The sequence below is a fragment of the Arthrobacter sp. ISL-5 genome (genome assembly GCF_018613835.1).
GTDB lineage: Bacteria > Actinomycetota > Actinomycetes > Actinomycetales > Micrococcaceae > Arthrobacter.
This window is the reverse complement of sequence record NZ_JAGGPM010000004.1, coordinates 1-56,872: the sequence shown is the minus strand read 5'-3', so window position 1 is coordinate 56,872 and position 56,872 is coordinate 1. Positions and strand designations below refer to the sequence as shown.

Annotated in this window: 52 protein-coding genes and 2 pseudogenes (1 of these 54 cut by a window edge); 32 read left to right on the top strand and 22 right to left on the bottom strand. The window is 64.7% G+C overall.

The annotated features are described in order from the left end of the window. Window positions 1-299 carry the 3' portion of a hypothetical protein gene (locus J7I89_RS01795; RefSeq protein ID WP_214966738.1) on the top strand. Its footprint begins 40 nt before the window's first position, so 299 of the gene's 339 nt are visible here — the last part of the coding sequence; its start codon lies beyond the left edge, outside the window; it ends in the stop codon at window positions 297-299. 26 nt (window positions 300-325) lie between these two features. Here J7I89_RS01795 and J7I89_RS01790 read toward each other — a convergent pair whose 3' ends face one another. After that, window positions 326-781 carry a hypothetical protein gene (locus tag J7I89_RS01790; protein WP_214966736.1) on the bottom strand — a complete coding sequence of 152 codons (456 nt, stop codon included), beginning with the start codon at window positions 779-781 and terminating at the stop codon, window positions 326-328. A gap of 61 nt (window positions 782-842) precedes the next feature. Next, window positions 843-1,307: a GatB/YqeY domain-containing protein gene (locus J7I89_RS01785; protein ID WP_214966734.1), complete on the bottom strand. Its 465-nt coding sequence runs from the start codon at window positions 1,305-1,307 to the stop codon at window positions 843-845. Between the two features lie 385 nt (window positions 1,308-1,692). On the opposite strand from J7I89_RS01785, the gene J7I89_RS01780 reads away from it, so the two are divergent. The 4 genes from J7I89_RS01780 to J7I89_RS01765 all read left to right on the top strand — a co-directional run bounded on the left by J7I89_RS01780 (window position 1,693) and on the right by J7I89_RS01765 (window position 5,467). Next, entirely contained in the window at window positions 1,693-2,511 is an 819-nt protein-coding gene (locus J7I89_RS01780) for a polysaccharide deacetylase family protein (RefSeq protein ID WP_308159782.1), read from the top strand. Between the two features lie 22 nt (window positions 2,512-2,533). Continuing rightward, on the top strand, window positions 2,534-3,298 hold the full coding sequence (locus J7I89_RS01775; RefSeq protein WP_214966730.1) for a M50 family metallopeptidase: 765 nt from the start codon (window positions 2,534-2,536) through the stop codon (window positions 3,296-3,298). A 9-nt stretch (window positions 3,299-3,307) separates the two neighbouring features. Next, window positions 3,308-4,255 carry a glutathione S-transferase family protein gene (locus J7I89_RS01770; protein ID WP_214966729.1) on the top strand — a complete coding sequence of 316 codons (948 nt, stop codon included), beginning with the start codon at window positions 3,308-3,310 and terminating at the stop codon, window positions 4,253-4,255. A gap of 93 nt (window positions 4,256-4,348) precedes the next feature. After that, window positions 4,349-5,467 carry an aromatic acid exporter family protein gene (locus tag J7I89_RS01765; RefSeq protein WP_214966727.1) on the top strand — a complete coding sequence of 373 codons (1,119 nt, stop codon included), beginning with the start codon at window positions 4,349-4,351 and terminating at the stop codon, window positions 5,465-5,467. A gap of 22 nt (window positions 5,468-5,489) precedes the next feature. Here J7I89_RS01765 and J7I89_RS01760 read toward each other — a convergent pair whose 3' ends face one another. The 3 genes from J7I89_RS01760 to J7I89_RS01750 are packed head-to-tail and all read right to left on the bottom strand — an operon-like array spanning window position 5,490 to window position 9,112. Beyond that, window positions 5,490-6,401: a MaoC/PaaZ C-terminal domain-containing protein gene (locus J7I89_RS01760; RefSeq protein ID WP_214966725.1), complete on the bottom strand. Its 912-nt coding sequence runs from the start codon at window positions 6,399-6,401 to the stop codon at window positions 5,490-5,492. Further along, the gene (locus J7I89_RS01755) at window positions 6,398-7,735 is read right to left on the bottom strand and encodes a 3-oxoacyl-ACP reductase (protein WP_214966723.1); all 1,338 of its coding nucleotides are present in this window, start codon (window positions 7,733-7,735) and stop codon (window positions 6,398-6,400) included. The genes J7I89_RS01760 and J7I89_RS01755 overlap by 4 nt, the downstream gene beginning before the upstream one ends. 9 nt (window positions 7,736-7,744) lie before the next feature. After that, complete coding sequence (locus J7I89_RS01750) at window positions 7,745-9,112, bottom strand: acetyl-CoA C-acetyltransferase (protein ID WP_214966721.1); 1,368 nt, start codon at window positions 9,110-9,112, stop codon at window positions 7,745-7,747. A 62-nt stretch (window positions 9,113-9,174) separates the two neighbouring features. Between J7I89_RS01750 and J7I89_RS01745 the strand changes: the two genes are divergently transcribed. Further along, window positions 9,175-9,861: a TetR/AcrR family transcriptional regulator gene (locus J7I89_RS01745; protein WP_308159781.1), complete on the top strand. Its 687-nt coding sequence runs from the start codon at window positions 9,175-9,177 to the stop codon at window positions 9,859-9,861. A 34-nt stretch (window positions 9,862-9,895) separates the two neighbouring features. Next, a complete protein-coding gene (locus J7I89_RS01740) occupies window positions 9,896-11,983 on the top strand; it encodes an acyl-CoA dehydrogenase (protein WP_214966717.1) in 2,088 nt (695 codons plus the stop codon). 102 nt (window positions 11,984-12,085) lie between these two features. Here the strand turns inward: J7I89_RS01740 and glgA are convergent, their stop codons facing one another. Beyond that, window positions 12,086-13,282 (bottom strand): glycogen synthase, encoded by a 1,197-nt coding sequence (glgA, locus tag J7I89_RS01735; protein ID WP_214966715.1) that lies wholly within the window; start codon window positions 13,280-13,282, stop codon window positions 12,086-12,088. A 100-nt stretch (window positions 13,283-13,382) separates the two neighbouring features. Between glgA and glgC the strand changes: the two genes are divergently transcribed. The 3 genes from glgC to J7I89_RS01720 all read left to right on the top strand — a co-directional run bounded on the left by glgC (window position 13,383) and on the right by J7I89_RS01720 (window position 16,720). Next, window positions 13,383-14,804 carry a glucose-1-phosphate adenylyltransferase gene (gene glgC, locus J7I89_RS01730; RefSeq protein WP_214966714.1) on the top strand — a complete coding sequence of 474 codons (1,422 nt, stop codon included), beginning with the start codon at window positions 13,383-13,385 and terminating at the stop codon, window positions 14,802-14,804. Between the two features lie 65 nt (window positions 14,805-14,869). Next, the gene (locus tag J7I89_RS01725) at window positions 14,870-16,321 is read left to right on the top strand and encodes an SDR family NAD(P)-dependent oxidoreductase (protein ID WP_214966712.1); all 1,452 of its coding nucleotides are present in this window, start codon (window positions 14,870-14,872) and stop codon (window positions 16,319-16,321) included. A 15-nt stretch (window positions 16,322-16,336) separates the two neighbouring features. Next, window positions 16,337-16,720 (top strand): pyridoxamine 5'-phosphate oxidase family protein, encoded by a 384-nt coding sequence (locus J7I89_RS01720; protein WP_214966959.1) that lies wholly within the window; start codon window positions 16,337-16,339, stop codon window positions 16,718-16,720. Between the two features lie 28 nt (window positions 16,721-16,748). On the opposite strand, the gene J7I89_RS01715 is transcribed toward J7I89_RS01720, so the two are convergent. From J7I89_RS01715 to J7I89_RS01705, 3 genes are read right to left on the bottom strand one after another with little or no spacing between them, the layout of a single operon-like run. Beyond that, window positions 16,749-17,600 (bottom strand): transglutaminase family protein, encoded by an 852-nt coding sequence (locus J7I89_RS01715; protein ID WP_214966710.1) that lies wholly within the window; start codon window positions 17,598-17,600, stop codon window positions 16,749-16,751. Beyond that, on the bottom strand, window positions 17,597-18,523 hold the full coding sequence (locus J7I89_RS01710) for an alpha-E domain-containing protein (protein WP_214966708.1): 927 nt from the start codon (window positions 18,521-18,523) through the stop codon (window positions 17,597-17,599). The genes J7I89_RS01715 and J7I89_RS01710 overlap by 4 nt, the downstream gene beginning before the upstream one ends. A 60-nt stretch (window positions 18,524-18,583) precedes the next feature. Continuing rightward, window positions 18,584-20,140, bottom strand: coding sequence for a circularly permuted type 2 ATP-grasp protein (locus J7I89_RS01705; protein WP_214966706.1), 1,557 nt, complete (start codon window positions 20,138-20,140; stop codon window positions 18,584-18,586). A 140-nt stretch (window positions 20,141-20,280) separates the two neighbouring features. Here J7I89_RS01705 and J7I89_RS01700 point away from each other — a divergent pair, with 140 nt between their 5' ends. Further along, entirely contained in the window at window positions 20,281-21,339 is a 1,059-nt protein-coding gene (locus tag J7I89_RS01700) for a YeiH family protein (protein WP_214966957.1), read from the top strand. Between the two features lie 4 nt (window positions 21,340-21,343). After that, the gene (gene pepN / locus J7I89_RS01695) at window positions 21,344-23,971 is read left to right on the top strand and encodes an aminopeptidase N (RefSeq protein ID WP_214966704.1); all 2,628 of its coding nucleotides are present in this window, start codon (window positions 21,344-21,346) and stop codon (window positions 23,969-23,971) included. A gap of 10 nt (window positions 23,972-23,981) precedes the next feature. On the opposite strand, the gene J7I89_RS01690 is transcribed toward pepN, so the two are convergent. The 3 genes and pseudogenes from J7I89_RS01690 to J7I89_RS01680 all read right to left on the bottom strand — a co-directional run. Beyond that, window positions 23,982-25,076, bottom strand: coding sequence for a biotin/lipoate A/B protein ligase family protein (locus J7I89_RS01690; protein ID WP_214966702.1), 1,095 nt, complete (start codon window positions 25,074-25,076; stop codon window positions 23,982-23,984). 82 nt (window positions 25,077-25,158) lie between these two features. Then, entirely contained in the window at window positions 25,159-25,416 is a 258-nt protein-coding gene (locus J7I89_RS01685; RefSeq protein WP_028267311.1) for a type B 50S ribosomal protein L31, read from the bottom strand. Window positions 25,417-25,559: 143 nt separating this feature from the next. Continuing rightward, window positions 25,560-26,000 (bottom strand): annotated as a pseudogene (locus tag J7I89_RS01680) (TrmH family RNA methyltransferase); the annotation flags it as partial. 250 nt (window positions 26,001-26,250) lie between these two features. Between J7I89_RS01680 and J7I89_RS01675 the strand changes: the two are divergent. From J7I89_RS01675 to J7I89_RS01660, 4 genes are all read left to right on the top strand, one after another. Further along, complete coding sequence (locus tag J7I89_RS01675; protein ID WP_214966700.1) at window positions 26,251-26,427, top strand: hypothetical protein; 177 nt, start codon at window positions 26,251-26,253, stop codon at window positions 26,425-26,427. A gap of 16 nt (window positions 26,428-26,443) precedes the next feature. Next, a complete protein-coding gene (locus J7I89_RS01670; protein ID WP_214966698.1) occupies window positions 26,444-26,803 on the top strand; it encodes a helix-turn-helix domain-containing protein in 360 nt (119 codons plus the stop codon). 609 nt (window positions 26,804-27,412) lie between these two features. After that, window positions 27,413-28,114 carry an SMI1/KNR4 family protein gene (locus tag J7I89_RS01665; RefSeq protein WP_214966696.1) on the top strand — a complete coding sequence of 234 codons (702 nt, stop codon included), beginning with the start codon at window positions 27,413-27,415 and terminating at the stop codon, window positions 28,112-28,114. 143 nt (window positions 28,115-28,257) lie between these two features. After that, window positions 28,258-28,809, top strand: a complete 552-nt coding sequence (locus J7I89_RS01660) for a substrate-binding domain-containing protein (protein ID WP_214966955.1) — start codon at window positions 28,258-28,260, stop codon at window positions 28,807-28,809. A gap of 127 nt (window positions 28,810-28,936) precedes the next feature. Here J7I89_RS01660 and J7I89_RS01655 read toward each other — a convergent pair whose 3' ends face one another. From J7I89_RS01655 to J7I89_RS01645, 3 genes are all read right to left on the bottom strand, one after another. After that, window positions 28,937-29,476, bottom strand: coding sequence for an NAD(P)H-dependent oxidoreductase (locus J7I89_RS01655; RefSeq protein WP_214966694.1), 540 nt, complete (start codon window positions 29,474-29,476; stop codon window positions 28,937-28,939). A 281-nt stretch (window positions 29,477-29,757) separates the two neighbouring features. Next, window positions 29,758-30,795, bottom strand: coding sequence for an NAD(P)-dependent alcohol dehydrogenase (locus J7I89_RS01650; protein WP_214966692.1), 1,038 nt, complete (start codon window positions 30,793-30,795; stop codon window positions 29,758-29,760). A gap of 78 nt (window positions 30,796-30,873) precedes the next feature. After that, window positions 30,874-31,722 (bottom strand): SDR family oxidoreductase, encoded by an 849-nt coding sequence (locus J7I89_RS01645; RefSeq protein ID WP_214966690.1) that lies wholly within the window; start codon window positions 31,720-31,722, stop codon window positions 30,874-30,876. A gap of 148 nt (window positions 31,723-31,870) precedes the next feature. Between J7I89_RS01645 and J7I89_RS01640 the strand changes: the two genes are divergently transcribed. Together J7I89_RS01640 and J7I89_RS01635 are read left to right on the top strand one after the other, a co-directional pair. Beyond that, complete coding sequence (locus J7I89_RS01640; protein WP_214966689.1) at window positions 31,871-32,785, top strand: helix-turn-helix transcriptional regulator; 915 nt, start codon at window positions 31,871-31,873, stop codon at window positions 32,783-32,785. Window positions 32,786-32,899: 114 nt separating this feature from the next. Continuing rightward, on the top strand, window positions 32,900-33,760 hold the full coding sequence (locus J7I89_RS01635; RefSeq protein WP_214966688.1) for a LuxR C-terminal-related transcriptional regulator: 861 nt from the start codon (window positions 32,900-32,902) through the stop codon (window positions 33,758-33,760). Between the two features lie 158 nt (window positions 33,761-33,918). Here the strand turns inward: J7I89_RS01635 and J7I89_RS01630 are convergent, their stop codons facing one another. Continuing rightward, window positions 33,919-35,313 (bottom strand): MFS transporter, encoded by a 1,395-nt coding sequence (locus tag J7I89_RS01630; RefSeq protein ID WP_214966687.1) that lies wholly within the window; start codon window positions 35,311-35,313, stop codon window positions 33,919-33,921. A gap of 662 nt (window positions 35,314-35,975) precedes the next feature. Here J7I89_RS01630 and J7I89_RS01625 point away from each other — a divergent pair. Next, window positions 35,976-36,575, top strand: coding sequence for a DUF1349 domain-containing protein (locus J7I89_RS01625; protein WP_214966686.1), 600 nt, complete (start codon window positions 35,976-35,978; stop codon window positions 36,573-36,575). 315 nt (window positions 36,576-36,890) lie between these two features. Here J7I89_RS01625 and J7I89_RS01620 read toward each other — a convergent pair whose 3' ends face one another. After that, on the bottom strand, window positions 36,891-38,060 hold the full coding sequence (locus tag J7I89_RS01620) for an acetyl-CoA C-acyltransferase (protein WP_214966685.1): 1,170 nt from the start codon (window positions 38,058-38,060) through the stop codon (window positions 36,891-36,893). After that, window positions 38,057-39,253 carry an acyl-CoA dehydrogenase family protein gene (locus tag J7I89_RS01615; protein WP_214966684.1) on the bottom strand — a complete coding sequence of 399 codons (1,197 nt, stop codon included), beginning with the start codon at window positions 39,251-39,253 and terminating at the stop codon, window positions 38,057-38,059. Before J7I89_RS01615 ends, J7I89_RS01620 begins: the two co-directional genes overlap by 4 nt. A 482-nt stretch (window positions 39,254-39,735) precedes the next feature. Here J7I89_RS01615 and J7I89_RS01610 point away from each other — a divergent pair, with 482 nt between their 5' ends. The 10 genes from J7I89_RS01610 (at window position 39,736) to J7I89_RS01565 (ending at window position 51,508) form a co-directional block, all read left to right on the top strand. Next, on the top strand, window positions 39,736-41,349 hold the full coding sequence (locus J7I89_RS01610; protein ID WP_214966683.1) for an AMP-binding protein: 1,614 nt from the start codon (window positions 39,736-39,738) through the stop codon (window positions 41,347-41,349). Between the two features lie 97 nt (window positions 41,350-41,446). Continuing rightward, entirely contained in the window at window positions 41,447-42,211 is a 765-nt protein-coding gene (locus tag J7I89_RS01605; protein WP_214966682.1) for an electron transfer flavoprotein subunit beta/FixA family protein, read from the top strand. 11 nt (window positions 42,212-42,222) lie between these two features. After that, window positions 42,223-43,203, top strand: coding sequence for an electron transfer flavoprotein subunit alpha/FixB family protein (locus J7I89_RS01600; protein WP_214966681.1), 981 nt, complete (start codon window positions 42,223-42,225; stop codon window positions 43,201-43,203). Between the two features lie 6 nt (window positions 43,204-43,209). Beyond that, window positions 43,210-44,142: a cytochrome b/b6 domain-containing protein gene (locus J7I89_RS01595; RefSeq protein ID WP_214966680.1), complete on the top strand. Its 933-nt coding sequence runs from the start codon at window positions 43,210-43,212 to the stop codon at window positions 44,140-44,142. Window positions 44,143-44,293: 151 nt separating this feature from the next. Beyond that, entirely contained in the window at window positions 44,294-45,895 is a 1,602-nt protein-coding gene (locus J7I89_RS01590) for a carboxyl transferase domain-containing protein (RefSeq protein ID WP_374101986.1), read from the top strand. A gap of 35 nt (window positions 45,896-45,930) precedes the next feature. Next, window positions 45,931-48,018 carry a biotin carboxylase N-terminal domain-containing protein gene (locus J7I89_RS01585; RefSeq protein ID WP_214966679.1) on the top strand — a complete coding sequence of 696 codons (2,088 nt, stop codon included), beginning with the start codon at window positions 45,931-45,933 and terminating at the stop codon, window positions 48,016-48,018. A gap of 4 nt (window positions 48,019-48,022) precedes the next feature. Next, window positions 48,023-48,535: a MaoC family dehydratase gene (locus J7I89_RS01580; protein WP_214966678.1), complete on the top strand. Its 513-nt coding sequence runs from the start codon at window positions 48,023-48,025 to the stop codon at window positions 48,533-48,535. Between the two features lie 74 nt (window positions 48,536-48,609). Next, window positions 48,610-49,401, top strand: coding sequence for a CoA ester lyase (locus J7I89_RS01575; protein ID WP_214966677.1), 792 nt, complete (start codon window positions 48,610-48,612; stop codon window positions 49,399-49,401). Beyond that, window positions 49,398-50,198, top strand: coding sequence for a TIGR03084 family metal-binding protein (locus tag J7I89_RS01570; protein ID WP_214966676.1), 801 nt, complete (start codon window positions 49,398-49,400; stop codon window positions 50,196-50,198). Before J7I89_RS01575 ends, J7I89_RS01570 begins: the two co-directional genes overlap by 4 nt. Further along, on the top strand, window positions 50,195-51,508 hold the full coding sequence (locus J7I89_RS01565) for a LuxR C-terminal-related transcriptional regulator (protein WP_214966675.1): 1,314 nt from the start codon (window positions 50,195-50,197) through the stop codon (window positions 51,506-51,508). Before J7I89_RS01570 ends, J7I89_RS01565 begins: the two co-directional genes overlap by 4 nt. On the opposite strand, the gene J7I89_RS01560 is transcribed toward J7I89_RS01565, so the two are convergent. The 3 genes and pseudogenes from J7I89_RS01560 to J7I89_RS25545 form a co-directional block, all read right to left on the bottom strand. Continuing rightward, window positions 51,421-51,834, bottom strand: coding sequence for a hypothetical protein (locus J7I89_RS01560; RefSeq protein WP_214966674.1), 414 nt, complete (start codon window positions 51,832-51,834; stop codon window positions 51,421-51,423). The two genes, J7I89_RS01565 and J7I89_RS01560, sit on opposite strands and share 88 nt — an antisense overlap. A gap of 47 nt (window positions 51,835-51,881) precedes the next feature. Continuing rightward, a pseudogene (locus J7I89_RS01555) lies at window positions 51,882-52,016 on the bottom strand (transposase); the annotation flags it as partial. Then, on the bottom strand, window positions 52,017-52,148 hold the full coding sequence (locus tag J7I89_RS25545) for a hypothetical protein (RefSeq protein ID WP_285290166.1): 132 nt from the start codon (window positions 52,146-52,148) through the stop codon (window positions 52,017-52,019). It abuts the pseudogene before it with no gap. Here J7I89_RS25545 and J7I89_RS01550 point away from each other — a divergent pair. Genes J7I89_RS01550 through J7I89_RS01540 form a run of 3 tightly spaced genes read left to right on the top strand, consistent with a single transcriptional unit; the run spans window position 52,147 to window position 55,412 of the window. Then, window positions 52,147-53,469 (top strand): tyrosine-type recombinase/integrase, encoded by a 1,323-nt coding sequence (locus J7I89_RS01550; protein ID WP_214966673.1) that lies wholly within the window; start codon window positions 52,147-52,149, stop codon window positions 53,467-53,469. The genes J7I89_RS25545 and J7I89_RS01550 overlap by 2 nt on opposite strands. Beyond that, window positions 53,466-54,416 (top strand): tyrosine-type recombinase/integrase, encoded by a 951-nt coding sequence (locus J7I89_RS01545; RefSeq protein WP_308159780.1) that lies wholly within the window; start codon window positions 53,466-53,468, stop codon window positions 54,414-54,416. Before J7I89_RS01550 ends, J7I89_RS01545 begins: the two co-directional genes overlap by 4 nt. A 6-nt stretch (window positions 54,417-54,422) precedes the next feature. Continuing rightward, window positions 54,423-55,412 (top strand): tyrosine-type recombinase/integrase, encoded by a 990-nt coding sequence (locus tag J7I89_RS01540; protein ID WP_214966672.1) that lies wholly within the window; start codon window positions 54,423-54,425, stop codon window positions 55,410-55,412. On the opposite strand, the gene J7I89_RS01535 is transcribed toward J7I89_RS01540, so the two are convergent. Further along, window positions 55,413-56,708 carry an ISL3 family transposase gene (locus J7I89_RS01535; RefSeq protein WP_251044774.1) on the bottom strand — a complete coding sequence of 432 codons (1,296 nt, stop codon included), beginning with the start codon at window positions 56,706-56,708 and terminating at the stop codon, window positions 55,413-55,415. Window positions 56,709-56,872: the final 164 nt, after the last annotated feature.

The following is a 56,872-nucleotide window of genomic DNA, read 5'->3' as shown; positions in this document are numbered from 1 at the left end:
ACGTGGGCGTGATGAGGGCCTATGGCCCTCCGGTCAAGTTCGACGACGGCGAGGAGTTCGTGCCGGTCGCCCTGGTTTCCTTCGGGTTCGGTGGCGGCAGCGATGCCGAACCCGATGGCGGGGGCGCTTCGGGCGGAGGCGGCGGCGGAGTGGTTTTCCCGCTCGGCGTTTACAGCCGCGGCAGCGGAGGCCGCCCGGTGTTCCGGCCCAACACGGTTGCCCTATTGGCAAGCCTCGTTCCGGTGGTGTGCGCAGCGGGGTTTGCGCTTCGCGGGGCCCTTCGCGCCCTCCATTCGTAGCCGCGATTCCTGCCTGCCAGCGGCGGTCACGGGCCGGGTTTGAAGGGAAGACGGGCTCCGCGGTCGAACAGGACCACGCCTTGGGCCGGTGTCATCGTGAACCATTGGTCATTGTGTTCCGTGGCGTAGATGAGGACCCGCCGCGTCGTGTCCAGCGGGTCGCCGTCCGGATACACTTCGCCGCCGGTACAGGTCGGCGGCATCGAGACTATGCGCAGGGGGCCGGGTCCCGGCCGACCCTTCAACACCGACTCCACTTCCACCACGTGGGCCTGGCCAGCGTAGCCATAGATTGCTGTTTCCCCGTCACGGCGAACAGGCTTCCCGATAACCACCAGCTTGGCCTCGTCAAACTGCGCCTGAGGAGTCTCAAACCAGACCCAGTCAACACAGACCGCCGTGCCCGCACCGGGCACCAGCCCGCAACCCGTGGCCGCGAACACCACCAGCCCGATCGCTGCAAGACACGCAAGCCTCTTCATTCCCCGAAGCTATCCCCCGCGGCGAGTACGGTCCAGACCCGGCCGGGCCGAACGCTCCGGGCTACGCGAGGCGGCTGCGGACCATCTCGCTGACTGCTTTGCCGTCGAAGCGTCCGGCAACCCTGGCGGTGACCGGCTTCATCACTTCGCCCATGTGCCGGACGGACAGCTCCACGCCGTCGGCGTTCAGGGCTTCTATAACCTGGTCCACGATGGTTTCCACCTCGGCTGTGGTCAACGGCTGTGGCAGGTACGCCTGGATGACCTCGGCTTCTGCCAGTTCAGCGGCGGCACGATCCTCCTGGCCGGCGTCCTTGTAGACGCGGGCGGTGTCATGGCGCTGTGCCGCTTCCTTCTGCAGGAGGGCAGTCACCTGGGAATCGTCCAGTTCGATCGGTGCCTTGCCTGACTTCTCGCGCGTTTCGATCTCGCCCAGGACATTGCGCACCGTGGTGAGCGCCACCCGGTTGCCGTCCTTAATGTGGGCAACGACGTCAGCGTGCAGGCGTTCCTTCATGGTGCTCATGACTTCGTCCTTTCGGTAGTTCTTGATACTTCAATGGTGAACCTCTTCACGGGTTCTCACTAGGACCCGCGCCTCGGCAGCCACGTCTCCGGAAAACGGCTGACCACCACTCTGGGTCCCACCCGCATGCCGCAGCCAGAAGGGCAGAAGATTCCGGTTATGGTTGTCAAGGTTTGGGGGCCGCTCCCCCACTCTGGGGAGGAATGAACACATGGAACAGCACGGCCGAAATCGTCGGAACGCGAAAATAGGCCGTCGGCTTTTCACTCTCGCGTCAGTAGCCGTGGCCCTCAACGGCTGCGGGACTGCGACCCGAAGCGAAGGCGCCGGAAGCACAGTGGCATCGCCGGCCTCGACGGCGACAGGCGTACCTTCGAAACCGGTGGTGACGATTTCGACTGCCGTTAAGACCACGCTGCCAACTGCGGCGCCCGGGCCAGGGGCTGCGCCCCTGCCTGAGCCGCTGCGCCCCTCGTCTCCGGCTGCCACCCGGTTGCCCGCGGCGCCGGCCAAGGACCGCATCGTGGCTGAGTTCACGGGCAAAGCGCCGGGGACGTGGGGCCTCTATGTGCCGGGGACTGCCACGAACCTCGCGGGCGGCGGCCGCAGGATCGCCCTGACCTTTGACTGCTGTGGCGGGCCGGGCGGGAACGGCGTGGACCAGGAACTCATCGACACGCTTCAACGCACGCGGACCCGGGCCACGTTCTTCCTCAATTTCCGGTGGATCCAGGCAAATCCCAAAGCCGCCAAGTCACTGGCCGACAACCCTCTTTTCGAGATCGGCAACCACGGCACCAAACATATTCCGCTCTCGGTTTCCGGCGGCAGCGCCTACGGAATCCAAGGCACCGCCAGCCCGGCGGAGGTCTACGACGAAGTCATGGTCAACCAGGCTGCACTGTACAAGCTCACCGGGAAGCCGGTCCGGTACTTCCGCCCCGGAACCGCCTACCTCGACGAGGCCTCCGCGGCCATCGTCAGGGAACTCGGGCTGATCCCTGTGTCCTTCAGCATCAACGGCGACGGCGGTGCTACCTACCCTGCTCCGGTTGTTCTTGGCGAAGTCGCCGCGGCCAGGCCCGGGGACATCATCATTGCCCATGCCAACCACCCCCACGGCGGAACCGCAGCAGGAGTGGCACAGGCATTGACCGCCCTGAAAGCGGCCGGGCTCAAGCCAGGACGACTCAACCTGAAGTAGTCCGGCGGTAGCCTAGAACCCTATGGTTTACTTCGAAGCAGCCACACCGTCCCTCCCGCAACAATGGTGGGACCGCGTAGCCTCCGGCTTCGCCCAGTCCGAGATTCCGGCGGTAACCGTCACCGAACTCCTGGCCGTGGTGGTGATTGCCGTGATCCTCTCGGTCCCGCGCGCCACCTGGCGGTACTTCGGACTGTTCGCGACCGTAACCCACGAGCTGGGGCACGCGTTTGGCGCACTGACGAGCGGCCAGCGGCTCGGCGGCATCCAGCTGCGACTGAATCATTCCGGGACCACCACCTCTTACACCCGCGGCCGATTCGCCGCGGTGTGGTCGGGGTTTTGGGGTTACCCCGTTCCCGGCATGACGGGCGCAGCCCTTGTCTGGTCCGGGTTCACCGGGTGGGGGCCCGCTGCCATGTCCGCCGGGCTCCTGATACTGCTGGCATCCCTGATGTTCATCCGCAACGTGGCCGGGGTATTCATCCTCCTGGCGGCGGTAGTCGCGTCGGCCGCCATGATCATCGCCGTCCCCGCTGCCTTTACCGGGCATGTGGCCATCATCCTGGGGCTGGCGCTCCTCGTGGCCGCAGTCCGTGACCTGGCCAAGCTGACCAATGTTCACCTCCGCCGCCGCGACCAGTTGCGGACCTCTGACGCCTACATCCTCTTCCGTGCCACCGCGGTGCCCTCGGGCGTCTGGATCGCGCTCTTCGCCATGCTGGTGGGAGCCTCCTGGTTAGTGGCGTGGCAGCCGATCTCGAAGGTTCTCGCCGCGGCGACATAGGCTGGGTCAATGACCGAGAAGCCAGGCGAGCCTGGCTGGCCCGTGGCTCCCGGCCGCTACCGTTTGATAGCCGCGCGTGCCTGCCCGTGGGCAAACCGGGCAGTCGTTGTCCGAAGGCTTCTGGGCCTCGAAGGCGTCATCTCGCTGGGCCAGCCCGGCCCCACCCACGATGCCCGTTCCTGGACGTTCGACCTGGATCCGGACGGCATGGACCCCGTGCTGGAAATCGAGCGCGTGCAGGAAGCGTACTTCCGCCGGTTCCCGGATTACCCCCGCGGCATCACCGTGCCCGCGATGGTGGACATCGCCAGCGGAGCGGTGGTCACCAACGACTTTCCGTGGATCACGCTGGATTTTTCCACCGAGTGGACGGAATTCCACCGCCCCGGTGCCCCGCAGCTGTATCCGGAACAACTGCGCGAGGAGATCGACACCGTCAACAGGCGCGTCTTCACGGAGGTCAACAACGGCGTGTACCGCTGCGGTTTCGCCGGCTCCCAGGAGGCCTACGACGCCGCCTACAGCCGCCTGTGGACGGCCATGGACTGGCTGGAGGAAAGGCTGAGCACCCGCCGGTTTCTCGTCGGCGACTCGATCACCGAGGCTGATGTCCGGCTCTTCACGACGCTGGCACGATTCGATGCCGTGTACCACGGCCATTTCAAGTGCAACCGGAACAGGCTCAGCGAGATGCCCGTCCTGTGGGCCTACGCCCGCGATCTGTTCCAGACGCCCGGATTCGGGGACACCACCGACTTCGTGCAGATCAAACAGCACTACTACATCGTCCACGAGGACATTAATCCCACCGGAATCGTCCCGGCGGGACCGGATCTGTCCGGATGGCAGGCTCCGCACGGCCGCGAAGCCTTGGGCGGGCAGCCCTTCGGACAGGGCACCCCTCCCGGCGCCGTCAAAACAGGGGAAGAAGTGGCCCCGGGCCACGGAGCCGCCTGAACGCAGCTTCCCGCGCCGGGGGCTCACCCTGTGCCGGGCGTTGAGGGTTAGTCCACTTGTCCCACCCGGGCGGCGGCCCTAATGTGGGGCCCGATGAGCACCTCGAAGCAGGACACAACGGCCCGGGAGCCGCTCCCCCGGAAAATCTGGCGGGCCACGGCAGTAGGCGCGGCCCGTGCCCTTGCCGCACCGCGGCTGCAATTGGCCGCCAAGGCGGGCCTGGCAGCGGGCCTCGCGTTCCTGATCGCTCCCCTGATGCCGGGCGCTGCGGCGCAGTATCCGTACTATGCCCCACTCGGTGCGCTGGTGGCCATGTACGAGAACGTCGCCGGCTCCATGCGGCAAGGCCTGCAAACGCTCGTGGGACTGGCGGCGGGCATCGGCCTTGCATTCCTCCTCATCAGCTTCGGTGCCAGTCCCCTCACCGTGGGCGTTGTGATGGCACTCGGTGTCCTGCTCGCCGGGCTCCCGCGTCTGGGCGCCGGCCGGGACTGGATCCCGACGGCGGCGCTGTTGGTCCTGCTCGTGGGCGGACACAACCCGGACGACTTCTCGTTCGGATACCTGCTCCAGATGGGCGTGGGGGTGGCGGTGGGCATCGTGGTGAACATGCTCGTATTCCCGCCCCTCCACTTCAACGCGGCCGCACTGAGCCTCGCTGAACTCCGCCTCGCACTGGCCCGCCAACTGTCAGACATGGGAGAGGCGGTGCACGAAAAATGGCCGCCGGAGCACCAGGAGTGGTCCCGCAGGTCCGAAGAACTGGCCGGATCGGCCAGGTCCGTGCGCGCCGCCGTCGAGAAAGCCGATGCCAGCAGGGAGGCCAACCCCCGCCGCCGTTTCCATCCCCGCGATGTGAACCTGGACTACCGCAACGTCAGGGACCTGGAGCGCGTCACCTTCCACATCCAGGACATGACCGAGGTGCTGACGGACGTGATCTGGAGCGAGGACATGCCCTTCACCATCCCGCTGCCGTACAGCGAGCCGCTTGCGGAAGCCCTGGCGGCAGTCAGTGAGGTGCTCCGCTCGGCAGAAGAGGACGACGCGGGCCGTCAGGCCGAGCTGCTGAGCGCGGCTCACGCTGCGGTCGATGCCCTCGAAGTGCGCATCACATCCGAGGACGTCGACGCAGACGCACCCAGCGCCGGGGAATCCATCCTGCTGAGCCTGCACCGGATACTGCGCGTTGCCCGTACAGACGGCCGGTGAGCCTGCCCGGCCACGGACGGCGCTACAGCGCCGTCACGGATCCGCTGAAGTGCTTCCGGCCGGACCGTGGGCTCCAGGCCACGTAGTCGGAACGCACCCAAGCACCGCCATCCGCCTGCACGGTGGAAATGTCCAACGCCACCCTCGCGGGAAGGAACACCGGCGCCTCGAAACTGACCTCCCAGCGGAAAGCCTCGCCCTTGGCGGAGCCGACGTCCGCCAGCGCCCTGGCCGCAAGGTACATGCCGTGCGCAATTGAACGGCGCAGACCCAGGGCCTTGGCGGAAAGCACACTGAGGTGGATGGGATTGAAGTCTCCTGAAACTGCAGCATAAGCACGCCCCACGTCGACCCCGAGCTGCCAGATCGCGGTGGGATCCGGAGCCTTGAACACCGCAGGCTGCGCGGCGGCCGCGGCCTTGTCGATTCCGGGTAGGAAAACACCCTTCGCCAGATACGTCGAGACGCCGCGCCAGCGAACCGTGCCTTCGCCGGCCCCGCGGACCTCGGCCACGATGTCCAGCTGAGTTCCGGCGCGGTGGGCCCGAAGGTTTTCAGTCCAGGCCGTGATATCCACCGGTTCGTTAAACCTCACCGGACTGCGGTGCTCAACCACATTGCGCAGATGGATCATTCCCAGGAGCGGCAACGGAAAGTCGTCACGGTTCATGACGCTCATGGCCACCGGGAACGCCAGCGCGTGGATGAAACCGGCCGGCAGCACGTCGCTGGCACTCTCACCCAGGAGGTGCTGGTAGGCCGTGAGATTCCCGACGTCGGCCAGGACTCCCCTGACTTCATGGCTTGCCAAGGGCAGGGCGGTGCTGTTGTGGGAACCAAGGATCCTGCGCCGGGCAGCCGTGGCGGCCGCATTCACGTACAGCTTCGAGAGGGACGGCATTTCTCCCAGGATGACGGGCTGGGCGCTGCTCATGCTCCCACCATGTTTTGTCCGCACACCCGAAGGACCTCTCCGGAAATGCCGCCGGCGGCGTCGCTGGCGAGGAACGCAATGGCCTCGGCAACATCCTGGGGGCGCCCGCCCTGCTGGAGGGAATTCAGCCGCCGTGCGATCTCACGCGTGGCAAACGGTATGCGGGCGGTCATCTCCGTTTCGATGAAGCCGGGCGCCACTGCATTGATCGAACCGCCGTGCCTGGCCAACAACGGCGCTGTGGCCCTAACCATGCCCATCACCCCGCCCTTGGAGGCCGCATAATTCGTCTGGCCCCGGTTGCCTGCAATACCGCTGGTTGAAGCAACGGACACGATGCGCGGCGACGAACGGAAGTGCTCGGAAGCCAGGAGGGCGTCGTTGATGCGGAGTTGGGCGGCGATGTTCACGTCGATCACAGAGCTCCAGCGGGAGTGGTCCATGTTAACGAGCAGCTTGTCGCGGGTGATGCCCGCGTTATGGACCACTATGTCCAGGCGCCCGTGGCGTCCGACAGCGTGGTCGATGATCCTGGCGCCGGCATCATCCCGGCTGATGTCCAGTTGCAGGGCTGTTCCCCTGACCTCATTGGCAACCTCGGCCAGGTGATCCCCTGCGGCCGGAATGTCGACCGCCACCACCGTGGCGCCGTCGCGGTGGAGCGTCCGGGCAATAGCCGCACCGATCCCGCGCGCGGCACCCGTCACGACGGCGACTTTGCCTGAGAGCGGTGTGTCGACGTCGTCGGGCAGCTTGCCGTCCGAAGAGCCGACCCGCACGAACTGGCCGTCCACGAACGCTGACCGCGCGGAAAGGAAGAACCGGAGCGCTCCCAGCGCTCCCGGGGCGGTGGCGCTGACACCGGCGGCCAGGAGAATGCCATTGCCCGTGGCACCGGCGCGGAGCTCCTTGGCCAGCGAGCGGAGCAGGCCGTCGACACCCTGCCGGGCGGCTGCAGCGGCCGGAGTGCCGCCGTCGGGCACGCGCGAAACGGTGACGACGCGTCCGTTCGGAGCAAGGTCCCGCAACGAGGGCGCCGCCCTCAGGACCGGTTCCTCAAGGTCGCCGGGCTTTTCGAGGTCGTCGAGGACCAGCACGATCCCGCCGAGCTTCTCCTGGGGGACGGCATGGCGCCGGACGTCCAGGTCCCAGGCGAGAAGGGCAGCCGCGATCGCATCCGCTCCCTCGCTCGAACCCACAACCAGCAGTGGGCCGTTGACCAGGGGTTGGCCGGGTTGATAGCGCCGCAGCAAGGCCGGCTGCGGGAGCCCGAGCTTCTTCGCAACATCCCGGCCGACGCCCTTGCTGACCAGCCGTGTGTAAGTGTCTGTCATGAGAATCCCCTAGTGTGCTTCCAGCAGCGCGACGACTCCCTGGCCGCCCGCGGCGCAGATGGAGATCAGGCCGAGGGCGGGACGCCCGTCGGCGGCGCCCTTCTCGTGCAGCATCTTGGCGAGCGACGCCACGATGCGGCCGCCGGTAGCGGCGAACGGGTGGCCTGCCGCCAGCGACGAACCGTTGACGTTCAGCCTGGAACGGTCCACCTTCCCAAACGCTCCGTCCAGCCCCAGCCTGGTCCGTCCGAATTCCTCGTCTTCCCAGGCGGCCAGCGTGCTCAGCACCGTCCCGGCAAACGCCTCGTGGATCTCGAAATAGTCGATGTCATCGAGCGTCAGGCCGTTGCGCGCCAGCAGGCGCGGGACGGCGAAGGCCGGAGCCATCAGGAGGCCGTCCTTGCCGTGCACAAAATCCACAGCGGCGGCCTCGCCGTCCAGGATGGTGGCGAGCTTGGGCAGGTCGTGCTGGTCGGCCCACTCCTCCGACGCAAGAAGCACGGTGGAAGCGCCGTCGGTCAGCGGTGTGGAATTGCCCGCCGTCATGGTGGCCTCGGCTCCAAGGTTGCGGCCGAAGACCGGCTTCAGAGACGCCAGCTTGTCGAGGCTCGTGTCGGCCCTGAGGTTGGAGTCCCTGGTGAGCCCGCGGTACGGGGTGAGGAGGTCATCGAAGAACCCGGTGTCATAGGCGGCTGCAAGGTTACGGTGGCTGTTGTATGCCAGCTCGTCCTGGGCCTCCCGGGTGATCTTCCACTGGGCGGTGGTCAGGGCCTGGTGCTCCCCCATGGACAGGCCCGTGCGTGGCTCGCCTGTATTCGGTGCGTCCGGCGCCAGGTCCTTGGGACGCAGGCGGGCGAGGATCTGCAGGCGCTGCGGCAGCGTCTTGGCCCGGCTGAGGTCGAGCAGGACTTCCCGGAGTCCCTCGCTGACGGCGATGGGTGCGTCGGAGGCCGAGTCGACACCGCCGGCGATGGCGGACTCAATCTGCCCGAGCTTGATCTTGTTGGCCAGGCCCAGCACCGTTTCCAGTCCCGTGGCGCAGGCCTGCTGGAGGTCATAGGCCGGCGTTTCCGCAGAGAGCGCAGAACCCAGCACTGCCTCACGGGTCAGGTTGAAATCCCGCGAGTGTTTCAGAACTGCGCCGGCGGCAACTTCGCCGATGCGCTCGTCCTGCAGCCCGAAGCGGGCGATCAGTCCGTCAAGGGCGGCCGTGAGCATGTCCTGGTTGGACGACTTGGTGTAGGCCCCGCCCGTCCGGGCGAACGGAATCCTGTTACCACCCACCACCACGGCGCGGTGAACCGCCTGTGCAGATGAAGCGGCCCGCGAAACAGCGGGCTCCTCGGGTCCATTTACTGACTGTCCGTCGATGGACATGCGGTGTCTCCTTAGGTCCGGGCTTGTTATCGATACCCAGCGTACCTGATACGCTGGGTATCGTGAATACGAGGCAGACTGATGGAGACCCCCTGTCCGGACCCGCGGCCGTCGACGGCCGCGCGTCCAGGTGGCAGTCCCACCGCGAGGAGCGCCGGCGCGAGCTCATCAAGTCTGCCCGGCGCGCTGTTCACGCCCTGGGCAGCGACGCCTCCATGGAGGACATCGCCACGGCGGCCGGCACGTCAAAGTCGGTGTTCTACCGGTATTTCGGGGACAAGGCCGGGCTGCAGCAGGCCGTGGGTGAAGTGGTGCTCAGCCAGATGCAGCGCCGCATCCGGGAAGCGGCCCAAAGCGCCAAGACCCCGCGCGAAGGGCTGTTCGCCATGGTCTCCGCATACCTCCAGATGGCCGAGACAAGCCCCAACGTCTACACCTTCGTGACCCGCTATTCAGCGGGGGATCCCGACGGCGGCCCCACCGCCATTGCCACGGCGGGCGCGCTGGGCCACTTCTTCGACTCCATCGCGGACATGATCGCCCGGCCCATGCGCGCGCATCTCGGCGAAGGCAAGGAAGCGGTGATCGGCTACTGGCCGAACGCGGCGATCGGCCTGGTCCGCAATGCGGGCGAACAATGGCTGGCCAGCCCGGACTCCCCTGCGAAACCGGATCAGGAGACCATGGCCCGCCAGATCACCGCCTGGCTGTGTGTAGGCATCGCACCCGAACTTAACGACGTTCAGTAACCCTCAAATTGTCAGAACCAACGAAGGACACGACATGACTGAAGTAGCGGACCGCCCCACGGGCACCTCCTCCCGTCCCGCCCCGGCGGGACAGCCCGTCGTCGACGTCGCGGCGCTCGGCGAGCAGCTGCTGGGCAAGTGGGCGCACGTCCGGCGCCAGGCCCGCGAACTAGCCGCACGCCCCGAACTGCACAAGACCGAGGGCCTCACCCATACCGAACACCGCAAGCGCACTTTCGGCCAGCTGCGCTACCTCGTGGACAACGACGCCGTCCACCGCGCCTTCCCGGCGGCCCTCGGCGGCTCGGACGACCACGGCGGAAACATTGCGGGCTTCGAGGAACTGGTCACCGCCGACCCGTCCCTGCAGATCAAGGCCGGGGTGCAGTGGGGCCTCTTCGGCTCGGCCGTGATGCACCTGGGCACCGAGGAGCACCACCGCAAGTGGCTGCCCGGCATCATGAACCTGGACATCCCGGGCTGCTTCGCCATGACGGAGACCGGCCACGGCTCGGACGTCGCCAGCATCGCCACCACTGCCACCTACGACGCCGGCACGCAGGAATTCGTCATCAACACGCCTTTCCGTGCGGCCTGGAAGGACTACATCGGCAACGCCGCCATCGACGGCCTCGGCGCCGTTGTTTTCGCCCAGCTGGTCACGCGCGGCGTGAACCACGGGGTCCACGCCTTCTACGTCGACCTCCGCGATCCCGCCACCAAGGAATTCCTGCCTGGCATCGGCGGCGAAGACGACGGCGTGAAGGGCGGCCTCAACGGCATCGACAACGGACGCCTGCACTTCAGCAACGTCCGGATCCCCCGGACCAACCTGCTCAACCGCTACGGTGACGTGGACGCGGACGGCACCTACAGCTCCCCGATCGCCAGCCCCGGCCGGCGTTTCTTCACCATGCTGGGCACGCTGGTGCAGGGCCGGGTAAGCCTCGACGGCGCTGCCGTGGCCGCCTCCAAGCTGGCGCTGAAGACCGCCATCACCTACGCCGCCGAACGCCGCCAGTTCAACTCTTCCTCGCTCACGGAGGAAGAAGTGCTCCTGGACTACCAGCGGCACCAGCGCAGGCTCTTCACCCGCCTGGCCACCACCTACGCCGCCGGCTTCGCCCACGAGCAGCTGCTGCAGAAGTTCGACGACGTCTTCTCCGGTGCTCACGACTCCGACGCGGACCGCCAGGATCTCGAGACGCTCGCCGCTGCCCTCAAACCGCTCAGCACCTGGCATGCCCTCGATACCCTGCAGGAATGCCGCGAGGCCTGTGGCGGCGCCGGGTTCCTGATCGAAAACCGCTTCGCTTCGCTCCGCGCCGACCTCGACGTCTACGTCACCTTCGAGGGAGACAACACCGTGCTCCTCCAGTTGGTGGCCAAGCGGCTGCTCGCGGACTACGCCAAGGAATTCCGCAGCGTCAATTTCGGTGTCCTGGCCCGGTACGTGGTGAACCAGGCGGCAGGGAACGCCGTCCACCGGACCGGTCTCCGCGGAGTCGCACAGTTCGTGGCAGACACGGGCCTGCCCCAGAAGGCGGCCATCGCGCTGCGGGAAGAGGAGAGCCAGCGCGCCCTGCTGACCGACCGCGTCCAGACCATGGTCGCAGAGGCCGGCAGCGCCCTCAGGGGCGCCAGCAAACTCCCCCAGCGCGAGGCAGCTGCCGTGTTCAACCGGCATCAGGACGAACTGATCGACGCAGCGCAGGCCCATGCCGAGCTGCTGCAGTGGGAAGCGTTCACAGAAGCCCTGGCCCGGGTCGAGGATCCGGGAACCAAGACTGTGCTCACGTGGCTCAGGGACCTGTTCGGATTGTCCCTGATCGAGAAGAACCTGTCCTGGTACCTGATGAACGGCAGGCTCTCCATGCAGCGCGGGCGCACCGTGGGCGAGTACATCAACCGGCTCCTGACCAAGATCCGCCCCCATGCGCTGGATCTGGTGGACGCGTTCGGATACGGACCCGATCACCTCCGGGCGGCTATTGCCACGGGCGCGGAGAAGCTGCGGCAGGACGAGGCGCGGGCCTTCTACCGCACGCAGCGTGCCAGCGGCCAGGCCCCCGTGGATGAGAAGGTGCTCCTGGCTCGGAAGGTTCAGTCCGCCGCCACGTAGCCTTCGGTTCCAACACCGACTATTAAAGCCCGACGGTGACGTCCCCACCTCTGGGGGCGCCGCCGTCGGGCACTGCTTTGTTTTTGGACTATTTGGGCTGCGCTACTTAAGCACGGAGCGGTAGACGTCGAGGGTGGTCTCGGTGATGGACTCCCACGAAAAGTGCTCTTCCGCTCGTCGCCTGCCGGCCTCGCCCATGGCGCGGGCGCGCTCGGGGTCGGACACAACTTCGGTCAGGGCAGCCGCAAAGTCGCTGACGAACTTTTCCGGGTCGAGCGGGGTGCCGGTGCCGTCAGTGACCTGTTCGATCTCCACGAGGAGCCCGGTTTCGCCATGCTGGACCACCTCAGGGATGCCGCCGGTGGCGCTGGCAACCACGGCGGCGCCGCAGGCCATGGCCTCGAGGTTCACGATGCCGAGCGGTTCGTAGATGGACGGGCACGCGAAGGCGGTGGCGTGGCTGAGCACCTGGATGAGTTCGTTGCGCGGCAGCATCCGCTCAATCAGCACCACGCCGCTGCGCTGGCTTTGGAGTTCTTCGATCAGCCGTGTAGTCTCCGCGGCCAGTTCGGGGGTGTCCGCCGCGCCGAGGCACAGCACAAGCTGGACGTCGTCGGGGAGCTTGGCGGCGGCCCGCAGGAGGTAGGGAACACCCTTCTGCCGAGTATTCCGTCCCACGAACACGACGCTGGGGCGGTCGGGGTCAATGCCGAGGGCGCGCACGGCGTCGTGGTTCTCATCGCGGTTCCACATGCTGACGTCGATGCCGTTGTGCACCACCTTGACCTTGGCGGGGTCCACGTCGGGGTAACTGCGCAGGATGTCCTGGCGCATGCCTTCGGAGACGGCGATGATGGCAGCGGCCGCCTCATAGGCTGTTTTCTCCACCCAGGAGGACAGCGCGTAGCCGCCGCCGAGCTGCTCCGCTTTCCACGGGCGCAGCGGCTCCAGGCTGTGGGCACTCAGGACGTGCGGGATGCCGTGCAGCAGTGAGGCCAGGTGCCCGGCCATGTTGGCGTACCAGGTATGCGAATGCACCAGATCGGCGCCGGCGATGTCCGGAACGATGCGCAGGTCCACGCCGAGCGTCTGGACCGCGGCGTTCGCTGACCCGAGATCCTCCGGTACGGAGTAGGACGTCACCGCGGCCCCGTGGTAGTCGGCGTCCCGGGGCGCACCGAAAGCACGCACCTGCAGGTCGACGTGCTTGGCCAGGACCCGGCTCAGCTCGGCTACGTGGACGCCCGCGCCACCATAAATCTCCGGCGGGAATTCTTTAGTCACAATGTCTATTCGCACGATACCCAAGGTAGTCGTTACGGTTGAACTGTTCTAGTGTGAAGAAGTCCGGGCGTGCCGGACTTTTGGGGAAGATACGAAGGCGTACAGGAGCGACCACATGCCGTTGAATAAGAAAGTCTTGGCCATTGTCCTCGCCGGTGGCGAGGGAAACCGTCTCATGCCATTGACGGCGGACAGGGCCAAACCCGGCGTGCCCTTTGCGGGGAGCTACCGCCTGATCGACTTTGCGCTCTCCAACCTCGTGAATTCCCGCTACCTGCAGATCGTGGTCCTGACGCAGTACAAGTCCCACAGCCTTGACCGCCACATTTCCGAGACGTGGCGGATGTCCACCCAGCTCGGCAACTATGTGGCCTCGGTTCCCGCGCAGCAGCGCGTAGGCAAGAGCTGGTTCCTCGGCAGCGCAAACGCCATCTACCAGTCCCTGAACCTGATCCACGACGCCAATCCCGACATCGTCGTCGTGGTCGGTGCCGACCACGTGTACCGGATGGACTTCGCCCAGATGGTCGAGCAGCACGTGCGGAGCGGCGCCAAGGCAACCGTCGCCGCCGTCCGCCAACCCCTTCACATGGCGGACCAGTTCGGCGTGATCGAGGTGGACCCCGAAAACCCCCAGAAGATCGCGGCCTTCGTCGAAAAGCCGTCCTCAACCCCTGGGCTGGCCGCCGATCCCACCCAGTTCCTGGCCTCCATGGGCAACTACGTGTTTGACGCCGACGCCCTGGTTGCTGCCCTGCACGTCGATGCCGAACGCCTGGACACGAAGCACGACATGGGCGGGGACATCATTCCCTACTTCGTCAACCAGGGCGAGGCCGGTGTCTACGACTTCACACTCAATGACATTCCGGGATCCACCGAGCGCGACCGCACCTACTGGCGGGATGTCGGCACCATCGACTCCTTCTACGACGCCCACATGGACCTGATCTCGCCGCTGCCGGTGTTCAACCTGTACAACTCCGAATGGCCGATCTACACGCGGCAGAGCATCTCCCCGCCCGCCAAGTTCGTCCGGGGCGCCAACAACACCGTCGGGACGGCCCTTGACTCGATCGTCGGCAGCGGCGTGGTCGTCTCAGGCGGCATAGTGGAAGGCTCGGTCCTGTCCAACGACGTCTATGTGGGAACGGCGAGCCGCGTTGTGGATTCAGTTCTCATGGACAAGGTCCAGGTCGGCGAGGGCGCCGTGATCCGCCGTGCCATCATCGACAAGTTCGTCAAGGTTCCCGCTGGCGCCGCCATCGGCCTGGACGCGGAACTCGACCGCGCCCGCGGCTTCAAGGTCACGGACTCTGGCATCACGGTGCTTTCCAAGGGGCAGGCCGTTCCGGAGCCGGATGACGCCGAGCGGAAGCTTTCGGCAGCCAATCTCCACCTTGTTCCCAACGCCGTGAAGGCCGCCACCGAGAACTTCCCCGAGGTGCGCGACTCCGTACAGCAGGCGGGCCAGGTCCAGGCCGCCGCCGTCGGCGTGGATGCACCCAGCCAGCAGACCATCAGCAGCCGCTCCTGAGATCCCGGTTCCAGTAAGGCTTTATGGGGCGGGCCTGATGCTCGGCAGGCTGTAAAATCAGATCAATGAGCTCCTCCGATCTGACGCCTGAAGAGATTCAGGCCTGCCTTAAAGTCCTTAACACCATCCACGTCTATGACGAGGAGCACCCGGACTACGTCTTGGTACGCCGTGCCACAGGCAAAATGTTCAAGGCCGTCAAACGGCACCGGCGCGTGACCAAACGTGACCTGATTGCGGAATCCGACCGCGCCGTCATCGCACAGACGGCCACGGCCGCACCGGACCGGATCGACGACGAAACCCGCGGAAATAAGCTCGCGCCGTCAGCCACCGGCAAGGTCGCGGGGCACCTGATCAGATCCAGGCCGTGCTACATCTGCAAGCAGCACTACACGCAGGTGGACGCCTTCTACCACCAGCTCTGCCCGGAATGCGCGGCGTTCAGCCACACCAAGCGCGACGCCCGGACGGACCTGACCGGACGCCGTGCCCTGCTCACCGGCGGCCGCGCGAAGATCGGCATGTATATCGCGCTGCGGCTTCTGCGCGACGGCGCCCACACCACCATCACCACACGCTTCCCGAAGGATGCCGCGCGCCGCTTCGCCGCCATGGAGGACAGCGCCGACTGGCTGCACCGGCTGAAGATCGTGGGCATCGACCTCCGTGACCCCTCACAGGTCATGGCCCTCACCGATTCGGTGAGCGCCGCCGGCCCGCTGGACATCATCATCAATAATGCCGCGCAGACCGTGCGCCGCTCGGGCAACGCCTACAAGCCGCTCGTGGACGCTGAGGACGAGCCGTTGCCGGCGGCCCTCGAAGCCGCCAACGGAGGACCCGAGCTGGTGACCTTCGGCCATGCCCACGACAAGCACCCGCTGGCCCTCGCAAGCAGCGTTACCGAGCATCCGGTCCTCGCGGGCGACGCCATCACCTCACTGGCCCTGTCCACCGGTTCGGCGTCGCTGGAACGCATTGCGTCCGGAACCGCCATTGACGCAGGCGGGCTGGTGCCTGACCTTGCCACGATCAACAGCTGGACCCAGGTGGTGGACGAGGTGGACCCGCTGGAAATGCTCGAAGTCCAGCTGTGCAACGTCACCGCACCGTTCCTTCTGGTCAGCAGGCTCCGGGATGCCATGAAGCGCTCGACGGCCCGCCGGAAGTACATCGTGAACGTCTCGGCCATGGAGGGGCAGTTCTCCCGCGCGTATAAAGGACCGGGGCACCCGCACACCAACATGGCCAAGGCGGCGCTGAACATGATGACGCGGACCAGCGCACAGGAAATGCTGGACACCGACGGCATCCTCATGACGGCCGTTGACACCGGCTGGATCACTGACGAACGGCCGCATTACACCAAGGTCCGGCTGATGGAGGAAGGCTTCCACGCGCCCCTGGACCTCGTGGACGGCGCGGCCCGGGTCTACGATCCGATCGTCATGGGCGAAAACGGCAAGGACCAGTACGGCGTGTTCCTGAAGGACTACAAGCCGAGCCCCTGGTAGACGGCAAACCGCCAGCTGGCCGTGTGGGTAGAGGACCACCCGGACATTTTCCCGCTCAACTACACGGTGGACCACGGCACGCTCGTGTTCCGTACCGCCGAGGGCACCAAACTTGGCGGCGCCCTCGGGGAATCCCCGGTGGCCCTGGAAGCCGACGGCGTGGATGCCGCTTCCGGGATGGCCTGGAGCGTTGTGGTGAAGGGCAAGGCAGCAGCTCTCAAGAGCACCGAGGAGATCCTCGATTCTGCGAGCCTCTACCTCTTCCCGTGGCAGGCAGGCCAGAAGGACCACTTCGTCCGCATCACTCCTGATTCGGTCACCGGAAGGCGCTTCAAAGTCACGCCGCCGCTCACGTGGTGGACGCAGCTCAGCGGCGCCGTCAGGTCTTCCCCGGAATAGGAGCCCTCGCGGTCACTCCGGGCCCCGCTCAGGCCAGCCGGGTGATCTCCACACTCACGCTGAGCGCGGAGCCGCCGCCACCGGACAGGATGCCCTTGAGGGGCGGCACGTCCCGGTAGTCCCGGCCGCGCGCCACAGTGACGTGGAAGTCGCCCGCAGGCTTGTGGTTGGTGGGGTCCCAGCTCCGCCACTCCCCGTCCCACCATTCCAGCCACGCATGGGACTGGCCGGCCACGGGCTCGCCGATATCCGCCGTCGAACGCGGGTGAAGGTAACCGGAGACATACCGTGCCGGGATGCCGCAGCTGCGCAGCGCCCCGATGGCCAGGTGCGCCAGGTCCTGGCACACCCCCTGCCGCTGGCTCCAGGCCTCCTCGGCGTTGGTGGTCACGCCGGTGGTGCCCTTCATGTAGGTCATCTCGCCGCGCATCCACTCAAAAATAGCCATGGCCGCCTCGTGCGGGTTTTTGCCCGCCACGACGCCGGGAATGATGCCGAGCACTTCCTCCCCCGGGCCGGTCAGCTGGGACTGCGGAACCCAGTCGCTGAACTGGTTCAGCGTCTCCGGCGAGGCGATGACGTCCCAGCCCACAATGTCCGCTTCCGTCGGAATCCGGACCGCCCGGTGGACCTCGACGGTGGTGGTCGCCAGGACTTCCAGGTGCTCATGCGGCATCTGCATGTCGAACGCGGTGACCCGGGTGCCCCAGTAGTCGCGGTAGCTGCTGACCGCCGCCTGGGTCGGGGACACCTTCATGGACGACTCCAGCACCACCTGCTGCGGATCCGTCAGCGGGGTCATGCGGGCCTCGTTGTAGGACAGCGTGACGCGCTTGTTGTACTTGTAGCCGGTCTTGTGAACGATGCTCAGCCGGGTCATGAAACTTCTCCCACCCAGGCCAGTTCGTCCGCCTGATTGAAGTACTTACGGGAAATGGCGTCCGAGGCCTGCGAAACCGCCTTCTGCACGCGCTCCATGTGTTCCGGAAGCTCCGACATCAGGTCGTCAGTCCGGTGGAACTCGAGGAAGGTGCGGGCCTGGCCCACGATCCGGCGGCCGTCATTGATGAAGCCAACGCGCTGGGCCGAGGGATCCAGCTTCGCCAGGCACTCGTCGGCGTCGCGCAGGGCATAGACGATGGAGCGCGGGAAGAGCCTGTCCAGCAGCAGGAACTCGGCCGCGTGCTGGTCGCCGAAGGCCGCGCGGCGGGTCCGCAGGAAGGACTCGTAGGCGCCGGCGCAGCGCAGCATGTTCACCCAGGACATGCCTGCAGAGAGGACATCGCGGGTGGAGAGCATGCGCGCGGTCATGTCGGCGCGCTCCAGGGAGCGGCCCAGCGCCAGGAAGAGCCAGCTGTCATCGTGGCTGACCGTGGTGTCCGCCAGGCCGCTGACCATGGCCGTGCGTTCCAGCACCCAGTGGCAGAACCGGTAAGTGCCCACCACGTCCTTGCGGTGCTGGTTCAGGCCGTAATACGTCGTGTTCAGGCTCTCCCACAGTCCTGACGACACGGTCTCGCGGGCACGCCGGGCGTTCTCCCGGGCCGCGCCGAGCGAACCGGCGATGGACGTGGCGCTGTGCTTGTCGTAGGCGAGGGCATGCAGGAGCTCCTCGAGGCCGAAGTCCTCGCTCTGGGGGCGCGCCCCCATGACGGCGAGCAGTTCGCGGGCCACGCTGCGCCGCTCCTCTGTGGGCAGGTGGTTCAGCCGTTCAAGGTGGACATCAAGGATGCGGGCGGTGCCATCTGCCCGTTCAACGTAGCGGCCGATCCAGAATAGGGACTCGGCGATTCGGCTAAGCATGTGCGGCTACCTTCTGCGCGAGCATGGTGGTGGATATGGATGGCATGAATTCGTGCGGCGTCACTGCTGCTGCTCCGACTGGCGGTCGCGCCAGTTGCTCTCGACCGGCCACACGGAGACGCGTTCCCGGACGGTGACGGACTGGCGCGGCAGCCGCTCCACCGGAACCTGCGGGGAATCCGCGAGCACCCAGGTGTCCTTGGATCCGCCGCCCTGGCTGGAGTTCACGATCAGCGAGCCCTCCTTCAGCGCAACGCGGGTCAGGCCGCCGGGAAGCACCCAGACGTCGTCGCCGTCGTTGACCGCAAACGGCCGGAGGTCAACGTGCCGGGGACCGAACTTATCGCCGCTGAGCGTGGGCACGGTGGACAGCTGCAGGACGGGCTGGGCGATCCAGCCACGGGGATCGGCGATGACGCGCTTGCGCAAGGCCTCCAGCTCGTCCTTGGAAGCGTCCGGACCGATGACAAGGCCCTTGCCGCCGGAACCGTCCACCGGTTTGACGACGAGTTCGTCGAGGCGGTCCAGGACGTGCTCGCGGGCTTCCTTTTCCTCCAGCCGGAACGTGTCCACGTTGGCGATGACGGGTTCTTCGCCGAGGTAGTAGCGGATCAGGTCCGGCACGTAGCTGTAGACCAGCTTGTCATCCGCCACGCCGTTGCCCACGGCGTTGGCGATTGTCACGCCGCCGGCGCGGGCCGCGTTGACCAGACCCGGGCAGCCCAGCATGGAATCGGCGCGGAACTGCAGCGGGTCCAGGAAGTCGTCGTCAATGCGCTTGTAGATCACGTCAACGCGCTGTTCACCGGCGGTGGTGCGCATATACACACGGTTGCCGCGGCAGATGAGGTCCCGGCCCTCCACGAGTTCCACGCCCATCAGGCCGGCGAGCAGTGTGTGCTCAAAATACGCGCTGTTGAAGACACCGGGGGTCAACACCACCACGGTGGGGTCGTCGACGCCGGAGGGCGCCGTTTTCCGCAGGGCGGACAGCAGCCGGCGCGGGTATTCCTCAACGGGCCGGATGAGCTGCTGGCCGAAGGCTTCCGGAAGGCCCTTGGCCATGGCACGCCTGTTCTCCAGCACGTAGCTGACGCCCGACGGCACACGAACGTTGTCCTCCAGGACCCTGAAGGTTCCCGCTGCGTCCCGGACGACGTCGATGCCCGAGATGTGCACGCGGACGCCGCCGGCAGGTTCGAAGCCGTGCACGGCGCGGTGGAAGTGTGCGCTGGTTGTGACAAGCTGCCGGGGGATCACGCCGTCGGAAACAACCGTCATCTTGCCGTAGACGTCATTGAGGAACGCCTCGAGGGCCCGCACACGCTGCGCCACGCCGCGCTCCAGGACGTCCCACTCATCGGCGGGGATCACCCGCGGCACGATGTCGAGCGGGAACGGACGCTCCTCCCCCGCGAAATCGAAGGTCACGCCACGGTCCAGGAATGTCCGCGCCATAGAGTCCGCCCGTGCGCTGACGTCCGCCAGCGACAGCTCGCGAAGGGCACCCGCGACCTGCCCGTAGGACTTGCGGGCCACTTGGCCAGGGGCAAACATCTCGTCGTAGGCGCCGGAGCGGCCGGCCGCCTCGGAGTAATCCTGGAATAGGTCAGACATGGTCATAAGCCAACCACCTTTTTGTTGCGAATTCATTACCGGACCCGTCACTGGCGTGTTGGAGGGATCCTCCCGGTTGGTCTTTTGCCGCCGGTGTCGGGCATGGTTGGGACGTGCCAGACTTCCGATTCCCGACGCCGATGCGGCGGCAGCTGCGCGGGGTGACGCATCAGAACTTTACCCGCATTCTCCCGGGCCTGCTGACGGCCCTGGTGGCGCTGGCCCTCGCCTTCGCCATCCACGCCGCCGTTCCGGCACTGCCTGCTATGACCCTGGCCGTGGTCCTGGGCCTGCTCGCCGCCAATCTGCCGTTCACGGCCGTGTGGGCGGCCGGACGGGCACGGCCGGGACTGGATTTCGCCGGCAAGCACCTGATGCGCGGCGGCATCGTCCTCCTGGGGCTCAAGGTCGGCATCGCGGAAGTCCTGGGGCTCGGCTGGGCGTCCCTGCTGCTGATTACGGCGGTGGTGCTGGCCAGCTTCGCCGGGACCTACGGAATTTCCCGGCTGTTCCGGCTTCCCCGCGAGGCATCCCTGCTCATTGCCACGGGATTTTCGATCTGCGGTGCGTCGGCGATCGGCGCGATGGCCGCCGTACGGCGGATCCGGCACGTCGACACCGTCCTGCCGGTGGCCCTCGTGACGCTGTGCGGCACGCTGGCCATCGGGGCCCTGCCGCTGCTGGTCCATCCGCTGAACCTCAGCGCCGAGGTGTTCGGTGCGTGGACGGGTGCGTCGGTGCACGATGTGGGACAGGTGGTGGCCACAGCGCAGACCGCAGGGCCGGCGGCGCTGGGCATCGCCGTCGTCGTTAAACTGACGCGCGTGATCCTGCTGGCGCCCATGGTGGCCGCGGCGGGACTGCAGCAACGCCTTGCCGCGGCTCGACCGTCCGCCGTTCAGCCGCCCGCCCCAGCCGGTAAGCCGGCCGAAGCGCTGCCGCCCGTGGTGCCGCTGTTCGTCGTGGGCTTCGTGGCGATGGTCGCGCTCCGGTCCACGGGCTGGATCTCTGCAGGCGGGCTCGATGCGGCGGCCGGACTGCAGGACATCCTGCTGGGCGCCGCGCTCTTCGGGCTCGGTTCGGCCGTGCGCATCCGCACGCTGCTGCACACCGGGCTCCGTGCGCTGCTGGCCGCCGTCGTGGCATGGTTCCTGATCGCGGTCCTCGGCCTGGGAGCGGCACTGCTCATGATTCAATAGCTGAGTGTCGAATGAGAACCTCCAGCGCAATGAAGCGGCAGCACGGTCGGCCCTGATCACCACGCACAGCTACGACGTCTCCCTCGACGTCCGCAGCGCGGCGGATCCCGACGTCTCCGGCTACCCCAGCCGGAGCACCATCACGTTCTCGGCGAGCCAGCCCGGCGCCTCGACGTTCCTGGATTTCATTTGCCGTGACGTCAGCAGCGTGGTCCTCAACGGCACGGAACTGCCGGTCTCCGACGTCGTTGACGGTTCCCGGATCCGGCTGGACGACCTGCAGGCCGAGAACGAGGTGACCGTCACCGGGACAGCCCTCTACAGCAGTTCCGGCGAGGGCATGCACCGGTTCTTCGACCCGGCCGACGGCCAGTGCTACCTGTACACGCAGTACGAGCCGGCGGACGCCCGCCGCGTGTTCGCGAACTTCGAGCAGCCGGACCTCAAGGCGCGGTTCACCTTCCACGTCACCGCCCCTGCCGGGTGGGAGGTCGCCTCCAACGGCGTCGAGTCGGGGCGGTTCCCGGTGGCGGATGACGCAGCGGCACACCGCTGGGAGTTCGCCCCGACCCTGCCGATGTCCACGTACATCACCACTGTCCTGGCGGGCCCGTACTTCAAGGCCCGGGACCAATGGAGCAAAACGCTCGACGACGGCACTCGGCTTGACGTGCCGCTGGCGCTTTACAGCCGGGCGTCCATGGCGAAGTCCTTTGACACCGCCGAGCTGTTCAAGCTCACCAAACAGGGGCTCGAGTTCTTCAACGGGCTCTTCGACTTCCCGTATCCGTGGGGCAAATATGACCAGGCCTTCGTGCCCGAATACAACCTGGGCGCCATGGAGAACCCCGGACTGGTCACCTTCACGGAGAACTACGTCTTCACGTCACGGGCAGCCGACTCGCAGTACCAGGGACGCGCCAACACGCTGATGCACGAGATGGCCCACATGTGGTTCGGTGACCTCGTCACAATGCAGTGGTGGGATGACCTGTGGCTCAAGGAATCCTTCGCTGACTACATGGGAACGCTCGGGGTGGACCGCGCCACGGACTGGGACACCGCCTGGGTCAACTTCGCGAACAACCGCAAAGCCTGGGCGTATGTCCAGGACCAGCTGCCCACCACCCACCCGATCGTCGCCGACATCCCCGACCTCGAGGCCGCCAAGCAGAACTTCGACGGCATCACCTATGCCAAGGGCGCGTCCGTCCTGAAGCAGCTCGTGGCGTACGTCGGCTTCGACGCCTTCGTCGCGGGATCCCGGCAGTATTTCAGGGACCACCAGTACGGCAACACCACCCTCGCGGAGCTGCTCAGCGCTCTCAGCGCATCGTCGGGAAGGGACCTCGCGGTGTGGGCGCGGCAGTGGCTCCAGACTTCCGGCATCTCGACCCTGAGCGTCGAACTGGAGGCCAGCAGCGACGTGCTGGACAGGGTGACCCTGCTGCAGGACGCGCCGGACCCCGCCTCCGGACGGCAGGAGCTGCGCCCGCACCGTTTGCGGATCGGGCTGTACGACTTCGCCGCCGACGGCATGCTGGTCCGCACGCATTCCGTGGAGACGGACCTGTCCGGGGCCGCGGAGGAGATTCCCGCACTGGCAGGGGCCGCCCTGCCTGCGCTGCTGCTGGTCAATGACGAGGACCTGAGCTACGCCAAGGTCCGGCTGGACCCCGGCTCCGAGGCCACCGTCCGGGCCTCGCTGGACAGGATCGGCGATCCCATGGCCCGTGCCCTGTGCTGGACTGCCCTGTGGAATTCGGCCAGGGACGGCGTCACACCGGCGTCGCTCTACGTGGAGGCGGTACGCCGCTTTGCCCCGGCCGAGACGGGAATCGGCGTGCTGCTGAACGTCCTCGGGAATGCCTCCACGGCGCTTGAACACTACGTGCCCGCGGACGAGCGTGACGACGTGCGTGCGGCATTTGTGTCTGCGGCCGCCGCGGAACTGCGGAGGGCTGCGCCCGGCTCCGACCAGCAGCTGGCGTGGGCCAGGACGCTCGCCACCCTCAGCCGCACGGATGCCAGCCAGCTGGAACTGCTCCGCGGCATGCTGGACGTCACGGTCGCCGTGCCCGGGCTCGCCGTGGACGCCGAGCTGCGGTGGAGCCTGTGGCACGCCCTGGCGGCGCACGGCCTGGCCAGCGAGGCCGAACTCGACGCCGAGCTGGCGCGGGATACCACTGCGTCGGGCCGGGCCGGCCACGCCACGGCGCTCGCCGCCAGGCCGGACGCCGCCGTCAAGGCTGCCGCCTGGGACGCGGCGGTCCGCGGCACGGAACTGTCCAACCAGCTGCTCAGCGCCACCATCGCCGGATTCAACACCAGCCCCGAGGAACTGCTGGATCCCTTCGTGGAACCGTATTTCGGCTGCCTGGAGACAGTATGGGCGGAACGGAGCATCGAGATCGCCAGCCGGATCGTCCGCGGACTCTACCCCGCGTCCCGTGACCTGGCCCCGGCCGACGGTTCCCCGGAGGACCACCCGGTGGTCGCCCGCACGGACGCCTGGCTGGCGGCCCACCCGGACGCGCCGCGGGCGCTGCGCCGGATCGTCATCGAGCAGCGGAGCCACCTGCACCGCGCACTCACGGCGCAGTCCGCATCCCTGGCCGGCCTGCGCAGCTAATCCGGAACGCCTACGGCACGCGGTACAGCCACTCGTGCGTGCCGAACTTGGACGCCACCCGCTGCCGGGCGGTTTCCAGTTCCGCGCCGCTGATTTCCGACGGCGTGGCGCCGTACCTGCCGGCAAACACGTCCATCATGGCGGAGACGATTTCCGTCCGTGCCAGGCCGGTCTGGCGCCGCAGCGGATCAACGCGTTTCTTGGCGCTGGCTGTTCCCTTGTCTGAGAGCTTTTCCTTGCCGATCCGGAGCACCTCCACCATCTTGTCGGCGTCGATGTCGTAGCTCATGGTCACGTGGTGGAGCACGCCGCCGTTGGCCAGTCGCTTCTGGGCGGCGCCACCGATCTTTCCCTTCTCGGTGGCGATGTCATTGAGCGGCACGTAGAAGGCGTCGATGCCGAGCTGCTTCAGCGCGGCCATCACCCAGGCGTCAAGGAACGCGTAGGAGTCCGCGAAGCTGATGCCGTCCACGAGCGTCTGCGGCAGGTACAGGGAGTAGGTGATGCAGTTGCCGGCCTCCATGAACATCGCTCCCCCGCCGCTGATGCGCCGGACCACCGTGATCCCGTTCCGTGCCACGCCGTCGGGGTACACCTCGTTGCGGACCGACTGGAAGCTGCCGATTATCACGGACGGTTCCTCCCAGTCCCAGAAGCGCAGCGTGGGATTGCGGCGGCCTGCGCCGACCTCTTCGGTGAGGACCTCATCCAGCGCCACGTTCAGGTGCGTCGGCAAGACGGTGGGCCCGATGATGTTCCAGTGGTGGTCGCTCCAGTGGGTTGCCTTGGACAGCGCCCTGCGCACCGCCACGGCCACGGCGTCCGCGGAGAAGCCGAAGAGCACGGCTTCGGCCGGAAGGGACGCCTCCACGGCGGCGGCGATCTCGGCCGCCGTCGAGCCTTCCGGGAGTCCCTCGAGGGCGGAGTTGATGTCCAGCAGCGCCTCATCGGGCTCGAGGAAGAAGTCTCCGCTCAGGGAGACGTCAGCGAAGGCGCCGTCTGTGACGTCGAGATCCACCACGACGAGCTTGCCGCCCGGGACCTTGTACTCGCCGTGCAGGCGCGGGGCGTCACTGTCGGATGCGTCAAGCTGCGTGCCGGTCATGAGTTCCATCCTGCCCCACGAACGCAAAAAGCCCGCACCGTTGCCGGTGCGGGCTTTCCAAAGAACCTTGGGGAGAAGTAAGTTACTTCTTGCCGCCGAAGCCCTTGAAGCGAGCGTTGAAGCGCTCGACGCGGCCTGCAGAGTCCATGATGCGCTGCTTGCCCGTGTAGAACGGGTGGGACTCGGAGGAGATTTCGACGTCGATGACCGGGTAGGTGTTGCCGTCTTCCCACTCGATGGTCTTCTTGGAAGACACGGTGGACTTGGTCAGGAACTTGACGCCGGAAGCCAGGTCGTTGAAAACAACAGCTTCGTACTTCGGGTGGATATCAGACTTCATAGTGGGACCTTTGTTCGCAGCGCTGGATTTTGCCAGCTGCCAGGTATGAATGGGATGGCCGCTGTCCGCGTCAAGAGAAAGCAAGAGACGCAGGGCAGCCAGCTATCAATAATAGCGGATCCGGGGCCGGGTGACGAACGCCGTCACGCCCGCGGCCGCAGCTCCCAGAACGCCACTGCCGACGCCGCCGCCACGTTGAGGGAGTCCACTCCGGCGCGCATCGGGATCTTCACGGCGAGGTCGACGGCGGCCAGGGTCTCCGCGCTCATCCCGGCACCTTCCGTCCCCAGCACCAGCGCGAGCCTGTCCGGATTCCGTGCGGCCAGGTCGTCGAGGTCCACGGCGTCCCCGGTGAGCTCCATGGCCGCCACCGTAAAGCCCTGTTCCTTGAGGACGGCGAGGTCCCCCGGCCAGGACTCTAGGCGAGCCCACGGCACCTGGAAAACGGTGCCCATGCTGACGCGGACGCTGCGCCGGTACAGCGGATCTCCGCAGCGCGGCGACACGAGGACCGCGTCGACGCCGAGGGCGGCCGCCGAGCGGAAGATGGCCCCGACGTTGGCAGGTGTTGCAATTCGCTGGAGCTCACCGAAGGCACGATCGTAGCCGTTCTTGCTCCGACAACAAGTTTCATCGGTCTGCCCCTTCCCCGCGCGCTAAAAGGCACCAGAGCTGTTTGCGGCATAGTTGCATCACGTCTGCCGTGTTCAAAAAACCTACGCTGTTCGAAGGCCCAATGGGCCGGTCAGAAACTCTCGCCAGCCAGTATCGTCGAACCCGGAACATAAACATGCTTAGTGGACGGTGCAGATCACAGTGACTCGCGTAGGACTGGTGCGAGTAGCCGACGATCCCCTAGACGTCGAGCGTCAGCACGCCGCGCTGGATCCGATCTGCACGAGGGTCTTCGAGGAGACAGCGAGCCGAAGGCGTTTGATCAAGAACCGGCCCGAATTGCTGGCCGCCTTGGACTACCTGGGTCCAGACGATGTGCTCGTGGTCATGAACTAGCCACCTGGCGCAGAGCATGGTTGACGGCCTCGACGTGCTCAACGAGTTGTTCGAGCGGGGTATTGCAGTCAAGGTGCTCGAGGGCATCGCTGCTGGCGATCACAACGAACGATCGCTCATCTTGGATGCCGGTCGAGACATCGCCACGGACCGCCGTAGGAACTTGAGCTGGCGTATCAAGGCCGGTTTGGAGGCAGCACCGGATCGTGGGATTGTTGGCGGCCGGCCTCGCGTGATCGACGACGACAAGCGCGCCGTCATTTTGTCCCGGAGTGAACAGGGAGAGCCGATCCGCTCCATCGCGCAATCGCTTGGCGTATCCGTCGGAACGGTGCACAACGTGCTCGCGAACGTGGGACGCTCGAGGCGTATGTGACGCCGTCCGGGAGATTAGGAGGTCGAAAGCACGGCGCAAGGGCGGCCAGTCCGTCAGTGTCCCGGCAGGCAGGCGAGCAACTGAGTCAGCCTCGCGAGCTCGAATCGAAAGCGCCCTTGCCTCGATGCGGGCAGTTTGACGGACCCTGGCAATCTTCACCAATCTGGCTGCAGGAACGCCAGTCAATGTTTACAACAGAGATGGGTGCACGCTAAACAGACCCTCCAGGGCTGCCTAGGCAGGATTTCACGGCCTGCTGAGTCGCCGCGTGTCCGGCTTGAGGGCCTTTAGACAGGAGAGACTTGGCTCCGCTCTCCGCCAGTGTTTATTGTATCGAGGGGCGTCAAGAATGCCCCCTTGTTAGGCTGTGCCTACGCAGAGGGCTGTACTGGGACCTTTTGGGCCAGCATGGTCTTCCCGACTCCCGGAGGTGAGCGCATGTTGGGAAGACAATGCTTGCGAGCTGTGGCGATGCCGCGTAATCGCAGGCCAGCACCACTCGAACCCTACGTCTGTGCAGCAAGATGGACACCCATGTCCCTGTTGGCGTGTGCAGCCAAGAAGCGTGATCTTGTGTCCATTGATGGCAAAGGCGCGTAGATTCGCCCCATGGGGACAACGGAACTCTGGACCGGCATTGTTGACTGGCTGAGCATTAACGCACCCGTGACAGCTGAAACCATCCGAGCACCCGCACCGGAACCCCTTATCCGCTCGTTTGAACAGGCAGCGCTGAACGGTTGGCCGAGCGATCTGTCGACCCTGTATCGTCTCTTCGACGGTGCAGAACCGTCAACGGCGGCGAACATTCTCCCGAGGTATCGCCCACTTCCCCTGGAAGAAGCTGAGAAAGTGCGACAAATGATGCTCAGCATCTGGGCGCAGGTCGGGGCGGAGTTCAACGCCGAATTCGAACGGGAAAAAAGTTCCTCAATCTACCGAAACCTGCGGGCGGTCCATGAAGCCCACAGCAGCGTCCCTGTGCCCGAACCCCATAGACCCTATGACCCAGCAAGTGCTGAAGCTGATCAGGCCGGTACCCGCGCTTGGATGTTCATCTCCTCGTTCCTTCCGGTCGCAGACAACAACGCTGGCGACTTTCTGTTCGTCGATCTCAGAGCCGGACGGCAGCACGGCTGCGTCAGCGAGTATTTCAAGGACGACGCCGATTGGCGCCCCGCCATCTGGTCATCCGTTGAAGAACTCCTGGACCGTACGCTGACCAGCTTGCGAACAGGACGACCCGTATTCTTCTCCAGGCCCTCGGTGATAGACGGCTCTCTGAATTGGGAATACGTCCGGGAACGGTAACCAGTAAACAAGGCAGCCCCTGAACTTCTCACGCAAACGGAACGGTGGTGCCGATTAGGGGACTGCGATGTTTCCTAAAAGCCCGTTGAAATAGAGAATCACAAATGCAGCAACGACAAGAAGCGTGATGATGGGCATCTGCCATTTTCAGCGGTCATCCCTCACAGCTGACCGCCATTGGCTTTCCCGCGCTCATCGAACATCTCGCATCCCTCGGCCACCAGAGGTTCCTCCACATCGCAGGCCCGACGACGTGGTCTGCTGCCCGAAACCGGTCCCGGGCCTACGAAGCAGCAATCGCAGAACAGGGCCTCCAATCCGAGGGAATCGTCTTCGGCGACTGGTCCGCCAGTTCCGGGTACGAGTCGATGTCGCGGATTGCCGCGGATCTCCAAGCCACCGCGGTGGTCGCCGCCAATGACCAAATGGCTCTCGGTGCCATGCTCGCACTCTCCGAGCAGGGAATCAGCATTCCCGGGGATGTCAGCGTGACAGGAGTTGATGACATCCCCGAAGCCGCTTACTTCTCCCCACCCCTCACCACGCTCCGGGTCGATTTCGCAGCTCAAGGGCGCGCGGCGGTCCAGGAGCTCCTGGGCCAGATCAATCGGACCCCACGGCCCTACGGCGACGTGTTGGCCTCAGAACTTATCACGCGGCGCTCCACCGGGCGTGCGCCGGGTACGCTCCCCTAAGCCGCCAGGACCACGGTATTCACCGGGGTACTGGCAGGAGGGGTACTACCAGCTGCTTCCGACCGCTTCGCACAGCGGAGCAAATCGACCATGGTCAGGCGAGCCGGGCCCGCTCGTGAGAGTGCGGTCAGGAGGCGAAGGAGGCGATCAGTTCGTTGTACTCCTTGGCGGCCGTTGTCAGCTCCTCGTCCGAGAGTCCGACCACCGTGCCATACACCTTGAACATCGGCTCGATGTCGAGCTGGCACATCCGCAAAGTTGCGTCCCAGCTGCCGAGGAGGGTCTCGATGGTGGTCTTGTTCATGCCCTCGGGAGTGTAGCTTTCTACAGAACCGCCGGCGGTGACGGCGACAACAGCTTTCTTGCCGGCCAATTGTGAGGGCGAGCCGTCGAAGGTGAAGGCCCAGCCATAGGTGAGAACGTCGTCCTGCCACTGACGGAACAAAGCCGGTGTGCTGTACCAGTACACCGGGTGCTGGAAGACGATCACATCGTGCTCCGCCAGTAGCGCCCGCTCGGCCTCGGCATCGATCTGGAAGTCGGGGTAGGCGGCGTAGAGGTCGTGCACGGTGACGTGGGCCAGATCGCGCACGGCGTCCAGCAACGCCGTGTTGTGCTTGGACTGGGCAAGGTCGGGATGACCTACGAGAATGAGAACCTTGGACATGGTGAAGAACCTCTCAGGGATGTGTGGAACGAAAGAATGATGTGTGGAATGAATGATGTGGGTTGATCGGGTGAGAGCTCGGTGAAATTCGCGATGCTCGGTGCTTCTCCTTCCCCGCCCGGACCGCAGCCCGGGACTGGGCAGAGAGGCGAACACACCACAGCGTCGCCGCTCCTCACCGCGGGGACCCCGCGGCGGTCTCTTATGGCGGTGTAAGCCGGGCTGATTGTTGCCCGCTCCGCCGTTACACCGCTCCGCGCGGGTGACCTCCTGGCGGCCGCTTACAGCGTGCCGGTGTCGATGACGAAGCGGTAGCGCACATCGGAGGCCAGGACGCGTTCGTAGGCGTCATTGATCTTGTTGGCCGGGATGACCTCGATCTCGGCCCCAATGCCGTGTTCGGCGCAGAAGTCGAGCATTTCTTGAGTTTGCCGGATGCCTCCGATCAATGAACCTGCGAAGGAACGGCGGCCAATGATCAGGTTGAATACGTTGACGGGGAGCGGTTCAGTGGGTACGCCGACGTTGACCATGGTTCCGTCCAGGGCCAGCAGCTGCAGGTAGGAGCTGATGTCGATACTCGCGCTCACTGTGTTCACGATGAGGTCGAAAGTGCCCGCGAGCTGTTCGAACGTGCCAGGATCGCTCGTGGCGTAATAGGCGTCTGCGCCGAGACGCAGGCCGTCTTCCTGCTTCTTCAGCGACTGGGAGAGCACGGTGACCTCGGCGCCCATGGCATGAGCGAGCTTGACGGCCATGTGACCGAGCCCGCCGAGGCCAACGACGGCGACCTTCTTGCCGGGGCCGGCGCCCCAGTGCCGCAGCGGGGAGTAGGTAGTGATGCCAGCGCACAGCAGAGGGGCGGCCGCGTCGAGCCCGATGCCCTCGGGAATGGTGACGACGAAGTCTTCGGTCACCACGACGTGGGTGGAGTAACCGCCCTGGGTGATGGAGCCGTCACGGTCCACGGCACCGTAGGTGGCGATGCCCTTGAGGCAGTACTGTTCCTCGCCCTTCAGGCAGTTTGCGCACTCGCGGCAGGAGTTCACCATGCAGCCGACACCGACGCGGTCACCTACTTTGTGCTTGCTGACTTCGGAGCCGACTTCCGCGACTATGCCGGCGATTTCGTGGCCCGGTGTGAGGGGGTAGGACGGAGGGCCCCAAACCCCGCGGACCATGTGGATGTCTGTCTGGCAGATTCCGGCGAACTTGATGTCGATCAGCACGTCGTGAGGGCCGATGTCCCGGCGCTCGATGGTGGTCGGGACGAGGTCCCCGGTCGCCGAGGTGACAGCGTATGCGTTAGTTGTCAGCACGTTTCTCCTGTTTTGAGTCTGTAGACGATAGTTGTTTGTGCACGGAAGCCGCGCGAAGGGCCTTGTAGTGCGGGGCGGTCAGGCGTTCACTTCATCGAGCGCGAGGGAGCCCGACAGCTCGCGGTGGGCGTTAGCCTGGGCAATGAGGTCTGCGGCTTTCTGCTCAGCTGCCCGGACGGCGTCGGCTCCGGCGAGGAAACGGACGGGGGGTTCGTCCATGGCGCTGATGGTGACCAAGGCGGCGGCGAGTTTCGCTGGGTCTCCGCCCTGCTTTCCGTTGAGAGACTTCAGCGCGGTGATCGTGTCCTGGGTCCGCTGGTTGTAATCCTGGAGGGAGAGTTCGGGCCAGATCGAGGAGCCGTCGACGAGGAGTTCCGTGCGAAAGAAGCCGGGCTCCACAACGGTGGTCTTGATTCCGTAAGGCGCCACGTCCAGGGCCAGGGTTTCCATCCATCCCTCGAGCGCAAACTTCGAGGAGGAGTAGGCGGAGCAGAAATCAACGCCGGTCAAACCCGCAGCAGAGGAGATGCTGATGACGTGCCCGGAACGCTGGGCCCGCATGACCGGCAGAACGGCGCGGGTTACGTTGAGCGGTCCGAAGAAGTTGGTGTCCATCTGCCTGCGGAACTGCTCAGGGCTGATGACCTCGAAGTAGCCGGCGTAGAAGTTGCCCGCATTGTTCACGAGCACATCGATGCTGCCAAACCGCGAAACGGCAGCATCCACAGCGGACTTTGCGGCGGCTGGATCAGTGATGTCCAGCGACACTGCCAAAAGGTTGTGATGCTCGCCGAGGGCCTCGGTGACCTTGTCGGCGTCGCGCGCTGTGGCGACGACGGAGAATCCGGCGTTCAGGGCGGCTTTGGCGATGTCGACCCCCATGCCCCGGGCCGCTCCGGTGATGAACCAGACGTTGTTCTCACTCATGGTGTGCTCCTCTCGAATATCTGAAGGGCAGGTTTCCCTGCGGCTGTAAATCCATTCAAGAGGTTCCGAAACGTGCAAGGGAGACCTCGTCTATAGGGTTAATACCGGGGCCCCCCAAAAAGACTTCCGACGGCGTACCGTCGAATACATGGAGAATCAAAGCGATATCCGCCAATTCCTGGCGACCCGCCGGGCACGGTTAACACCGCAGCAGGCCGGGCTGCCGGACTTTGGCGGCCGACGCCGGGTGCCGGGGCTCCGGCGCGGGGAAGTGGCCCTGCTCGCCGGCATGAGCACCGAATACTATGTACGCCTCGAACGGGGCAACGCCAAAGGCGTGTCCGAGGCAGTCCTTGACGGGATCAGCAGGGCGCTGCAACTCGACGACGCCGAGCGGACACACCTCCACGACCTCGTCCGCGCCGCGAACACCATGACGTCCGCCCAGCACCGGCGCCCTTCCAAAACCCAGCAGGTAGGACCCGGCATACAGCAGCTTCTTGATGCCATGACCGGCGTCCCTGCAGTTGTCCAGAACGGCCGCCTGGATATAGTCGCGGCCAACCAGCTCGGCCGCGCCCTGTTTTCCGAGCTCTACGCCCAGGCAAGCTCCACCGGCCGGGCAGGACAGCCTGCCAATTTCATGCGCTTCCTGTTCCTCTCCCCGGCGGCGAGGGACATGTACATCCATTGGGACGACGCAGCCCAACAAACAGTGGCGATGCTGCGCACGGAAGCAGGACGGGCAAGCGAGGACCGGGCACTCAGCGCCCTTGTGGGCGAGCTATCCACCCGCAGCGAGGACTTCCGGGTGCTCTGGGCATCCCACGATGTCCGGCTACACAGCACCGGTAACAGGAACATCCATCACCCGATCGTAGGAGACCTGGAGCTGAACTACCAGGCCATGCCGCTCTCCCCCGGCAACAACCTGCTGTTCATCGCCTTCACCGCCCAACCCGGGACACCTTCACACGACAATCTGCAGCTCCTCGCAAGCTGGGCTGCAACAACCAACCAAGCTCAGGCCATGGGCACACCCTCCCCCAGCGACACGCGCTAAAGGACCCTCAGGAGCGGAAGTGAATAAGCCAACCGCATATGCAGTCCGGCTGTTTAATTCCCAGGCCCTGCCGCCAGTCACTTGGGAACGCCACTGCCCTAAGGAAAGTCCGTCATGACGACGTATGAGTATTCCCGCCCCGATGACCGTGAGCTGCTCCGCGCCTCGCTCCGCTCATTATTCGCCGCGTTCCGCCCGGCTGTGCTTTTTGGGGGGATGGTGGATGGTGCCAGTCTTCGCCTGTCCGAGTTCCTCGGCACGGACACGGCTAGCCTGCAAAAGGTCCGAGTGGAACCGGGAACGGGTCTGGGCGGGCGAGTCCTGAGCCAGGGCCGGCCATTGCTGGTCCAGGACTACGTCGGCTCTGAAGCGATCACGCACGAATATGACCGTGTCGTTCGCCACGAACGCTTGAGGTCCATGGCCGCAGCACCCGTGGTCGTCCGCGGCAAGACCCGCTCGGTGCTGTACATCGCCGTCCGCGGCGAGGCCCCGCTCGGCGAGCGGGTCATCAGCGAGGCTATGAGTGCCGCGGCCGCCATGGCCGCCGAGATGAACATCCGGGATGAAGTGGACCGGCGCCTGGCCATTATGGCCGAGGCGCGGGTGCAGCCGGAGCTGTCGTTCGAGAGTACCTGGATGGAGCATGTCCGTCAGGCCCATGCTGATCTCCGCTCCCTCGCCAGCCGCGTGGAGGACGCCGAGCTCTCGGCGCAGCTGCAGCGGATTGGCGGATTTCTGATGCCTGCCCCTTCCGCGCCCGTGGCCGTCCAGTCGCTGCTCCGGCTCACGCCGCGGGAGCTCGACGTCCTGGCCCAGATGGCCTTGGGATGTTCCTATGAGGAAACGGCTGCCCGGCTCGCCCTGAAGCCTGTCACGGTCAAGAGCTACATGCAGAACGCGATGATGAAGCTGTCCGTCCACAACCGGGTGGAAGCCGTATCCGCTGCCCGGAAGCTGGGCCTGCTGCCGTAGCGGCCTCCGGATGGGGTCGCATTCGATTGGATGGCCACCTAAACGCCCGCCGCCTGGCCATCGGCCGCCGCAGGACAACGCCCTGAATAAAGGCTGAACCCCCGGCAATGGCGGGGTTTTCCGCTTAATCGGCAACCTCGCCTTGCCTTAAGTCAGCGTCAGGTCCTTAGGACGCCGGGGCCCGCTCCGTCGTTCGCTATTTCCTCACCAGAGGCCGGGGCAGGAACTTCTTCCATGTCGTGGTGCTCGCGGTTTGGAAGGGCCAGGGTGCAGGCGATGCTGAAAATGCCGATCCCGGCGAGCAGCAGGCCAACGGCCCAGGTTCCGGGAGACGTGGCCAGCTGTGCTGCGAGGAGAGGGACGATGCCGCCCCCAACCACACCGGCGAGGTTGTAGCCCATGCCAGCGCCAGTGTAGCGGTAGCGGGTTTCGAACAGTTCGGGCAGGAGCGCACCTGCTGGGCCGTAGGAGATCGCGAAGATCATCAGGGTGACGGTGAGCCCGACGCCGAATGCCAGAACAGTTCCATTGCTTAGGAGCGGGAAGAGCACCAGGGACCACGGTACAGCAATGATGCAGGACGTAGCGATGACCTTTTTGCGGCCAAAACGGTCGGACAGGATGCCCGAGGCCAGAGTGGCGGCGGCAACGAACACGGAGGCGATAATGCCCGTACTCAGAACCTCCACGCGGCTTAGTCCCATGCCCGTGGGGCTGGTAGCATAGCTGGTCAGGAAAGCGGTGCCGAGGTAGAAAAGCGCAAACAAGAGGGTCAGGGAACCACCAGCAAGCAGGATTTCCTTAGGCTGGCGCTTGATGGATTCCAGGATAGGGAGCTTGCTGCCGGCCACGGGCTGTTTGGCATTCTTGAACACCGGCGTTTCCTCTATGGTCGTGCGCACCCACAACCCGACCAGGACCAGGACGGCGCTGAGGATGAAGGGCACGCGCCAGCCGATGGTGATGAATGCTTCAGACTTGTCGCCAAGGGTGAGGTTGGTGATCAAGAACGTGGCGCTGGCCAGAGCGAACGCGATCGAGGGGCCGATCTGAGGGAAGGATCCGAAGAGCCCGCGTTTGCCTTTGGGCGCGTATTCGGCTGTGAGCAGTGTAGCGCCGGCCCATTCGCCACCGACGGCCAGGCCTTGGACGAAGCGCAGGAATACCAGCAGGATGGGCGCCGCGACGCCTATTGTCTGGGCATCCGGGATGAGGCCGATAGCCACCGTGGCGACGCCCATCATAAGCAGCGTTGTGATGAGTGTCTTCTTACGGCCGATCCTGTCGCCGTAGTGGCCGAAGATGATGGCCCCCAGCGGCCGGGCAAAGAACGCAACGGCGAAAGTTCCGAAGGAGGCCACCGTTCCAGCCGCCGCGCCCAGGGCTGGGAAAAAGACCACCGGGAAGACCAGTGCGGCCGCCGTGCCGTAAATGAAGAAGTCGTAGAACTCGATGGTGGTACCGGCTGCACTGGCGAAGGCTACTTTTCGCAGTGTCTTGCGACTGTGGGGTGACGGAGGCAAAACGGATGAAACGGGTGGAACAGAGGTCATGGGAATCTCCTTTGATATCCGCTCTGGTGTCTCACAATGTGACTAACATCACCGTAACTGGAAACAAGGACCTCCGAGTACCTCCGAAAAGAGGTACTCGGAGGTCCTTCAATTGCTCCGGTTAAAGTCCGAGTTCGCGGGCGATAAACATCAACTGGACCTCCGTGGGGCCCTCCCCCACTTCCAGGTCCGTGCACCTTTCGAGGGGGCCTTCTGCCGTCTGCGGGCCGATTGCGCGGATTCTGGATACGGAGGGCGGAAACAACGGCCCCGAGTATCAGCAGCACCGCCGTCACAGCCAACATCCGGTGAAGTCCATCCGGGCCGTTCCAGGGAGTCTTTCCATTCTCGGAGTAGACGATGTGCCCGAGTCCCAGCACACCAATCCTCAATTGAGCTCCGGTCCGACACGACCTCTCCGGGGAGGGACTGCTCGCCGCTCGAATGCTGATCTCCGCAATTGAAGATAGCTCTGAGCCCAATCCGTCGCACTACCTCCACGTCCACGTCGAAAGGCGTGCAACGACCGCGCTGATGACATCAACAGACTGACCAATCCCGATACCGATAAAAGCGCCCAACGGACCCGGGCAGCCACTATCTGTCCCCTACACTGACGACGGTGCATCATTCTGAGCCCACGACGATAGGAAAGATATAGCGTGAAAATAGTTATCCCAGGCCTGCCCCCTCTCGAGTGGGCTAACGGTCAAGGTTCTGCCGAAACGCCTACCAACGATGTGCTCCGCCTCATCGCGGCCGCAGGCGCCGACTGGAGTAACGACGCATTCGGGGGGCCTCAACAGCACGCAGCAACCCTGCTCGGCTTCGGCCCGACGGAAGACTTCTCTCTTTCGGCACGTGTCGTGGTTCGGGGTGAGAGAACCACATTCGACGCGGCCGTCCTGGCGATCTGGGGCGACAAAGACCACTGGGCGAAGCTTTGTTTTGAATATTCCCCGCAAGGACAAGCCATGGTCGTATCTGTAGTGACCAATGACTTCTCAGACGACTGCAACTCCACGTTCGTAACGGAGGACGCGGTCTACCTCCGTGTTACTCGATCAGGAGCGGGCTGGGCCTTTCATTCATCCGCCGATGGCCACAATTGGGAGTTCGTTCGGGTCTTCCGGATCGCCTATGACGGACCCATCAGCGTCGGTTTCCTGTCCCAAGCGCCGCTCGGCGACCTCTGCGTAGCCGACTTCGAAAACATAATGTACAGCACCAGCGTGCCCGCCGACTTCCGCGACGGAAGCTGAGATCCCACCAACTCAAAGCCCGCATTGGTCCTGAATGTCCCTGGCTGCTGTGATGCCGACACTCCGGTCCGTCCACATTCAATCTGTCGGTTCCGACGTCAGAACTGACAGATTGAATGAGACGGGACACTCGTGCCGTTGAATTCAACGGGGTGTTTCTGACTGAGTCTGCCCTCGATAAGCAGTCGCTATGCTCTCCAGCCAAGACCACACATGGTCCATTGCTGATGACATCACCGTGCCAGCACCTCTACTGGCCGGGACCGGTCGACGGCTCGGGGAATGCTCCGTCCATGTAGCCACCGGAATAACTTCCTAGAGTGATCTGAGGATGATGGCCGACCCCTGCCCGCCGCCGCCGCAGATGCCTGCGGCGCCCAGCCGTCCCGGTCCGAGCTCGACAAGTTGCCGTGCCAGTGTTCCGACGATCCGGGCACCGGATGCGCCGATTGGGTGTCCGAGTGCGATTGCCCCGCCGCGGGTATTGACGATGTCAGGATTGATCCCGAGTGTGCGGACCGATTGGACGGATACCGCGGCGAATGCCTCGTTGATCTCCACGGCGGCAAGGTCCTCCACTGTGGCGTTGATGTTTTTGAGGGCGGCTAGGATGGCGTTGGCGGGCTGGTCGTGGAGCCGCACGTCCGGGCCAGCCACCAGTGCGTGCGACTCCACCCTGGCCAGTGGCGACAGGCCCAGCCGTTCGGCGGCGGATTCGCTTACCAGGACCAATGCGGCGGCCCCGTCGGTGAGCTGCGAGGAGTTCCCTGCCGTGATCGTGCCTTCCCTGTCGAATGCCGGGCGCAGGCCATCGAGCGACTCCGTGGTGGTTCCGGCCCGGACGCCGTCGTCGTCGACTACGACGGTGTCTCCGCGGCGTGAGACCAGCGTGTAGGGTTCGATCTCTTCCGTAAGAAACGCCGCGTGGGCATCAGCGCGCTGGTGGGAGGCAGCCGCCCAGGCATCCTGACTGGTCCTGTCCAGGCCGTAGTCGGTATTGCCGTCTTCGGTCGAGATACCCATGGAGCGCTTTTCGAAGGCGTCGGTCAGGCCGTCGAGCTCCAGGGTGTCCAGGGCTTCCATGGCGCCATACTTTTGCCCGGCCCGCGCGTGGAAGGCGTGTGGGGCCAGGGACATGGACTCCTGGCCCAGCGCGACGACAATGTCCGCCTCGCCCCCAGAGATCAGGCGTTCTGCGGCTACGACGGCTTCCATTCCGGATAGGCACACGGCGTTAAGCGTCAGCGCAGGAACGCTCAGCGGAATGCCTGCGCCCACTGCGGACTGCCGGGCCGGGTTTTGCCCGGCGCCAGCCTGCAGGACGTGTCCGGCGATGACGTACTGCACGTCACTGGCAGCCACACCGGCGCGGCGAAGGGCTGCCGTGATCGCGTGGGCGCCGAGGGCTGTGGCGGGGATGGAGGCGAAGCGGCCGTTGAACCGGGAGAACGGAGTCCGTGCGTAGCCCGCAATTAGCGCGCTCACGCGTCGGCTCCTACGCGCTGGGACGGGGTGCCAAGTCCCAGTTGGCGGGCGATCAGCATCAGCTGGACCTCCGTGGTGCCCTCTCCCACTTCAAGGATCTTGGAGTCGCGGTAGTGGCGTGCCACGGTGAATTCGTTGATGAAGCCATAGCCGCCGAATACCTGCGTGGCGTCTCGTGCGTTGTCCATGGCTGCCTCGCCTGCGATCATTTTTGCGATAGCCGCCTCGGTTTTGAACGGCCTGCCGGCCAGCATCCGTGAAGCGGCGTCGTAGTACGCAAGTCTGGCCGTGTGGGTGCGCGCCTGCATCCGGGCAATCTTGAACTGGATGGCTTGGTACTTGCCGATGTTCTGGCCAAAGGCGCTGCGTTCCTTGGCGTATTTCACGGACAGGTCCACGCAGCCCTGCGCCGCCCCGGTGGCCAGGGCTGCGATGGCGATCCGGCCCTCGTCCAGGATAGACAGGAAATTGGCGTAACCGCGGCCTTCTTCGCCGAGCAGGTTTTCCTCGGGAACATGGACGTTGTTCAGGGTCAGCGGGTGCGTGTCGGAGGCGTTCCAGCCCACCTTGTTGTAGGCCTTCTCCGCTTTGAACCCCGGAGTGTTGGTGGGCACCAGGATGGTGGAGATCTCCTTCTTGACGCTGCCGTCCTTGCGTTCCTTCTGCCCCGTGACAGCGGTGACGGTGACCAGGCGGGTGATGTCCGTGCCGGAGTTCGTGATGAATTCCTTGTTGCCGTTGATCACCCAGTTCCCGTTCTCACGCCGGGCGTGCGTCTTGGTGCCGCCGGCATCGGAGCCCGCTTCCGGCTCCGTCAGTCCAAAGCCGGCCAGTGCCGAACCAGAAGCCAGCGACGGCAGCCACTCCTGTTTCTGGGCCTCGGTGCCGAAGCGGTACACCGGCATGGCGCCCAGGGACACGCCTGCCTCCAGCGTGATCGCCACGGACTGGTCCACCCGGGCCAACTGCTCCAAGGCCAGGGCGAGGGCGAAATAATCGCCGCCCATCCCGCCGTACTCCTCCGGGAAGGGCAGCCCGAAGAGTCCCATGTCGGCCATCTGGGAGACGACCTCGTAGGGGAAGCTGTGTTCCTCGTCGTGCTTGGCCGAGACGGGCGCGACGACCTCGTCTGCGAACTCGCCAACAGTCTTACTGAGGTCCTGGTACTCCTCGCTGAGCTCAAAATCAACCATGCTAGTGACTCCCTTTTCGTTGCTAGGTCTACTCCGCCGCGTCAGGTGCGGTGGCAGTTTCGGTGGTCCGTTCCCGTTCCACTCGAAGCCTCAAAAGGCCAACTGAGTTAGTAGTATTTAACTGAAATTTAGGTTAGTCTCAATTAACTGTGATGTCCAACACAAAAAAATTGTGTCTCTACGACGCACCTGCTGCCTTGCAGAAATTTCCTGCCGCCACCCCCGGCCGTGAACTCTGACCAAGGCGACCAATTGAGGGCGGCAAGGCCAAGGCAATCCGCTGGCCGGCTGTCACCTACGGAATTCCCTTCCCTTGAACGGCTTCTCACCGACGACCCTTACGAGAACGGATGCACCTTGAGTGATGTGACTATGGCAGCGTTGCCGGGCATCGACACCACTGCTCCCAAAACGACCAAGCCGGTCGGGCGTACCCCCGACCAAAAACACACCTTCATCCTCCACGGCTTTGGAGCGCAGGCATGAGGTCATACGCGAAGGGCGCGCTGGAGCCACCCCTTCTTGCCGAAACAATCGGCCAATCCTTTGAGCGGACGGTTGCCCGATACAGCGGGAAGGAGGCTCTTGTCGAGGTAGCCTCCGGACGGCGTTGGACGTGGGCTGAGCTGGACCGCGACGTCAATGATCTTGCCAGAGGGCTCCTCGCAGCCGGCCTGGAAAAAGGTGACCGGCTGGGCATCTGGGCGCCCAACTGCGCCGAGTGGACACTCGTCCAGTACGCCACAGCGAAAATCGGCGCCATCCTGGTCAATATCAATCCCGCCTACCGGACGCATGAATTTTCCTATGCCGTTAACCACAGCGGCTTGCGGATGCTCATCGCGGCCTCCCGTTTTAAGTCGAGCGACTACAGGACCATGATCGAGCAGGCTGCAGATGAAACTCCCTCCCTGGAACGGGTGGCCTACATTGACACTGATGACTGGGCCCATCTCATCGATTCGGGCCGGACGTTAGAAGAGGATGTCGTAGCTCAGCGGCTCGAGGACACGATGCCGGATGATCCGATCAACATCCAATACACCTCGGGGACCACCGGGTATCCGAAAGGGGCGACTCTCAGCCACCGCAACATCCTCAATAACGGCTATTTCACCACGGAGCTGATCCGCCTCGGACCTGATGACCGGCTCTGCATCCCGGTGCCGTTCTACCACTGCTTCGGGATGGTGATGGGCAGCCTGGGTTCCATGGCTCACGGGACGACCATGGTGATCCCATCGCCGGGCTTCGACGCAGAAGCAACGCTTCGGGCCATAGCTGACGAAAACTGCACGGCCGTATACGGCGTTCCGACCATGTTCATCGCTATGCAGAATCACCCCAAATTCGGCGATTACGACCTGACAAGCCTCCGCACGGGAATTATGGCCGGATCTGTCTGTCCCGTCGAGGTCATGCGGCGCTGTATCGAGGACATGAATATGACAGATATCTCCATCGCCTACGGCATGACTGAAACCAGCCCAGTCTCCTGCCAAACCCGGGCCGACGACGATTTGGAACGCCGTACCGCAACTATCGGTCGGGTTCACCCTCACTTGGAGGTCAAGATCGTTAACCCATCAACGGGCGACACCGTCGAGCGAGGTCAATCGGGTGAGTACTGCACCCGCGGCTACTCCGTGATGTTGGGGTATTGGAACGATGATGCGAAGACTCGTGAGGCGGTCGACGCCGACGGCTGGATGCATACCGGGGACCTCGCGGTGATGCGGGAGGACGGCTACTGCACGATTGTGGGTCGCATCAAGGACATGGTCATCCGTGGAGGTGAGAACATCTATCCCCGCGAAATCGAGGAATTTCTATACAGTCACCCGGACATTGAAGACGTCCAGGTCATCGGGGTACCGGACGAGAAATACGGCGAGGAACTTTGCGCCTGCATCAAAATGAAAGCGGGCGCGGAGCCTCTGGATGTCCCAGCGATACGCGCCTTCGCCAACGGCAAACTAGCCCGCTACAAAATTCCGGTATACGTCATCCTGGTCGACGAATTTCCGACCACCGTCACAGGGAAAATCAGAAAGATTCAACTCCGCGAAGAGGCCTCGAGCATCCTGCGGCTGTGACATTCCAGCTGCGGGCACGAATAAACAGTGACACCGCAATCACCTTTTCAACAAGCAGGGTCGGGTTCATCATGCATATTTTCAGAGGAGTGGATGGATGAAGATCGTAGTACTTATGAAGCAGGTTCCCGATACTGAGGAGGGGCTCAGTCTTGACCTCTCCACCGGGCTGCTGGAGCGTCAGAACGGCGAATTAGTGCCCGATGAGATAAACGAACGTTCCCTCGACGTCGCCCTGTCCTACAAAGACTCCCACAAGGGAACCGACGTAGTTGTGCTGTCCATGGGTCCGGACGCGGCAGGTAAGGCGGTGCGGAAAGGCCTGCAGGTGGGTGCCGACTCGGCCGTCCACATCGCTGACCCCGCACTTTCCGGCGCCGACGCGCTGCGGACCGCCACAGTGCTGGCGGCCGCCCTGAACACCATGAGCTTCGATCTGGTGATCGCAGGAAATGCATCTACTGATGGGAGCGGCGGAGTGGTACCCGCGATGATCTCCGAAATTCTGGGGCTGCCACTGCTCGGAGCCGTGCACAGCGTAAGAATCACGGAGGAGTCCGTAGCCGCGGAACGCGAGGAGGATGGCCGTCGCACCTCCGTGCACGCGGCAATGCCGGCCCTGATCTCAGTGACCGAACGCTCCGCCGAGCCACGGTTCCCGAGCTTCAAGGGCATCATGAGCGCGAAGCGCAAGACCGTGACCACTTTGTCGCTTGCGGACCTGTCGGACGTCGCTGCGTCCCGCTCTGCAGTGCTGGCAGTGGCCAAACGCCCGGCTCGGACGGCGGGTGTCAAAATATTCGACGACGGCGACGCCGGACTTCAGTTGGCCGCGTTCCTGGCCTCTTCCCAACTCATCTAAGGAATACCAATATGGCCAATATTCTGGCATTCATTGAAACCTCCCCCTCCGGGGAACCTCACGAATCTGCGGCTGAGCTGCTTGGTGCGGCTGCACGGCTGGGCACCCCCACGGCTGTGGCCGTCGTCGCCCCGGGCGCCGGCGGGCATCTGGGCGAGCAGCTTGGTGTTCTTGGCGCAGAGCACGTAATTATTGCCGAATCCCACCAAATCGGCGCTCTGCTGACAAACCCCGAGACCGCTGGCCTAGCTGTTGCCGTTGAGGCCCTGAACCCTGCGGCAGTTCTGGCTTCCCACTCGCTGCAGGGCCGCGAGGTGGCTGCCCGCCTCGCGGTGCGGATCACGGCGGGAATCTGTACCGACGCGGTCGCGGTGCACACGGCGGATGGGAGGATCGTGGCGGTGCACTCAGTATTCGGCGGCGCCTACACCACCGAATCCACGGCAGACTCCTCGGAACGCATCCCTATGGTCATCACCCTTCGCCAAGGCGCCGTAACCGACCGCGCTCCGGCCGCGAAGCCGAAGGTCACATTCGTAACAGTACCGAACGACAACGGGCCGGCGGCCATCATCGACTCCATAGATGAGACGCCGGCGGACGCCTCCCGCCCGGAGCTTCGCAGGGCCGACAAAATAGTATCCGGTGGACGGGGTCTGGGCTCGAAGGAGAAGTTCGTCCTGGTAGAAGATCTCGCTGACGCCCTCGGTGCCGCTGTCGGCGCCTCACGGGCCGCAGTGGATGCGGGTTACGTGACGCCGCAGGCACAGGTAGGTCAGACCGGGACGACGGTGTCCCCGCAGCTATATGTGGCGCTGGGGATCTCGGGGGCCATCCAACATCGCGCCGGAATGCAGACCGCAAAGACGATCGTGGCCATCAACAAGGACGGGGACGCCCCTATCTTCGACATCGCAGACTTCGGCATTGTTGGTGACGTCTTCACGGTCGTCCCTCAATTCATCGAAGCTCTCGAAGCACGTAAACGGTAGGCAGCCATGCCGACGCTTGTGAAACACTCCCCCAAGGTCAAGAACAAATGGTCCCGGTTGGCCTTCAGCATCATCGCTGCACTGGCAGTGCTGTTCGTGCTGGTGCTTGCTGCCCGCTGGCTGCGTGGAATGCCCCCGGTGCAGGACTTCCTGTCGACGTATCCCGGACAGTCCCCTCTGCCGGCCGGCGCACCGGTCGGACTCCCAGCCTGGCTAGGATGGCAGCACTTTCTCAATTCGCTTCTGATCCTCCTGATCATCCGCTCTGGTTGGCAGGTCCGCACCACCGCTAAACCGCCCGCCTACTGGACCCGGAACAACAACGGCATGATCCGAACCCAGGGCAGGCCTGCGAAGATCAGTCTTGATTTGTGGTTCCACCTCATCCTTGACGCCCTGTGGGTTCTGAACGGGATCGTGTTCTTCGTGCTGCTCTTCGCCACAGGACAATGGATGCGTCTGGTGCCGACCAGCTGGGACGTATTCCCCAACGCCCTCTCAGCGCTGCTTCAATACGCCTCGCTGAACTGGCCACTGGAAAACGGATGGACAAACTACAACTCCCTGCAGTTGCTCAGCTACTTCACCACCGTCTTCATCGCCGCCCCGTTGGCCATACTAACCGGGCTGCGGATGTCCGGAGCCTGGCCCAAGAAAGCCACCGGATTGAACCGGGTGTACCCCATCGAGGCAGCGCGGGCTGTCCACCTGCCGGTGATGGTCTACTTCACTGCGTTCATCATTGTCCACGTCACGCTGGTTCTTGCCACCGGGGCGTTGCGGAACCTCAATCACATGTACGCCGCCACCGACGACGGCGGCTGGACGGGGTTGTGGGTTTTCGCAGGTTCCGTCGCCCTCATGGTCGGGGCGTGGTGCCTTGCCCGGCCGCTCTTCCTGCGGCCAGTCGCCCAACTCATGGGCAAAGTCAGCCGATGACCGTTCGGCCATATCAGCACCGCCACTAAATGGCACGCCGCCCATGACCCCTGCCAAGGGCTGCCAAGGGTACGGGAGTCGGCCCCGCTCAGAAGTCGACATCGAGTCAGATGGCTCACCCGAGATTTGGAAAAGAGGACAGTTGGACACTTTGAGCACTACCGACCAGTCGACGCTAACGCACACCAAGCCGCAAGCCACAGAGCAAGGGCGCCTCGCACAGGATTTGAAGCGGCGCCTGGCCGAGGCCTCGTTGGGAGGCCCGGAGAAATCCCGACAACGGCATGTTGCGCGGGGCAAGTTACTGCCCCGGGACCGCATTGACTGCCTCTTGGACGATGGCAGCCCGTTTCTGGAAATAACTCCGCTGGCTGCCAACGGCATGTATCAGGACGAGTCGCCCGGCGCCGGCGTCATCGCCGGCATCGGCCTGGTCCACGGCCGCCAGATGTTGGTCATCTCCAACGACGCCACCGTTAAGGGCGGCACGTACTACCCGATGACGGTGAAGAAGCACCTCCGGGCGCAGGAGATCGCGCTGGAGAACCGGCTGCCGTGCATCTACCTGGTGGATTCCGGCGGGGCGTTCCTGCCGAAACAGGATGAGGTTTTCCCGGACAAGGAACATTTCGGCCGGATCTTCTTCAACCAGGCGAAGATGTCCGCGGCGAAGATCCCGCAGATTGCCTCGGTGATGGGCTCCTGCACCGCCGGTGGTGCCTATGTTCCCGCGATGAGCGACGAGACCGTCATCGTGCGGAACCAGGGCACCATCTTCCTGGGCGGCCCGCCGCTGGTGAAGGCGGCCATCGGCGAGATCGTCACGGCCGAGGAGCTCGGCGGCGGGGACGTGCACGCCAAGATCTCCGGCGTCACGGACCACCTGGCCGAAAACGATGAGCATGCCCTCCAGATCGTCCGCGACATCGTCTCCACGCTGCCCCGCCCTGCAGCCCCCGCCTGGGACGTCTGCGACGTCGTACTCCCGCCGTTGGCGGATCCGGAAGAACTGTATGGCGTGGTTCCGGTTGACGTGAACGAGCAATACGACGTCCGCGAGGTCATTACGCGGCTGGTGGACGGAAGCGAATTCCATGAGTTCAAGGCTAACTACGGCACCACCCTGGTCACCGGGTTCGCGAAGCTGCACGGCCATCCCGTCGGCATCGTTGCCAACAACGGGGTGCTCTTCAGCGAATCCGCGCTCAAGGGCGCACACTTCATCGAACTCTGCGACCAGCGCGGGATCCCTCTGATCTTCCTGCAGAACCTCTCCGGCTTTATGGTCGGGAAAGACTATGAACACGGCGGCATCGCCAAGAACGGCGCCAAGATGGTCACCGCCGTGGCCACCGCCCGCGTCCCCAAGCTGACCGTCGTGATCGGCGGGTCCTTCGGCGCCGGCAACTACTCCATGTGCGGGCGGGCGTATTCGCCGCGATTCCTGTGGATGTGGCCGGCGTCGCGGATCTCGGTGATGGGCGGGAACCAGGCCTCCAGCGTCCTTGCCACCGTCAAACGCGACCAGTATGAGGCCCGCGGCGAGGAATGGTCGGCCGAAGCCGAGGAAGAATTCAAGGCCCCCATCAAGGCCCAGTTCGAGGACCAGGGCAGCCCCTACTACTCCACCGCCCGGCTGTGGGACGACGGAATCATCGACCCCGCCGACACGCGGCGCGTCCTGGGCATGGCGCTCGACGTCGTCTCACGCACACCGCTGCCGGAGACCTCCTTCGGCCTCTTCCGGATGTGACCGCCATGACAAATCAAGCGCAAGGAAGCACCGACATGACCACCAGAACCTTCGACACCGTGCTGGTGGCCAACCGCGGCGAGATCGCCTGCCGCGTTATCCGTACCCTTCGCCGCCTCGGAATCACGTCCGTTGCCGTGTACTCAGAAGCCGACGCCGATGCCCGCCACGTGCGGGAGGCCGACATTGCCGTCTGTATCGGCCCCGCCGCCGCGACCGAAAGCTACCTCAAGATCGAAGCGATCCTGAAGGCCTGCCGCCGCACCGGAGCCCAGGCCGTGCATCCCGGCTACGGTTTCCTCTCAGAAAATGTTGAATTCGCCAAGGCCTTAGTGGACGCTGGCATCACGTTCATTGGCCCGGATGTCCATTCCATCAACATGATGGGGGACAAGATCCGCTCCAAGAATCACGTAATCGCGCATGGCGTTCCCGTCGTTCCGGGCATCGCCGAACCCGGCTTGAGCAATGAACAGCTGGTCGCCGCCGCGGCCGGCGTCGGTTTCCCGCTCCTGATCAAGCCCTCCGCCGGCGGCGGCGGCAAGGGCATGCACATCGTCGAACGGGCCGAGGACCTGCCCGCCACCCTGGAAACCGCCCGCCGTGTAGCCAAGAGCTCCTTCGGCGACGACACGCTCTTCCTGGAACGGCTGGTCCGCTCCCCCCGGCACATCGAGGTCCAGGTCCTCGCCGACCGACACGGCAACATCATCCACCTGGGCGAACGTGAATGCTCGCTGCAGCGCCGACACCAGAAGGTCATCGAAGAAGCCCCCGCACCGCTGCTCCAGAGCCTGCCCAACGGCGCCGGGATCCGGGCACGGATCGGCGCGGCAGCCGTTGACGCCGCACGTTCGGTGAACTACGTGGGCGCCGGTACCGTGGAGTTCCTGGTCTCCGACGAGGCCCCGGACGAGTTCTTCTTCATGGAAATGAACACCCGCCTGCAGGTCGAGCACCCCGTCACCGAAGAGGTCGTCCGCGTCCATGGCCAGCGGCTGGACCTGGTCGAATGGCAGGTGCGCATCGCCGCCGGCGACGTCCTCACCGTCGCCCAGTCCGACGTCGTACTCGAAGGGCACGCGATCGAAGCGCGCGTCTATGCCGAGGACCCGTCCCATGGCTTTATGCCGTCGATCGGACGCCTGCTCCAGATCAGGGAACCCTCCGGCCCCGGCATCCGGGTGGACAGCTCCCTCACCGAGGGCCTGGAAGTATCGCCGCACTACGACCCCATGATCGCCAAGGTCATCGTGTGGAACACGGACCGTGAGCAAGCCCTCGGCACGCTGGACCGGGCCCTCGCCGACACGGTCCTGCTGGGTGTAAAGACCAACGTCGAGTACCTGCGGCTGCTCATAGCCGACGAGGACGTCGCCGCAGGGCGCCTTGACACCACCCTGATCGACCGCAAAATCGCTGACATGCCGTTCCGGACTTTCCGCGGCGAGGACCTTGCCCTCGCCGCCCACGCCCTGGCAGCCAGCCAGGCGGACGCTCCCGGCCCCTGGGGAGCCCGAGACGGCTGGCGCGTCGGCCGTCATGCGGCGGCGTCGATCCATCTGGAAATCGACGGCAAAACGCACACCGTGACTGCCAGCCTGGACGCGCAGGGGCAGACCTTCGACGTCGACGGCGAGCCCTTCCGCGTCAACACCCTAGCCGACGGCTCAGCCTCCGTGAACGGCACCCGACGACGGGTGGCCACCGCCGTCACCGCCGACGGCACCGCATGGCTCGGTATCGACGGATGGGGCGGTGCCGCCCGGCGGCTCAGCCGCCTGGAGCTGCTCCAGCGACGCCTCGACTCGTTGGAACGCGACGCCGGAACGGTCTCCCCCGAGGTCCGTTCGCCCATGCCGGGAACCGTTATCGCCGTCGTTGTCGCCGACTTCGAGCTCGTGGAGGAGGGGCAGCCATTGCTCTCCATTGAGGCGATGAAGATGGAGCACCAGCTCACGGCCCCGGTCTCCGGCGTCGTGCGGTTAAGCCTGAAGGTGGGCGACCTGGTCAAAGCCGCGCAGATCGTGGCAACCGTAGAGCCGCTCTCACTCGAGACCGGCGACGCAGACCCCGCCGCCGAAGCGGCGGCGGCACAAGAACTCGAAGAAGTGAAGGGATAATCCGATGGACACCACTGACGTCAAACGCATCCAGCAGCGCGGACTCTACCTCGATGAACTCGAAGAGGGCGCGGTCTACGCCCACCGGCCCGGCCGCACCCTGACGGAAACGGACAACGTCCTTTTCACCTCGCTGACCATGAACAACCAAGGCCTGCACCTGGATGCAGCGTGGAGCGCCACCCAGCCCTTCGGCCAGAGACTCATGAACTCCCTCTTCACCCTTGGCACCATGATCGGCCAGTCAGTGCCCCAGATGACGGAAGGCACCATCATCGGCCAGCTTGGCCTGACCGACGTCCGCTTCCCGCACCCGATGTTCCATGGCGACACCCTGTACACCGAAACCGAGGTGACGGAGGTTCGAATGTCAGCCTCCCGCCCAGGACAGGGAATTGTGAGCATGAAGCACACCGGACGCAACCAGGACGGCGTCGTGGTGGCCGAAGCAACACGCACGTGCCTGATGTGGACCCAGGAGGCCCACGAGGCCCTCATGCCGGCGGAAAAGGAGTAACCCGTGGAAGCGTTTGAGATGGGTCCGGCGATCCTCTTCTGCCCGCCGACCGTCCGGACCGATACGGCAAAGCGATGGACAGGGCAGACGCGGTCATCCTGGACCTCGAGGACGCAGTGGCTCCCCACGAGCGGGAACAGGCACGGCAATCCCTCATTGCCAACCCCCTGGATCCGGACCGGACCATCGTCAGGATCAACCCGGCCGACACCGACGACTTCTCACTGGACCTGCACGCACTCCAGCAAACCCGGTACACCCACGTCATGCTGGCTAAAACCGAGGACCCGGAGTCATTGGCGCAGCTGGCGGACTACTCTGTTGTGGCTCTATGCGAAACGGCCAAAGGGATCATCAACGCGGCGGCCATCGCGGCGGCCCCCAACGTGGTGGCGCTCATGTGGGGCGCGGAAGACATGATCGCGTCGCTCGGGGGCACGTCCAGCCGCCAGCCCGACGGCCGGTACCGGGATGTCGCGCTGCACGCCCGTTCGTACGTGCTGCTCGCCGCGGGGGCGGCAGGCAAGGCCGCCCTGGACTCGGTCTACTTGAACATTACGGACCTGGTTGGCCTAAAAGCCGAATCTGACGATGCCCTTGCCTCGGGCTTCGCAGCGAAAGCATCCATCCATCCAAGCCAGATGCCAGTCATCCGTGAGTCCTTCCTACCCACCCAGGCAGAGGTGACGCAGGCACAGCGCATGCTCGACGCCGCGGAGCAGTCCGGCGGGGTGTTCACATTTGAAGGACGAATGGTGGACGAGCCCATCCTTAGACACGCCCGCAAAACTCTCGCACGCGCCAACCAGCGGACAAGGGTTGCGGCATTTGCCGAGAAGCACAGACCGGTCTGGGAGGGACGATGACGACCCGGGTTTTGACAGGGCTCATCGAAGACCTGCGCGCGGAGGCCCTAACCCTCATATCCCTGCTTGAGCCCTTACCCTTGTTGAGCTGGAGCGTTGACACGCCCGCCCCAGGCTGGACGGTTCGCGATCAAGTCGCGCATCTGGCCCACTTCGACTACGTCACCCGGCTGTCTGTCAGCGAGCAGCAGTCGTTCAACGACCTGCGTGACGGAGTTGCCGATTTACAGACGTACGTTGACGGCATTGGCGCTGCTAATGCGCATCGGACTGGCTCGGAGATACTCGCTTGGTGGCGTGAAGAAAACCAACTGTTGCGCGAAGCCATGGTCGTGGCGGACCCAGCAACACGGGTGCCATGGTTCGGTCCTTCTATGAGCCTTGCGTCAAAGGTCACCGCTCGCATCATGGAGGTCTGGGCACACGGGCAAGACGTCGTCGACGCGCTCGGACTAGAACGACCCGCGACCGAGCGACTGCGGCACGTGGCCAACATTGGGGTACGTGCATTTCCCAACAGCTTCCGCACGTCCGGGTTAGATGTCCCAGAACAATCCGTGTCCGTGTCCCTTACGGCGCCCGATGGGGCATCCACGTGGACATGGGGTTCCCCTGGCGCCGCCAACCAGGTCGCTGGCCCTGCTCAAGACTTCTGCCTTGTAGTCACGCAGCGACGGCACATCGCCGACACTGAGTTGTCGGTGTCGGGCGATGTCGCCGCCGCCTGGATGGCGGTGGCGCAGGCCTTTGCGGGGCCACCGGGGGCGGGTCGGCAGCCTGGACAGTTCCGCCGATGAACAAGTCGGCAGTGGTTTTCGATCATGTGGCCAGGGCGCCGGAGGCGAGCAGAACTGCACGCCCGTTCCCACGTACTCCTCGCCGCGCCGCGGCCGCGAAAGCCGCGCTGGACTCGGTCTACGTGGACATTGCCGACCTCGCCGGCCTAAACGCCGAATCTGACGACGCTGTGGCCTCCGGGTTCGCCGCGAAGGCCTCCATCCATCCCGGCCAGATGCCTGTTATACCTGAGTCCTTCACCCCGGATCCCGGTGAGGTGGAGCAGGCCCAGCGGATGCTCGCCGCCGCCGAACAGTCCGGTAGAGTTTTCGCCTTTGAGGGACGAATGGTGGACGAGCCCGTCCTCAGTCTCCGGAGCAACTGCCCTCTCACTACGTGGAGCCGTAAGGCCCTACCGACACAAAACTCCCGTCACAACGCGGTGACGGGTTTCCGCGGTACCAGGAGAGGACTCATGCAGCCCAACGCATATTCCCGCCCCGATGATCGTGAGCTGCTCCGTGCGTCCCTTCGCCAGCTCTCCGGCACCTTCCGGCCTGCCGTGCTCTTCGCCGGGCTGGCCAACGGTGAGCTGCTGCAGCTGACGGATTTCCTGGGAACCGCCACGTCCAGCCTGCACCAGGTGGTCGTCGTTCCCGGTGCGGGCCTCGGCGGCCGTGTTTACACGCAGCGGCGGCCGTTCCTCGTCAAGGATTACGTCGCCTCCGAGGGAATCACCCATGAATACGATCTCGCCGTCCGGCGGGAGCAGCTGAGCTCGATGGCGGCCGTTCCCGTTGTAGTCCGGGGCAAGTCGCGGGCGGTACTTTACATCGCCAGGAGGGACAGCTCCCCTCTGGGGGAAAACGCTGTTCGCGTGGCGATGGACGCGTCCGCCGGGCTGGCTGAGGAACTGCGGGTTCGGGACGAGGTGGACCGGCGGGTCTCGATCATCAATACGGCCAGGGCCGAGCCTCCCCGGGCCGTAGACCGGAGCTGGCTGGAGCATGTCCGGGAAGCCCACGCCGAGCTGCGCTCCCTCGCCGGCACAGTGTCGGACCCCGACCTGGCACGGAAGTTGGACACCATCGGAAGCTACCTGGCGCCGCCTCCCGCGGACGGAGCGCATCCGATGGCCCGACTGGCCCGCCGTGAACTCGATGTCCTGGCGCAGGTGGCGCTCGGCTGTTCGTATCAGGAAACCGCGGATCGCCTGGGGCTCAAAACGGTGACCGTAAAGAGCTACTTACAAAACGCAATGGCCAAGCTGTCCGCGCACAATCGGCTTGAGGCCGTGTCCGCGGCCCGCCGGCTGGGCCTCATTCCATAGAGCGGGGCTGCCGGTTTCACCGACAGCCCCACTCCCCGCCCGCGGATCCCACTCGTATCCGCGGGGTAGATCGGTTCGACCCCGTAGAGCCCGGACGTAGGCTCCGGGCCTCCGCTGCTGGCGGCGTACTCCAAAGTTGTGTTCGCCTTGCCTTCTTCCAGCCCCCGCTTTTCGCGGTTGGGCAGTGCCAGGGTGCAGAACACACTGAACACGCCGATCCCGGCGAGCAGGAACCCGATGGACCACGCCCCGGACGTGCCGGCCAGCTGGGCGGCCACAAGCGGGACAATCCCTCCGCCGACGACGCCGGCCAGGTTGTAGCCCATGCCAGCACCGGTGTAGCGCTACCAGGTCTCAAAGAGGCCCTTCGCATTTAGGCATGGTTGGTTTGTTTCGCCCGGTAGGGGCGGTGTCCGCCGGCGGCGAGTAGGCATCTGAGCCGGTAGTTAGTGAAGTTGCGGAAGCCTCTGGCGATTCTGCGGGTGGTTTCGATGACGCCGTTGATCGCTTATGCCGAGGTCTCGGTTATGCCGAGTATGTTGATGCCCGCCTTGCCCACTGCCGGTTGCTGCGGGGCGTTGTCGGCATAGTGGCGGTGTGAGAGCCTGCCTTCTCCTAACGGGAGAAGGAGATGGGTCATGGATGATCCGAAGCATGTCGAGTGTGCGCTCGTTGTCGGTGTCGACGACGAGCCAGCGGATGTTGGGGCCCCGGTGGTTGCCGGAAGTACAGCCTCTTCAGCGGGCAGTTGGCACGAAAGTATGTGGCCTCGTCGTCATGCCGGTCCTCTGGCCGCAGTGATGATGGAGCTGATCGAGTGGCTGGTCGCGCAGGGTTACGCACCGACCACCCAACGCAACCATGTCCGTGCTGCAGTGCGCCTTGGCTCATGGATGGTCGCTGAGGATCTCAAGCTCGGTGACGTGGATGCGGAGCGTGGAATTCTCATGGTTCGGGAGGACAACGAACGCTTCCCGGAGCATTCTTCGGCCAATGAGAACGTCTCTGCGGTCCTTCGGTTCCTGCGCGAAACGGGTCGCCTCAGACCCGCGCGTGTGGTGCACACACAAGCTAGCCCCGCAAAGGCATGTCTGGCGGACTGGCTACGATTTCTCAAGGTGGAACAAGGCCAGGGCGCCAGCTGGATTTATAAGGCGCGCAGAGTCGGGGAACTCTTTTTGGAGCTGATCGAAGAGTCGGGCGGGGAACTCCACTGGGAACGCGTAGATGTCGCGATGGCTAATGACTTCCTGCTTCGTGCTGTGGCCGGATACTCCCCATCCACGGCTCAATGCGCAGCCGCGCTGCTTCGCGGTTTGCTCACGTGGGCAGCCGCCAACGGCTGGGTAGAGGATGGGGTCGCCTTCGGTGTCCTCTCACCCCGGAGAATTCGTTCGGATCTGCCCAAAGGGCTCACCGCCAGCGAGGTCGCGGCATTGAAAGGTGCAGTAAATCCGGGAGGCCCCACCGGCAGACGCGACATGGCGATCATCGTCATGCTGGCCCGTCTCGGCGCGCGCGTAGGGGAAGTCGCTGGTTTGACTCTCGATGACATCAACTGGCGGGCGCCGTCTTTGCGTATGGTCGGCAAGGGCGGACGCGTGCTCATCTTGCCGATGCCCGTTGATGTTGGTGAAGCACTGGTGGAATATTTACGAGTCCGGCGTGCGGAGACCGGGGAACGCGCCGTTTTTATTCGCTCCTTGCCCCCGTTCAAAGCACTGAATCGTGGGGGCGTTACCGAGATCATTTCCAAACATGCCCGCATTGCCGGCCTTGAAGGTGTCTACGCACACCGGCTTCGCCACACGGCTGCCACCCAGATCCTGGCTGGAGGAGGAAACTTCAGGCAGGTCCAGGAACTTCTCGGACATGCGAGCCTGGCCTCGTCAATGACCTATGCGCGAGTAGACATGGTGCCGCTGCGCCCGCTGGCACCGTCGTGGGGGAAGTTGCCGTGAACGTCCAGCCGGTCAATGCTGACCTCTTGGCTGCTCTGGATGAGTATCTGGGCCGGCGGCACACGCTGGGGTTCCAACTCATCGAGGAAGAACGCAACGCCCGCAGATTTCTCGAATGGCTGTGGGCTCGGGGGAACACGCGGGCATCTTTCACGGCCGCGGAGGCCACCACCTGGGCTCGGGGGCCTGGCACCTTCAAGAACTCCTACCAGGGCCAGCGCCTCAGCGCGGTGAAAGGCTTCTCCCGCTACTGCCATGCCTTGGGAATGGACGTTCAAGTGCCTACGGCCGGCGCTCTGAACACCGGCAAGTATCGACGGACGCCCCATATCTACACCCAAGATGAGGTCGACGCGTTGATCGCGGCCTGCCAGGACGTGTTCACCCCTGTGCTCGTCCAAGCCACGATGGCGAACATCATCGCCTTGCTGACCGTCAGTGGCATGAGGATCGGGGAGGCCTTGCGACTGAAACCGCAGGACATCCATGCACCCGAATTCACTGTGCTGGTCCGGGCGAACAAGCACGGCCCCGACAGGCTCATTCCGCTCCACCCCACCACGGTGGATGCGCTTGCCAAATACGAGTCCAGCCCTAATCGCCAGACCGTGGGCCCGCATCCTGACGGGCCCCTCTTCGTCAATACCAGGGGCACGGCCTACCAGCGGGGAACCGTGGAAAGCCATTTCCAGCGGATCCGCGCGGCGGCAAACCTCACGTGGGAGGGCACGACCCCGTACCTTCACGATCTACGCCACACTTTCGCTACCCGGCAGATGATCCAGGCTTACACCAGCGATGACGGCAACCCTGCAGCCAGGCTAAGCCTGCTGGCAACGTGGCTCGGCCACTCAGACCCGTCCCACACCTACTGGTACATCCAAGCCGTCCCGGAGCTCCTGGCACTGGCTGCCAACCGCATGGACACCAATATCACGATGGAGTGAATCGTCATGACCTATCTCGCTACCGCCCTGCAGTCGTTCTTCACCGATTACGTCCATGCCCAGCGCAACCTCTCCGAGAACACCATCGCCTCCTACCGGGACACCTGGCGGCTGCTGATTAAGCACGTCTGCACCACCACGGCAACCAGCGCAGACCAGAACCGGCTCGAAGACATCGACCGCGATATCGTGACGGCTTTCCTGGACCACCTCGTCAACGAGCGGGCTAACTCGGCGGCGACCCGCAATGCCCGACTCATTGCGATCCGGGGCCTCTTCGCACATATTCTGCCCGACCATCCAGAACACGCTGAGACCATTCGCCGCATTCTCACCATCCCACCGGCCAAGACCTCGAAACCCGTGATCAGCTACCTCAACGAGGACGAGACCGAGGCGCTGCTCGCGGCCCCGGATACCGCGACTTGGACTGGCAGGCGCGACCAGATGATGCTCGCTCTCGTAATCAACACAGGCGTGCGCGTCAGCGAACTCATCGGCCTGGCCAACACCAGCATCCACACGGGCACCAGCCCATACATCGAATGCGAGGGGAAGGGACGCAAGCACCGGGCCACTCCAATCAGCGCCAAGACTCGAGACCAAATGCGCGCCTACCTCAACGAACGCACCGGCCGGCCCGGCAGTGCGCTGTTCCCAGGCCCGCGCGGCAACGCGCTTTCACGTGACGCCATGGAACGCCGACTCGCAACACACGTTTGCACCGCCGCAGAGTCCTGTCCGTCAATAGGCGCCAAGCACGTCACGATGCACACACTCAGGCACACCACCGCCATGAACCTCCTGCACGCCGGCGTCGACATCACCGTCATTGCCCTATGGCTCGGCCATGAGCAAACCTCCACAACCGACGTCTACCTCCACGCCGACATGGCAACGAAGAAGGCCGCGCTGGAAAAGACCAGGCCACCCACAGTCGTCCCCGGCACCTACACACCAGACCCCGGGATTCTCACATGGCTCGAAGCCCTCTGACTATGCCGACAATCCATCCATGCAACCGACCCCGAACAAGACAGACCCCAGTCTGGTCGGCATAACCAGGACCTCGGCATAAGCCATCCAATGCCGACATCGGCATTGGATCGCTTCTGTGGGTCCGTTGGAGGCTCCGTTGGTGTCGAAGTAGGCCAGGATCGCGCTCTTCCATTGCTTGAGTGTCCGGCCGAGGCGCGCGACTTCCGGGATGGGGCAGGTCGGGAACGACGCGATCACCTCGGTCACGAGTGCCCTGCCTTGTTCCGGGCGGGCGTGGTAGATATTGCGGAGCTTCTGGTAGCACTGCCAGGCCAGGGTGACTTCTTGGTCCGGGTCTCCGGCGGTGAGCTTCGCGTCCAGCCGGGATGCCTGTTTCTCGGTGAGGTGCTCGGCGCCGATCTGCAGGGTCCGGCGGATTCCGTAGAGCGGATCACCCTTGCGGCCGCGGTGTCCCAGGGTGTCCTGCTGGACCCTTCGGCGGACCTCATCGACCATGGCCGAACCCAGCTTCACGACATGGAAGGCATCCAGAACGGTGATGGCTTCGGGCAGTTCGTCACGGATCGCGTTGGCGTAGCCGCGGAACGGATCCAGCGCGGCCGTCTTGATCCCAGCAGTGAACCCGGCGCCGCGGTCTTTGAGCCAGTCCGCGTAGGCTTTCCCGGACCGTCCCGGAACGAGGTCCAGCAGCCGGGCGTGAACGGTGCCGTCCGCGTCACGGGTGTGGTCCACGATACCGGTGACCATCCCGGTGCCGGGCGGGCCGGTGTGGGACCAGACATGTTCGTCGACGCCGAGCGCATCCACACCCTTCAACCGGCTTGCGGCGCCGATCCGCCGCGCGGCCTCTGCCCTGATTCCGTGCCAGACCGTGTGCCAGGAGACGCCGAGCTGGTGGGCTAGGGCCGAGACCGACGTGTCGAAATGCTCGAGCGCATCGGTTGCCCAGGTCACGGCACGGGCGGTCAGTTTCGCCCGGGGTCCTGCCAGCGGATGCTCTTCGGTGAACGTCGTTCTCGGGCAGTCCGTGTCAGGGCACCGCCAGACACGCTTGGCCCACAGCAGCCGCACCGGCCGGCCAAAACAGGGGATGTCATGGAGCCGGACCCGCCTGCGTCCGTGCCCGACGGCGACGACGCCGCAGTCCGGGCAGCCGGTGACGTCCTCCCCGGTCTCGACGCCCAGAACCAGTCCGGTCCCCGTTGCCGTGACGGAGCTGACGTGGACGCCTTCGACACCGAGCAGCGCGTCCGTGCACCAGTGGCCATGGGAACAAGACATAGAGTTAGTCATGTCAGGGTCTCTTTTGGGTATTGGTTTGCTTGGTCGCAACCAATTCAAAGAGGCCCTGACCTTTTTCCCACCGCACCACGCCGCACCGGCAACGGTCTGCCCCGCGGCGCCGGTCTCAGACCACCCTAACCACGCTCATCTACGAAGAGATTCCCTAACGCTTG

Bases quoted from the DNA above. Each gene is read 5' to 3' on its own strand.
- J7I89_RS01790 (WP_214966736.1), bottom strand. From the start codon at position 781: ATGAAGAGGCTTGCGTGTCTTGCAGCGATCGGGCTGGTGGTGTTCGCG.
- J7I89_RS01785 (WP_214966734.1), bottom strand. From the start codon at position 1,307: ATGAGCACCATGAAGGAACGCCTGCACGCTGACGTCGTTGCCCACATT.
- J7I89_RS01775 (WP_214966730.1), top strand. From the start codon at position 2,534: ATGGTTTACTTCGAAGCAGCCACACCGTCCCTCCCGCAACAATGGTGG.
- J7I89_RS01770 (WP_214966729.1), top strand. From the start codon at position 3,308: ATGACCGAGAAGCCAGGCGAGCCTGGCTGGCCCGTGGCTCCCGGCCGC.
- J7I89_RS01765 (WP_214966727.1), top strand. From the start codon at position 4,349: ATGAGCACCTCGAAGCAGGACACAACGGCCCGGGAGCCGCTCCCCCGG.
- J7I89_RS01760 (WP_214966725.1), bottom strand. From the start codon at position 6,401: ATGAGCAGCGCCCAGCCCGTCATCCTGGGAGAAATGCCGTCCCTCTCG.
- J7I89_RS01755 (WP_214966723.1), bottom strand. From the start codon at position 7,735: ATGACAGACACTTACACACGGCTGGTCAGCAAGGGCGTCGGCCGGGAT.
- J7I89_RS01750 (WP_214966721.1), bottom strand. From the start codon at position 9,112: ATGTCCATCGACGGACAGTCAGTAAATGGACCCGAGGAGCCCGCTGTT.
- J7I89_RS01740 (WP_214966717.1), top strand. From the start codon at position 9,896: ATGACTGAAGTAGCGGACCGCCCCACGGGCACCTCCTCCCGTCCCGCC.
- glgC (WP_214966714.1), top strand. From the start codon at position 13,383: ATGCCGTTGAATAAGAAAGTCTTGGCCATTGTCCTCGCCGGTGGCGAG.
- J7I89_RS01725 (WP_214966712.1), top strand. From the start codon at position 14,870: ATGAGCTCCTCCGATCTGACGCCTGAAGAGATTCAGGCCTGCCTTAAA.
- J7I89_RS01715 (WP_214966710.1), bottom strand. From the start codon at position 17,600: ATGACCCGGCTGAGCATCGTTCACAAGACCGGCTACAAGTACAACAAG.
- J7I89_RS01710 (WP_214966708.1), bottom strand. From the start codon at position 18,523: ATGCTTAGCCGAATCGCCGAGTCCCTATTCTGGATCGGCCGCTACGTT.
- J7I89_RS01705 (WP_214966706.1), bottom strand. From the start codon at position 20,140: ATGTCTGACCTATTCCAGGATTACTCCGAGGCGGCCGGCCGCTCCGGC.
- J7I89_RS01700 (WP_214966957.1), top strand. From the start codon at position 20,281: ATGCGGCGGCAGCTGCGCGGGGTGACGCATCAGAACTTTACCCGCATT.
- J7I89_RS01690 (WP_214966702.1), bottom strand. From the start codon at position 25,076: ATGACCGGCACGCAGCTTGACGCATCCGACAGTGACGCCCCGCGCCTG.
- J7I89_RS01685 (WP_028267311.1), bottom strand. From the start codon at position 25,416: ATGAAGTCTGATATCCACCCGAAGTACGAAGCTGTTGTTTTCAACGAC.
- J7I89_RS01670 (WP_214966698.1), top strand. From the start codon at position 26,444: ATGGTTGACGGCCTCGACGTGCTCAACGAGTTGTTCGAGCGGGGTATT.
- J7I89_RS01665 (WP_214966696.1), top strand. From the start codon at position 27,413: ATGGGGACAACGGAACTCTGGACCGGCATTGTTGACTGGCTGAGCATT.
- J7I89_RS01655 (WP_214966694.1), bottom strand. From the start codon at position 29,476: ATGTCCAAGGTTCTCATTCTCGTAGGTCATCCCGACCTTGCCCAGTCC.
- J7I89_RS01645 (WP_214966690.1), bottom strand. From the start codon at position 31,722: ATGAGTGAGAACAACGTCTGGTTCATCACCGGAGCGGCCCGGGGCATG.
- J7I89_RS01640 (WP_214966689.1), top strand. From the start codon at position 31,871: ATGGAGAATCAAAGCGATATCCGCCAATTCCTGGCGACCCGCCGGGCA.
- J7I89_RS01635 (WP_214966688.1), top strand. From the start codon at position 32,900: ATGACGACGTATGAGTATTCCCGCCCCGATGACCGTGAGCTGCTCCGC.
- J7I89_RS01630 (WP_214966687.1), bottom strand. From the start codon at position 35,313: ATGACCTCTGTTCCACCCGTTTCATCCGTTTTGCCTCCGTCACCCCAC.
- J7I89_RS01615 (WP_214966684.1), bottom strand. From the start codon at position 39,253: ATGGTTGATTTTGAGCTCAGCGAGGAGTACCAGGACCTCAGTAAGACT.
- J7I89_RS01610 (WP_214966683.1), top strand. From the start codon at position 39,736: ATGAGGTCATACGCGAAGGGCGCGCTGGAGCCACCCCTTCTTGCCGAA.
- J7I89_RS01605 (WP_214966682.1), top strand. From the start codon at position 41,447: ATGAAGATCGTAGTACTTATGAAGCAGGTTCCCGATACTGAGGAGGGG.
- J7I89_RS01600 (WP_214966681.1), top strand. From the start codon at position 42,223: ATGGCCAATATTCTGGCATTCATTGAAACCTCCCCCTCCGGGGAACCT.
- J7I89_RS01595 (WP_214966680.1), top strand. From the start codon at position 43,210: ATGCCGACGCTTGTGAAACACTCCCCCAAGGTCAAGAACAAATGGTCC.
- J7I89_RS01585 (WP_214966679.1), top strand. From the start codon at position 45,931: ATGACCACCAGAACCTTCGACACCGTGCTGGTGGCCAACCGCGGCGAG.
- J7I89_RS01580 (WP_214966678.1), top strand. From the start codon at position 48,023: ATGGACACCACTGACGTCAAACGCATCCAGCAGCGCGGACTCTACCTC.
- J7I89_RS01575 (WP_214966677.1), top strand. From the start codon at position 48,610: ATGGACAGGGCAGACGCGGTCATCCTGGACCTCGAGGACGCAGTGGCT.
- J7I89_RS01570 (WP_214966676.1), top strand. From the start codon at position 49,398: ATGACGACCCGGGTTTTGACAGGGCTCATCGAAGACCTGCGCGCGGAG.
- J7I89_RS01565 (WP_214966675.1), top strand. From the start codon at position 50,195: ATGAACAAGTCGGCAGTGGTTTTCGATCATGTGGCCAGGGCGCCGGAG.
- J7I89_RS01560 (WP_214966674.1), bottom strand. From the start codon at position 51,834: ATGGGCTACAACCTGGCCGGCGTCGTCGGCGGAGGGATTGTCCCGCTT.
- J7I89_RS01550 (WP_214966673.1), top strand. From the start codon at position 52,147: ATGGATGATCCGAAGCATGTCGAGTGTGCGCTCGTTGTCGGTGTCGAC.
- J7I89_RS25545 (WP_285290166.1), bottom strand. From the start codon at position 52,148: ATGACCCATCTCCTTCTCCCGTTAGGAGAAGGCAGGCTCTCACACCGC.
- J7I89_RS01540 (WP_214966672.1), top strand. From the start codon at position 54,423: ATGACCTATCTCGCTACCGCCCTGCAGTCGTTCTTCACCGATTACGTC.
- J7I89_RS01535 (WP_251044774.1), bottom strand. From the start codon at position 56,708: ATGACTAACTCTATGTCTTGTTCCCATGGCCACTGGTGCACGGACGCG.